The sequence below is a fragment of the Echinicola strongylocentroti genome (assembly GCF_003260975.1).
GTDB classification, from domain to species: Bacteria; Bacteroidota; Bacteroidia; order Cytophagales; family Cyclobacteriaceae; genus Echinicola; species Echinicola strongylocentroti.
Map to the genome: position 1 here is coordinate 6034375 of NZ_CP030041.1, position 57671 is coordinate 6092045.

Here is a 57671-nt window from a genome sequence, read left to right on the forward strand (position 1 = left end):
AAACGTGAGGGAATGGAATTTACAAGAGCCTATGTGCCCACTCCCACATGTAGCCCCAGTAGAGCTTCCTTACTTACTGGAAAGGAAGCTATTAGGATGGAGATGCCCCGTCATATTCCCCATGAACATCCTGACGGATCCAATTCTTCCAAATACAGTTATTGGGAAACCGACCCATCTCATACTCCTTCGATAAACTGGTTGCCATTGGAAGAAGTTACCTATGCTGAAAGCCTGGCGAACGGTGGGTATACCAATTATTTTATTGGTAAGTGGCATTTGGGACACGAACCATACCATCCCATTCACCAGGGATTTGATGACCAGTTCGGTACAAGTAACTTTGGCCATCCCAGAAGTTATTATCCGCCTTATTTTAACAACTCCGATGTTCTGAAAGATACGCCATCCGATAAATACCTAACTGATAACCTGACTGATAGGGCAGTCGAATTTTTGGAAAATTACGATAAGACGAAGCCCTTCCAACTTTCGTTCTGGTACTATAACGTACATGGACCACATGAAGGGCCCAAGGAGTTGGTAGGCAAGTACCTTGATAGAGGGATGCCCAAGGCGGAAGCCAATTATGCGGCTATGGTCGAGGCCATGGATACCTCTGTGGGAAGAATCAAAGAAGCTGTCGAAAAAAACGGGTTGGCCGAAAATACGATCATCTTTCTGATATCTGATCAGGGAGGGCTTTTTTCCAATGCCCCCCTGAGCGGAGGAAAACGTGGCGGAAACACCTTGGGTGAAGGCGGTGCCCGGGTTCCTTTTATCGTGTGGTATCCCGAAATGATCGAAGCCGGCTCTGTTTTTACTGATCCGATTCAGACGATAGATGTGTATCCTACGCTTATGGATATAGCTGGACTTAAGGGCAATGACAACAAAGATATCAACGGCATTAGCCTTTTACCTGCTTTGAAGGGAGAGTCCCTTCCCAAGAGGAACTTGTATTTTTATAGGGCCTATGAAGATCAATATGCTGCGATTATAAGGGGACCATGGAAACTAAAAAAATACCGTAGCGGAAAGGTAGAGCTGTATAATATCGATGAAGATATTAGCGAGACCCATGATCTGGTGGAATCAGAAAAGAAAATGACCAGAGCACTGGCAAATAGCCTAGCTGAATGGGAAAAAGAAGCGGTTCCTTTCAAATGATAGCACAATGAAAACTTTCCAGAATACTTTCCTAAGGCTGGGGTTGGTAATAGGTACTGGTCTCATAGTGGCTTCCTGTTCTTCATCCAAGGAAAGTGAACAAGATCCCCGTCCCAATATCATTTGGCTTATGGCCGAAGATATCAGCACCGATTTAGAATGCTATGGCACCGCAGGAGTCCAAACACCCCATTTAAATTGGCTAGCCGAAAATGGTACCAAATTTGAAAATGCGTACGTGACCAATTCGATATGTTCACCCAGTAGATCTGCGATGATGGTGGGTGTACACCAAAATCAGACCAATACCCAGCACCACAGGAGCAATCGTAATATTCCACTGGATACTGCTTATAAGCCATTTACGTATTGGCTGCGAAAGGCAGGTTATACCACCGTTTTAGGGCATCATGGAGTGATGGATAAGGGGCGCAAGACCGATGTGAACTTTAAACATACACCTACTGGTGAGTGGGATGGTACGGAGGATTTTGGATTATTTGATAATCTAGATACGATTCGTTCAAGTGAGCAGCCATTTTTTGCCCAAATTCAATTGAAGGCAACCCACAGGGGGGATTGGTGGGACGATGTGAGAGAAAGATCTTCTGACCCTGTGGATCCAGAAAAGGTAGAGTTGCCCCCATATATGGCCGATGACCCGGTGATCCGTTTGGACTGGGCCAAGTACTTGGATCAAATGGAATATATCGATAACGAAGTGGGGATGATCATGGAAGAGTTGGAACAAAAAGGCCTGGCAGATAATACCATCATTATCTTTATCGGTGATAATGGAAGGTGTAACATACGCGGAAAAGGGTATTTATTCGAAGCAGGGGTACATATTCCGTTGATTATTTATGACCCCAGAAAGAAAGGCCAAAAAGTAAACCATCAATTGGTAAGTGCGACGGATATCACGGCTACTGTTTTGGAATATGCAGGGGCCAATCTTCCTGAATACCTGACGGGTACGCCGATTTTTAAGGAGGGGAGTGGTCGCTCCCAAGTTTATTCATCGCGTGATTTGTGGGATGAGGTGATGGAAAAATCCCGCGCTGTAACCACCGATCGATGGAAATATATACGACATGACAAGCCTGAGCTGCCTTATGAAGTGGGACAGGCTTATCTGGAATTTTATCGGCCAGCAGTACACGTGATGAGGCGACTTTATGACCATGATTCACTGTCTCCTTCCCAAGCCTATTTCTTTGGGGATGCTAAACCGACAGAGGAATTGTATGATTTGAAAAATGATCCTTTAGAGCTAAATAACCTTGCCTTAAGCCCCGAGTACAGGACGATAAAAAAACAGCTGCGGGAGGAATTGAATACTATTGAAAAGCGGTTTTCTACGACGGGGCCGCTAGAAATAGAACATCCAGGAGCTGTGGATGTATTAAAATGGCTTAAAGAAGAAAAACCATCTGTGTATAAACAGATACAAGAAGGAAAGGAAGTAGGTTATAAAAAATACGCTGCCCAATATAAGAAACACCTGAATGAATAGGGGGGAAATTGAACCAGGGTTAAATGCTGTTTGGTTAAGGGGATTTCTGCCACTGGAGGAAAGGATATGGTTACTCTTTGTCCTGCACCAAAAAAGTAACAAAGATAAAGGGGGAGAACTGTAGGAAATTGCCCCGGATACCAAGACATCGGAAAAAGTAAGGTAAAGTAGCTAACTTATTTGATAACTACATTAGGTACATAAGGCACAATAGGGAAAGTGTCCAAAAAACATTGCCCTCACCCAGGCTGAAAGCCTAGTTCAACACCTCCATCTAGCCATACCAAATCCCACGATATATAAACCTCAGTTCGATTATAAAACCGTTTCCGTACAGTGGTCGGAACATGCACTGCGAGGCTTAGGGGGAGATTTGAGGGGTGGAAGCCGTGGCAGTCTTCTGCCACACCCTTTTCCAACCCACATCCTCCTAAAAAGGGCCTGCCTGGGCAGACAGGTTCGCAATGACGCTTTTAATTCTAAAAATAAGTCGAGCTCAGGTTGATAGATTGTATGAACTGGGTAAGACTGACGGCTATGGGCCGCTAGACAGGTTCACTATCCGCCGCGGTGGATGCTTCTATCTCCAAACAACCTGATTTTCTTGCAGTTTCAAACCTTCCCGATAGCTGGGAACAGGCGATAACGATTCCTATTGCATAAATCGTGATAAAAGGCGGAGGAAATCATTTTCCACCGCCTTTTTACTCGGATGATATTTATTGGGATTAGATGTCCTCTGGGCAATCTGGAATAGCGTCTTCCCTTCGTAATTCCCAATTGTCTAACAAATCAAACCCTTCCGCAGTGATGTTTTTGACATCTATCTTGAAATCTCCATCAGCAGGGTTTTCGCCATAAGCGGAATTGAGGACAGGGCAAATGGAAGGCCCCGTATGGATGGGCTTGCTTTCGTAAGGCATTTCTACGAGTGAAACTTGATCTCTCAGTTCGCAGGGCATGAACTCGAAATGCTTTGACTTCAACTGGGTGGTTTCTCCATATACGGCATGTACGTTCTCGATGGTACTAGTGCTATCGAATGTTCCGGGTTCTATGTCCAGATGTAATTGGCTTTTGGCCACATAGCCAGCACCTAGCCTAATACCGATCCCACAATTTACCGCAGTTACATTTTTAATATCAAATCGGCCATTCTTAATGGAATGTGGGGAAATCATTACTGCAGCATTGCCATTTTCACAGGTGATGTTTTTTCCTTCTATGTCAAATAGACCGCCGATTTGAAGTTCGTTCATCAATTTATATCCCGTTTCGAGACGTAAGGTCACCCCACCATCTCCATAGATGTTCTTGAATTTTATGTTTTGGCCAGCCTGCATTTGGACCAGTCCATAACCATAGGCAGAATTGAAAGTGCTACCGTTCTTTACCATGCCATTTTTTGGGTAAAAATAATTTCCTTCATAATCCGCAAACCCAAAAGTGACAGCACTGAATTTGGTTAGATTGTCAAGTACATCGAAGTTGGCAAGGTAAAATTGGTCGACATTGTTAAATTGAAAGCCTCTAATATTCCCATTAGTTACAGCTCTCATGTCGATGGTAAACCTGCCGTTTACGCCAACTATACTGACATTTTCTACTACTGGCGAGTTACTTCCCATATAAAAAACCGAGTAATTTTTATCATCTGGTCGTTCTACGGGAATAATGACGGTTTCTCCCTCAATTTCAATATGGATATTGGAAGCCAAATGGACTTGGCCGAGGTGAAATGTGCCTTCCGGAATATAGATAGTTCCTCCGTCATGATCGGATGAGAGCTCAGCAATGGCTTGTGTAAGAAAGGGAGTGTCATCTTCTTCATCACTTCCGTTTGCTCCATAATCATCTACCAAGTTTACCCGAATTCCTACGTCACGATTGACATATTCATCAATTTCACTCATTCCTGTGGGAGTGTCTACAATACAACTGCCCAAAATAAGACTGGACAATACACATGGAATTAAATTTTTTAACTTTAGCATACAAACTTTAGGGTTATGTTAATTGATTTATTTATGTTGGAAAGTTGATGATACTTCGTTTGTATGTTGTTTTTTGTAGTTATTTTATTGTATTCTTTGGTAAATATGTTGGGTATCAAAGGATTTTAATGGTCAATAGTGAGGTGATTCTTTCTGACTTATATAGAAACTTATTGGATTTACCAATTGACACCAAACTGATGATGCCTATGTGAATACTAATGGGTGAGATGCTTGTGTGCTACTAGGGTTGTTTGAACCCTGATGCTAAGACATCGAAAAAGAATTATGTATAGTAGCTAACTTATTTGAAAACGACATTAGGCACATAGGAGGGCCAGGGAAATCGCTTTTAACCCTATGAAGTTATTTGATTCAGGCAAAAAGAGTCAGACCGAGCGGAGTCGAGGTCCAACGTCTAGCCTTAGACTCTACCTGGAGGATAGACAGGTCCGCTCAGGCTGACACCTCTTTACTAATAGTTTAAAAGCGATTTCCCTGGTGTTAATTACTTTGGATGGTCCACGTCTGTTTGGGTAATAGACTGGTAATAGTCTATTTACAGTGGAATTTACGTTTAGGTACATGTAATTTATTATGACATACAGCTTAAAAAGTTTAGAAGGCCAATTTTGCATGAAATAACCTTGTAATTATGTGTATGAAATTTCAGAGATCTATTATTGGCCTATTGATAACTACCTTGATGTTTGGGCTGAACTTCACGGGGCAAGCGACATCTTTCGGTGTTGAAAACATTATAAATTTTGATACTAGTATTGCTGATGATGCCACACCGACGGTTTTGGAGCAGGTTCTTAATAACCAAGCTGCGGATGAGATTAAATTTGAACCTGGTACCTACCATTTTTATCCAGATAAAGGGTTGGAGAAGTTCTGCAGGATCAGTAATCATAATGACGTGTTTGTGGCAACGGCATTTCCTATAATAGATCGCAAAGACTTGGTGATTGACGGTCAAGGAGCCACGTTTATTTTTCATGGTAAAATGATTCCCTTTATTATTGAAGGTAGCAAAAACATCCAAATCAAAAACGTAACGATAGACTGGGCCATGCCCTTTCACAGTGAGGGGACGGTAATAGCCAATGATACTGAAGCAGGGACATTTGATCTTCACATATCCGCTGAATATCCTTATGAGATTAGAAACAAGCAATTGGTCTTCATCAAGGAATATTATGAGCATACCATTGGCCAGTCCATTCTCTATGATCGCGATCGCAAGGCGATCATGTTCGACACGGAGTCTTATACCCCCGTGACAACTAAAAAGAAGAATGCCCAACTATATGCTGTAGACAATATCCACTATAGGTATACAATGGACAAAAGGGCTCCAGGTATCAGGGACATAGGCGTGGAGAGCCGTGTTTGGGTGGAGCAGTTGAAGCCAGGGGTAGTAAGGGTTCATGATCATGGCAAAAAGATGCCACCTGTAGGGATGGTTTTGGCCATGAAGGGTGAGCAAGGAGAAAACCGAATCGCACCTGCAATTCGACTGTTGGATAGCGAAAATCTCCAACTTGCAGATGTAACCGTCCATCATGCTGGAGGAATGGGGCTAATCGCTGAGAACAGTGAGAACATTGACATAACCCGAATGGTAGTTAGCCCATCAGGAAACAGGGTGGTATCCACGACCGCAGATGCTACCCATTTTGTGGGCTGTCGAGGATTGATAAAACTATCCGATTGCACCTTTGAAGGGCAGCTGGATGATGCTGCAAATATCCATGGCACTTATCAGGAGGTGGTAGAAAAGATCGGTGAGAGCAAGCTGGGCGTGAGAATGGGACATTATCAGCAGCAAGGCTTTGTTATTGGAAAACCAGGCGACAGAATAGGGCTTGTACGGCTTTCGGAATCTTTTTTTCCTACCAATTATGTGACGCTAAAAAAAGTTGAGATCCGAAATGGAAGGTATCAAATTTTAACATTTGAGGAAGCATTGCCCGATGAAATTATTCCTGGTGACCTTATCGAAAACAGTGATGCTTATCCGGAATTGATAGTAGAGCACTCTACCATCCGAGGAAATAGGGCAAGAGGGTTGTTGCTATCTACACCTAAGCCTATCAAGGTCATCGATAATTATTTCCACACTGAAATGGAAGCCTTGTTGGTTCCTGTGGAAAGTGGCCATTGGTATGAGGCGGGTAGTGCCAGGGACTTATTGATAAAAAACAACGTGTTTGAAAACTGTGTTCATAGTGGACAAAATAGGGGGGTAATTCGTTTTATTATTGACGATGATGAGAAACATACCGCTTTTGAAAACATCCGCATTATTGGAAATACTTTTGAGCAGTTTGATAACTTGATTTTGGAAATCAACAATGTAGATGGATTGGAGTTCATGGACAATGAAATTACCCATTCAAGTGAATTTCCAATGCTGTTTCCTGAAAATCCCGCTGTAAAAATAAACAGCTCGAAGAACATAAGGTTTTTTGATAATACCTATAATGGAAAAGCCAAGCAATTGATCAAAAACACAGATGCCTCGCAGGATATCCTGTTCAAATAGACTAAAAGAATTAATAATCCCTATTTCCTATTGTTGTTTATCCTCAATGTTCCCTTTTGGGTTCATTGAGGATTATTTTTTAAAAACGCTTTAACGATGAGAATCTGAAGATTAATATACCTAGAGATACAAAGTTTTTACGAAAAAAGACAGCTGGTTTTAAAAGAAATGCTGAATTTTAGATTCTGCCATCTTGGCGACTAATAGAACTTATTTACACCCAAAATAATCTACTATCATGATGTTCCATCTAATGGAAAGGAAATATTGCTGCCTAAAGTGCCTCTATGGGATTATATTTTTTTCTTTTTTGGTGGGAAGTGTCAGGGCTAATAATTCTTCAATTTATCCCAGAGAACGGATAACTATAGCCAACGGACTTGCTCATAATGGAGTGACTTCTTTGTTACAGGATAAGTTTGGGTATTATTGGATCGGTACATACGATGGGTTGAACAGGTATGATGGAGCCGGTTTTAAAACCTATAGGAATACCTCAGAGCGGAGTTATTTGTTGAGCAATAGAATTCGGACATTGGAAGAGGATGATGAGGGGCGTATATGGATTGGGACTGACGAAGGGATTGCTATATACGATCAAGAGAAGCAATTGTTTTCCACCTTATACAGCCACCAAAACAACAGCAATCATCATAAAGGCCCGATAATCCGAGATTTGTTAGTGGATAAGAATAACAAACGGATCATTGCGGCAACAGAGGAATTTGGGGTCTTGTTGTTTGATGCGGATTTATCTTTCTTAGGTGAATTTACTCCAGATAATTTAAAAGATATTGACGGGTTCATTATTTACAATGTCGTAAAATACCACGACGACAAGTACTTGATAGCTACTACCGAAGGGGTGTATACTTTTCATGGTTCATCTGGGGAGTTTGTAAAGATCTCTTTGCCTCTTATCGATGCTGCTACCTATATTCTCCAACTTTCTGAAGGAAGGTTTGCAATAACTACCAGCACAGGAGTTAGAGTAATTGAAAATCGTAAGGAAAATTGGGAATTGGTAGCTTCATTTTTAGCCTCCGAAAATTTCAATTGCGTCGAAATTGATAAAAGAGGCCGAATGTGGTTAGGTACCGTAAACCAGGGGATCCGCCGGGTAGACAACCTACAGGAAGTTTTGGAAGGAGAAGAGCCGGCAGTCGTGTCAGAAGAGGGAGAGCAGGGATTTATTCGGACCAGTGGAATTTACAATACCAAAAATAATGGGATTTGGGTGACGACCTTTAATCATGGTTTATTAAGATTTGACTTGTATCCAAATTCATTTCACCAGGTTCCCAGACAACATAATTCCGTCGAACGGCTGCATACGAATGAAGTGCCTAATATCGCACCTTTAAGTCCCAACAGTGCATTTATGACTGCGCATCATGGAGGAAAGATATTATTTGATTTTAGCCAGCAACAATTTAGGGAACTGCCAGCCACAATGCCAGCGTCTATTCAGGATGATATTACGGGAGTATACAGTGATGAGCATGGTGCCGTTTGGTTCAAGAATAGGAATAATGAAATTACTGTGTTACGGGCAGATGGTACTTATGATCCTGCTCCGGTAATAGAGGAGATGCCAAGAGGCTTACGATTGGTAACTATGTGTGAAGATGGGGATGGGAATATATGGGTAGCGAATACAAAGGATTTTTACCGACTACAGTTGGATGGGGAAAGAAAGATCAAAGCTGTTCACAAGGTTACGGATCATTCTTTCTTTAAAAGCAAACCTATATATAAAATCAGGACACTGTATTATGACTCGGTCTATGATTATATGTGGGTAGGGACCGATACTGATGGGCTTTTCCGCATGAAGTTAGGTACATCCGAAGATCTTGACAGTGTGCAGGTGGACCAGTTTGTAAGTGATCCAAGTGATTTATTATCATTGCCCAGTAATTTTGTTTCAGCGATAGTTCGTCTTCCCAATGGAGAACTTTTTTTGGGAACCGAACGGGGAGGGATATGCAAAGTAAGAAATAGTGAAAAAGATAGCGTACAGTTCATCAATTATTCGGAGAAAAATGGGCTTTCGAATAATGTGGTAAAGAACATCTTATATGATGATGACTATAACCTTTGGATTTCAACCAATATAGGTCTAAATCGCTTTGATCCAAAAAGTCAGAATTTCAGGGTCTATAAGCGTTCAGACGGACTGCCATTTGAGGATTTTAGTTATGCAGCAGAAAAAATGTCTGATGGAACTATGGTTTTTTCGGGAATAAAGGGTATTTGTTATTTTCATCCAGATGATCTTAGTGATGAAGAACCTGTACCGCTGTTTCAGTTCGATAATTTGACAATATCAGGGCGATCCATCCTTCCTGGGGACAGTTTGAACGGTAGGGTTTTATTAGAGAAATCACTCTCTTCCACCGATAGGATAGATTTGGAATATGATGAAAACGTTTTTTCGATTGATGTGAATGCACTACATTATGGAAGTCCAGAAAACCATTATATAAAATACCAACTAAAGCCGATCAATGACCAATGGATACAGGTGAAGTCACATCAAAAAACCATCCACTTCAGTGGGCTGCAACCTGGAGAATACACTTTGCACACGATGGTGAGCAATTCCCTCAATGAATGGGGAAATCCGCGGACAATTACAATTGTGATCCATCCACCGTTTTGGAAAACACCGATTGCTTATTTGATCTATTCCTTATTACTGGGCTTGGTGATTTTGGGTATTATTTATATCATTATCCGATTTCAGAAGCTCCATCATAATATTGAAATCCATCGATTGGAAAAAGAGACGGAAGTCAAGCTCAATAATGCCAAGCTCCGTTTTTTCTCCAATATTTCCCATGAAATCAAAACACCATTGACCTTGTTACAAGGTCCAATAGAATTTTTAAGCCACCGATTTAAGTATGATATCGATGTGGTAGACAAATTGAATTTGGTCCAACGACAAGCTCATAAAATTTCGCTACTGGTAGATCAGGTGCATGATTTCCAGAGAGCGGAAGCGAATGTTTTGAAAATGCACTTGGATCAATTTAATTTTGATCATTTTTTATTAAAGATTTATCAGGATTACCATTTTATCACTGAGCAAGGTGATAAAAAAATACAAGTGATAGGCGGTGATGATCCCATAAATGTCAAGGCTGATACCGATAAATTGGAGAAAGTGATTAACAACCTTCTTTCGAATGCCATAAAATTCACCAATAAAGGAGATACCATAACGATTAAGTACCACAAAGAAGGAGAAAATCTAGCGGTATCGGTTTCAGACACAGGAACGGGAATACCCGACGTGGATCAAAGCAGTGTCTTTGATCGTTTTTTTCAAAGTACCTATAACAATTCCAGCACCATAGGTGGTTCGGGGATCGGTCTGGCGTTCACCAAAAGACTTGTGGAGATGCATTATGGTAGAATCTGGCTGGAAAGTAAAATCGGTGAGGGTACTACTTTTTATATAACCCTCCCCATCATCGATGACTCGGTATCGGACATAAACGACCGACATTACCATCAAAGTGAGTTTTTAAAAAGCGAAATGGAAGCCGAAACCACCAATCGATCCACTGTATTCGACTCTAGTCCGACGCCCTTCAGTACATCTTACGAAGGAGCCACGCTTTTTGTGGTAGAGGACAATACAGAAATGCAACAGTATCTTGAAGGCTTCTTGGGGCAGCAGTTCAATGTCAAGTGCTTTAACGACGGAAAAGAATGCCTGGATGCATTAGAGCATGAATGGCCTGATATAGTGATCAGTGATGTAATGATGCCCAATGTTAATGGTTTTGAACTCACCCATCAGATAAAGTCCAATATCAAGACCAGTCACGTACCCGTATTGTTGCTTACTGCTAGCCAAGCAGATCATGACAAGCTCCGGGGATATGAAGGAGGAGCAGATGCTTATCTCAAAAAACCCTTCGAGAGACAACATCTTTTGGTCAGAATTGAATCTCTGTTGCTTTCTAGGCATCAGATCAGGAAGAGATTTGAAATAGACCTGCCACTGACCATTACCAAGGAAGAAAGTAATGATCACGCCTTCTTGGACAAGTTATATTTCTTGATTGACCAGAACTTGGACAATCAAGACCTCGATTTGGATTCCTTTTCAAGGGAGTTGTATTTAAACAGAACGCATTTTTACCAAAAGGTGAAAGCCATAACTGGACAGACTCCTTATGAGCTACTTAAAAACTACAGGTTAAAGAAAGCTGCTCAAATTCTTTATGAAGGAAAGCACACGGTAAATGAGGTGTATATGATGACAGGGTTCAAAAGCCGAACGCATTTCGCCAAGATCTTTAAAGAGAAATACGGTAGCACTCCTGGGAAATATGCTCAAAAGATAGAAGAGACCATCAAATGAGGAATGTACAGGGAGGCTTGACTAATTAAAGCCAGAGGATGCTAAGACATAGAAAAAGTAACGTTAAACCCGGAATATGCATTAGCCTATCTGTTGCGACCTGAAACTGCTTCAAAATCAGTCGTTTCACTTTAGTTTTCGGCATAACCGTAGCGGTGCTACGCTAATGCCTCCAAACTAACTGATTTTCTTGCAATTTCAGCTCTCACTACGATTCCTAACGCATAATCCGGGTTTAAGCGTTGACTTGACCCTAGGCTACTGCGGTTTCCAATGTGCAAATCGGGGCAAAGTGCCAGCGGCACGATAAATTTAGTAACCTGCGGATTCATCCGCAGGAGCTTAAGCTCTCCTCAACCTCCCGAAGGAGTGCCATCGGCACGGATGATAGCTATGCCTACACGAAAAGGGTTTCCCTTCAAAACACTAAGCGCGTTTGCCCTGCGGATTTTCTTGTTTTGTGGTAGAAAATGGTAACCTTGATTAGTTGGGGGAAGGTGCGACGGTGTCCATTTGGAAGTATTTTTCCATAAGAAAAAGGTTTCATGAAAACATAGGCTGTGCTTGCTGAGATGTTCCCTTGTTGACCAATACCTTGAATGTAGACGAGGCTGCGGAGCTAACCAGAACCCCGGTTGATCAAATTTGGGACTTTGTTTACGCAGAGTTAACAGACATAGAGGATGTTCTTCCACCCGATTATTCGGATCCAAATGACAAAGGAAGGGTAACCTTGGGGGCAGCCCTAGCATTAAAGGCAAGAGCCATGCTTTATGCCGGAAGACATACTGAAGCAGCTGCGGCGGCTAAGCAGGTCATGGATCTTAATGTTTATTCATTACATCCAAGCTATGCAGATTTATTTAGTTATGGAGGTCAGGGTAATAGTGAGGTGATTTTTGACCATCAGTATTCCAAGGATATTTTCAGTTACCCATTTTATCAGCAGAACGGTCCACTGGGGATTAATGCTCAAGGTAATATGGCAGTGACCAGAAATTTGGTGGATGCTTACCCAACAGCAAATGGCCTACCCATAACTATGGATAATGCGTATAATGAATTTGACCCATACAGAAATAGGGATCCAAGATTAGCTGCCACTGTTTACCTGCCAGCATTCTCTGACGCTATTCCAGGAGACATGTTAGATGATGGTTCCGAAGATTTTGATCCAAGACCAGGATCGGGTACTGCTGATGAAATCAATGTGGATTACCAAAGAACAAAAACAGGATTTGGAGTTAGGAAATACTTGCAAGAAGAAGATTATACTGACCGTACCAATTGTGGAACTAACTTTATATTAATTCGATACGCTGATGTCCTGTTGATGTATGCTGAAGCCATGCTAGAATCCAATCAAGTAGATGCAAGTGTATATGACGCTTTGGACGAGGTGAGGGCTAGAGTAGGGTTTCCGGCATTGACTAGAGGTCAATCGATGGATGACTTACGGGAGATCATCAGGAATGAAAGAATGGCGGAGTTTGGACTGGAAGGTTTACGTCTTTTTGATATCAGGAGATGGAGGATAGCCGAAGATGTCATGACCGGAACAATTCCCGGTTTTAGATATATTGAGCCGGGAGAGTCCGACATTGTAGAATATGATTATCCAGGGGTAGTTCGTGTGTTTGATCCTGCCAGGGATTACCTATGGCCAATACCATTTTCGGAAACCACATTAAATTCGAACCTATCCCAAAATGACGGATACTAATCCTAATATTTATAAAATTTAACCCGGATTCAAAGGCGTTGAGAAAGTAAGGTAAGGTAGCCAACTTATTAAAGAACCACACTAGATACATAGGGTACAATAGTGAAAATGCGGTAATTAATAAACCCGAGGTAAGTCCTTGGGAATGTGAAAAAAACTCCTATTTCGCCATACCAAATTCAACGATATAGAAGCCTTCCGGAGTTAGAGGGAAATATGCATTCGCTTATCAATTAAAAAAAAATCAAGGTGTTGATGAAAAGTCAATAAACGGATATTCGATTATGCGCTTTCTTGCCAGTAGATTTTATGTCTCACAGAACGCACAGAATACTCAGAATGAAATAAGGCCTTTCTGAGAATTCAGCGGTTTATGTGAGCAACTATTTACTATTTCTGTGATTACTAGTGTCATTGCGGATTTACATAGACGAATATTAGTTGTATCAAAATGTGTATTGGTATTTTGGAGGGGAGTAGTTGAATAGGGCAAAACCGGAAAGTTGCATTTATGAAAAACAACTTTCCGGTGTTAAGGGGTTTAAGCATTAACAAGGGGTTCTCCTACTGTTGTTTGGGATACACCTTTTCATATTCTTCCAGTTCAGCTGGAGTTTTCTCTTTTAGCTTGCGGGGAGGAAGGTCAGTACGCTGCTCAATGGCAGAGGCTGCTTCATCGGTAAACGAATTGTTTCCCTGATTATCCTTGACAAGATAAAAGGCATCATAAAGCTTTCCGGTGGCCGTATGGGCACGGTAGGTCAACTTATTGTCCTTGATGGTGATGAACTGGTAGAGTTGGGTTTCCGAAGCGGCCCGGTCCATCCATTTATCGGTGGTCAGCTCGTACATTTTTGGACCACTGACAGAGACTACGTATACTGGGCCCTTTCCCTTACCGGGTTTGCCGGAGACTCCCGTAGACAGGTTGTGTCCCCGACCATAGGTATGGTCATGGCCCTGCAATACCAAATCCACACCGTAAGCTTCGAACAAGGGTTGGAAGGTTTCCCGGAATTCCTCGTTGTCCCTTCCTGAGCTGGATGAGTAAATGGGATGGTGGAAGGTAATGATCGTCCAGTCCTGGGTGTTTTCCTGAAGGATCCTTTCCAGCCATTCCTTTTGCCTGTGACGTGAGCTGTCGTTCAGTACGATTTCCTGTGAATTGAGCGAAATGATCCTGGCATTGCCATAGTCGGTATAGTAGACCGTTTCCTCAAAACCCGTTGGGCCGTTGAGTGGAAGGTTGAACTGCTTTCTCCAATGGATATCGAGCACTAGTTCCCCATTCTCGTTCCGGTCATATTCGTGGTTACCGGGAGTAGGTATACTGGGGATCATGGCATGGACGAAGCCACCGGCATGGTTCCATTCGCCCCATTCCGTATCGGCATGTGTTCGGTTGATCAGGTCACCGGCATGGAGCATAAATGCGGCATCGGACATGGAGCTGTAGGCCTGCCTGATCACCCTGGACCAACGGGATTTGAGGTCGTTTTGGGCGTCTCCAAAATAGATAAAGGAAAATCCCCCTGGTTCTTCTGGTGCAGTTTTGAAGTGGAACCACTCGCTCCAGTGGTTCTCAAAACCCACCCGGTAGGCATATAGCGTTCCGGGTGTCAGGTTATCGAAGGAAACGGTATGGTAAAGCGAGCTATCACCCTCCTGAACCAGCAACTCCGCTGTAGAAGGATAGCTTTTTGCAGACTCTTCGAGATGGGGAGAGTCGGGAGCTACCGTAATCTCGGCAGTCCCCTGTGGAACCTGTGTGTTGGTCCTCCAGGAAACCGCCTGGCTGTGGCGAGGGTCGCCGTTCCAGGTCAGTACGATCCGGTCCGGAAAAGGGCTGGGGGCAAAATCCTGGGCAGTTAATTGCCCAAGGCCCATTAAAAGGGCAAGGATGGTTAGGAGTGAAATTGACTTCATGTTGTTTTATTCAATTATTGATCAGTAGGTTTTAAATCTCAGACCCACCTGTCCCCATCTACCGTAAACGGCGTCGTTTTGGGGACGCCCGTCCCGATAGATGTCTGAAATGGGTTCGTTGGTAAGGTTATTGACCCCTACAAAAAGGCTCAACCGTTCGGTAAGCTGCTGGGAGGCAGAGAAATCCAGTTGGTTTCTGCCCTTCTCCTGAAGGTCGTTATCAGGGTTTTCAGCCAGTTCGGAATTGAAGGTGCCGTAAAAGTACATGGAAATCCTGCCAGAAAAACCGAATTTTTCATAGGAGACGGATACATTGCCTACATGGGGACGCATTTCAGGAAGCTTAACGGTTCTTGTAGATTGTGCCCCGGGGATTTCAAACTCACTGTTTACATAAGTGTAGTTGGCATAGATGCCCAACCCATTCCAGACACCAGGGAGGAAGGTAAGTTGCTGCTGCCAAGCTAGCTCAAATCCCCTTGCAATGGCATTGGCACCGTTGACCGTCTGGTTGATCGTATAACCGTCATATGTGCCGTCTTCTTGGATGTAGGAGCTTTCGTAGATATAGTCGTTGATGTTTTTTATAAATACGCCCCCTGACAGGATGCCCACCGATTTGAAATAATGTTCAAAAAGGATATCGTAATTGACGGCAGTGGATTGGATCAGGTCTGGATTGCCCATTTTGACACGGCTTCTTCGGGTTTCCACTTCTTCCCAAGGGACTAGGTCGTAATAACTAGGCCGGGAAAGGGACCTTGTTACCGCGCCCCTGATATTGGTCCTGCTGCCAATGGCATAACGGAGGTTGATCGATGGAAACCATCCGTCGAAGGTCCGGTCGGTCGATGCAGGAGAAGTGCTTACATAATTGCCCTGGTCATCAAAGTTCACGCGGTTACCCTCATAGTCAAAGCCTGTCTTTTCATAACGTATCCCTGTAATCACTTGAAGATCATTGATATTGAGCTCGGTCATGGCATAGGCGGCGGCAAGGTACTCGGTTCCCTCGAAGGAATCCGGATCTGTATTTTGGCGGGTATAGGTCTCGTTGTCACTGAACAGCTCGGGGTGCTCGTTGTAATATTCCTCCATGGCCTCTGCCTCCGGAAAACGCCCCATATTATAGGCGCCTTCATAATGGTCCTCCTTGCTATATCCAGAAAGATAGTCGCTCAGGACAAAATTTCCTTCGTCCAGGTCATGGAGAAAATAGTTTCTGGACCGGTCGTTGTACTTGAGTTTCCCGCGTCCACCAAATTTCACATTTCCTTTGTGCTTTCCCAATTGATAGGGTTTGCTGATGTTCAGGGTCAGCTGGCCATCTCGGTCAAGGGATTTGTCATGGCGGTTGATATACCTGCTCGTGGTGAATTCATCTGTATCATAGGGATCTGCTTCGCTGAATTCAAATTGCGGGGTGACGGGATCTTGCAGGTTCAGGCCCGCAGAGAGACCGTTGCGTTCAAAAGCAGCACTGTAATAGATCGGTTGGTCGTATTTTCCTTGTGAAAGAGTAAGGTCATACTCCACCTTCATGTCACCGAAATAGCTTTTTCCTCCCAATGATGCCTGCAAAAGATTCTTGTGGTAATCCCTCCAGTTGCCCGATTGGGTGATGCGAAGATCCTGTACTTGGTCAGCACTGGTGTATTCGCCGATATTGAAGATGCGCTCCAAGCGGTTTTGGATTTCATAGTACAGGTTATAGGAACCTCGGAGATAAAGCTCTGACCTGTCATTCGGGTAATATTTGAACTCACCGTTGATGGCCAGGTTGTCCCGTTTGATCTCATAGCCGTCAAGGTCGAGGTTGCTCAGGTAAGTGGATTCGGTACCGTTTACGGTATAGGTGTCGTAATCCTTTTCTACACGGTCTTCTCCCCGCCAGTTGCGGGCATAACTTGCACCAATGATGTAGCTGGTCTTGCCCTTTCGCTCACCAAAGGTCAGGCCAGCATCATAAGTGGCCTTGTTTACCAGGCCGTTGTATCCTCCGGCCAGTTTTGCATCGAATAGCTTTTCGTCCTTGGCGGGGGACTTGGTGATGATGTTTACCGCGCCACCTGTGCCATCTGCATCCCTGTCTGGGGTCAAGGTCTTGATGACCTCAATGCTCTCAATGGAATTGGCAAGAATGCCGTTCAGGTCGGTGTCCCTTCCTCCCGCACCGGTGGATGGCAGACGTGTGCCATTAAGGGTCATTGAACTAAGGTCCTGGCTCAGTCCCCGGATGATGATGTCTCGCGGGATGCCATAGCTGTAGCCTACCGCCACGCCGGGAACCCGTTGGAGGGACTCACTGACGGTAAGGTCGGGAAAGCGTTCGATCTGCTCCTGCGACATGACATATTTGATGTTCTCGGCATTTTTCATGCTGTTGAGTGCCTTTACTTCTCCACGCCTGATACCGGTAATGGTGACACCATCCAATTCGCTGACAGTGGAATTCAACTGGACCTTGATTTCAGCGGTCTCCTCGGGGAAGATGGATACATTTTTTTCTGCAGGTTCATATCCCATGTAGCTGATCAGCAGGGTTTGGGTGCCGGTGGGGACTTCAGGAAAATAGAACTTGCCCTGCTCATTGGTCAAGGTATATTTATCGGATCCCTTGAAATGGACCGTGGCGTAGGGAAGGGGCATGTGGTCGGGAAGTCCCGTGACGGTTCCCTTTAGGCTTCCCGTAGCAGGGAGGGATTTGCTGTGCCGAACCACGGCAATCTGATCGGAAACTACCTTGTAGTCAAGCCCATTGGGCAGGAGCACCCTGTCAAGTACCTGGGACAGGGGAGTGGTCGATACCGAAAGGGAGATATGCTTTTCAAGGCCCGGCAATTGATTGTTGTAAATAAAGCCGATCTGGTAATCCTTATCGATTTGATCCAGAACGGCTCGCAAGGGTTGGTCAGCAACTGAAACGGAGACTTCCTTGTTCAAAAGGCCAATAGCCCCTGCTTGGGAGGTAAAAGGATGGCTCAGGAACAAAAACATTGCTCCAACTATCATGGCAATGCTCTTTTTTGTAATTAATTTCATAATTTTGACAAAGTTTTAAATTGGAATGATTTGAAACGGATGCTTTGTACAAAGCGAGGTGCTGGATGTGGTGCAAACACGTCCGGCACTCTTTTTTTTGGTGTTACATAGGCGTTGTTTTTTGGATCAGCAATTATGGCCATACAGGTGTACTTTTTTACCCTCTATTTTATATTCTATGGCCAGGGTGGTGGCCAGTAGTTCCATCAATGCGGACAGGGACTGTTTTTTGACCCTTCCCGACAATTGGCAGTTCTTGAGCTGTTCGTCATGGAAGATGAACCTGACACCGAACCTCCTTTCCAATGTCCCGGCAAGCGTCCCCATGGTCATCTGATCCAAAAAGTACTCCTCGTTTCTCCAGGAACTGTACCTTTCGGCATTTACGGATGCTTTGGCCATGGGGGAGTCGCTGTCTTCTAGGATCGCCTGTTCGTTTGGATAAAGGATCATTTCCTTCTTGGTTTGGGAGGAGGAAGCAGCAGTGGTTTGTTGTACCAGTACCTTGCCCGTGGAAACCGTTATGGCGGTAGGGTCCCTGTGATAAGCAGCAATATTAAATGAAGTGCCCAGCACAGTGGTCGTCATCATTGGGGTACTGACCACAAAAGGACGTGAAGCATCGGGCTGGACCTCGAAAAAGGCTTCCCCGAGCAAGGTAACCTGCCGTGATCCGGAAGGGAAATGTTTGGGGTAGCTTACCGTACTTCCTGCATTAAGCCAAATGATGGAGCCGTCTTCCAACTGGATCGTGGAAGTCTGTCCAAATGAGGTGGTTTTCTCGACCATCTCCAAGGCAGGGCTTTTGTGTAGGGAAGCATACAAAATATAGGAAACGGCCAAAGCCAGCAACAGTGACGCGGCGATATTGACCAATGGTAAACGACGGGTGGTTTTGCTGGAGATAGGCCGAGGTTTTATGCGGTTTTTGACCTCCTCTTTTTTGCCCATAAGATGCGTGTCCCACTGGGTGGTCCGTTGGGATTCCATTTCATAGAATTCCTCTACCAGTTTTTTCCGGTTTTCAGGTAACGTTCCCTTCAGGTAATTTTCTAATAATTGCTGTTCTTTGCTCTTCATGGTGCTTGCCCTGTTCACCTATATAGACCGGCTTGGCAGGCAATGCACTCATGGGAAAAAGCGGATTTAACCATTGTTTAACCTAGGTAACCTTTCCTTAATACCAGCCATTGGAAATATGCCAGCACAATAGATAGGGAAGGACTTCACGGAGGTGTTTGATGGCGCGGTACAATTGGTTCTCCACGGTCCGGTTGCTGAGCATGAGTTTTTTGGCGATTTCGCTGTTGGACATGTTGTTGAACCTACTGAGGATAAAAATTTCCCTGCACCTTTCGGGAAGGTGCTCCAAGGAGTCCAACACCTGGCTTTCCAGCTCCTTTGCATCCATCTCGTCTTCTGCATGGTAGAGTAGTTCCAATGTCGAAATGGTATTGAGATGGCGTGTCTCCAGCTTTTGTTTGGCAAGAATCTTAAAGGCACCGTTGCGGGCGCTTGTCTGGAGGTAGCTGTTGAAATGGTTGATCTGGATGGTATCCCTGTTTTGCCATATTTTCAAAAAAACATCCTGGACAATATCCTCGCTGGTGGCAGGGTCACGAAGCAGGCTGAAAGACTTTAGGTACAGCGTTTCCCAATGCCTGTTGAACAGCTCGTCAAAAGCAAAGGTGTTTCCCTCTTTTATAAGGACTAGCAGTTCCTGGTCTGAATAATGGTCAAAGGGCATGGGTGGGTGCTTTATTCCACCAAATAAAGCATATAGTTTTCACACAAATTGCTTTTGACCAGTTAAGGTTTTATTAAAGATTTATTTTTTTGGTGTAAGGGGGGAATCATAAAACATTAAAATTATCTGCTTTTTTTAAAGGTCATATAAGAATAAATATTCGAAATAGAATAGTTTATTGTTATGTAATATCAGCATGTTATGTAATTAAATGTCTCTATACTGATATTATTTTTGCTTATATATTGCTTTTGTTTACAGTTAAATATAAAATATGTTTCGTTAACTTATTATTAAATTTTCAATTTATATATTACCGATAACGATTACTACAATAAAGTTTGCGGATTTTAAGAGTATTCAACCAGTTGCCCGATCTTAAAATCAATCTAACCATAAATTTTAATTGGCATGTCTACTCAGAAATTGTCGGAACATGACTGTGTTAAATGGTCGGAATCTTCACGTGAAGATGATAGTAATAAGTACGGTCATATGACCGATGCGGAACTCTGGGAAATCTTTAGGAGTGGGGATGAAAGTGCCTTTGTACATATATACAATATGTATTTTGAGGAGCTATGTCATTATGGGGTACAATATGTCCAGCTCCCAATTGTAGAGGATTGTGTCCAAGACTTATTTGTAGACCTAAGAAGGAAAAGAGGGAAACTTCCCGCCATTAAAAAGACAATAAGGCTATTTCTATTTCAGGCGTTGAAGCATAGGATATTTAATGTATTGAAAAAGAATTCGCCGGAATATCGTTCTGAGATGACAGGTTGCAAATTTGGTGTAACTGTCTCCCACGAGTCACTTTTGATCATGAACCAGCAGCAAAAAGAAACCCTCCAAAAATTGGAAAAAGCTCTTTCCAGTCTCAGTGAAAAGCACCGAGAAGTAATCTACCATTATTTTTATAAAGGAATTGGGTACGAAGAGCTAAAAGAAATTATGGGATATGACCATGTTAAATCAGCCAGAAATATGGTTTATAAAATCGTCACTGTACTGAAAAGGGTGATTACTCTAACCAGTACGGCAATGATTATATTTTTATCATAAGGAAAAATAAATTTATTTTTTTCATATCAATGTGATGTCATTCTTAAGTTCTACTTGTCTATAGGTTAAAAGGACAAGTAACGGTGAAGAAAAGTAAATACGACATCAGCTATTTTTTATCGAATCAATATTTTGTTGATTGGGTAAGGCACCCACGACAAGAAAGTGAAGAGTTTTGGGACAATTGGCTTAGAAATCACCCTGAAAGCCAATCCTCATTTCAACTGGCAAAAGGCATTTTGGAGAAGATGGAATTTGGCGGTGATCCAGATATTGGTAAAAGAAAAGAAGATATTTTGGGTCAAGTCTTAAAGGATCAGCCCAGTGCCTATTTCAATGAGGGGCAAGGTAAGCAGTGGGGGTTTTCAAGAGTTTTGCCATGGGGCTTTCGATTGATAGCTGCAAGTGTCCTAGTAATACTAGCGGCAACTTTTATCCTATCCTCCTTTCCAGTCACGAGCTTATACCAAGAATCCACTCCCATTGCTTTCGTAGTAAAGAAAAATCCCAAAGGACAAAAATCGGCATTTTACCTTCCTGATAAAACCCAGGTGGTGCTTAATGCTGGCAGTAAGATCAGCTACCCTGAGTCATTTGGAAAGAAAAATAGGGAAGTGTTTTTGGAAGGGGAAGCTTATTTTGATGTTACCCATGATCAAGATAAGAAATTCTTAGTGCATGCCGGTGAAGTGGTAACCCAAGTACATGGTACTTCTTTTATCGTATCAGCTTATAACAACGAGCAGGTAAATATTGCATTGGAAAGAGGATTGGTGTCCGTCTATCCATTGGACACGAAAGAGCCTGTTATTCCGCAATACATAAAGCCCGGGGAGATGATTGCTGTTCGTCAGGAATTTGAGCATTCGGTCAAGAGTACATATGATTACGAGCAACAGTTCGGCTGGAAAGAAGGCAAGCTAGTTTTCAGAGGAACAAATATGCCCACCTTGGTAAAAACCCTAGAGCGCTGGTATGGAGTTGAAATTACAGTTGTCGGCAAGCCATCAGAAGACTGGAAAGTCAGCGGTGTTTTCCATAACGAAAGCTTAAAAAATGTGCTGGAAGGCGTGAAATACGCACGAAACATCTCCTATCAAATCCATGGACATAACGTCATCATCAATATACAACCATAAAACAGTAAGTTAATTTTCACCTTTAATCCTACTAATACTATGAGAAAAAATGTACCTAAGGCCTATGGCGATTTTTGGAGGAATCTGGCAGGTCTCTTTCTGCTACTTACCTTCGCCTGTTGTCATGTGGCGAAAGCAGCAGAAAACCTACAGGGAGATCTTGACATGGATAATGTTTTTATTTCCTTACATGAACAAAATAGCACTTTACGAAAGGTGTTTTCTTCCATTGAATCAAAAACTTCATTTAGTTTTTTTTACGATGAGGATATCATACAAGTAGACAGGAAATTATCCTTGGATAAAGAAAACATTTCATTAACCGATATCCTTAAGGATATTTCAGGTGTGGCCAATTTAAAATTTAGGCAAATCAACCATGTCATTAATGTAAACAAACTTAATTCAACCAAGGATACTTCTGTGATCAGTGTGGTCAAGACCGTTACAGGACAGGTTACTTCTGAGAATGAACCCATGGGAATTCCGGGCGTAACCATTCGTGTCAAAGGAGGAAATACCGGGACGGTGACAGATATTGATGGAAAATTCAGTATTGAGGTAGCCGATGGAAGTGTGGTGCTAGTCTTTAGTTCCATTGGGTATAAAACTCTAGAACTCCCTGTAGGAAGTCAGACGGTTTTCAACGTACAGCTGGAAGAAGATACCAAAGCATTGGATGAAGTAGTTGTCGTGGGGTATGGTACCCAGAAAAAAGTGAACCTTACAGGTGCCGTAAGCCAAGTGTCTTCAGAAATGCTGGAAAACCGTCCGGTAGCAAATGTAGGCCAAGCGCTACAGGGAACCATTGCTAACCTCAATGTTGGTATTTCTAACGGTTCTCCCAATACTAGTCCCTCTTTTAATATTCGTGGTGGGACTTCTTTTTCAGGAGGTTCTTTTCAAACAGGTAGCCCGCTAATCTTGGTAGATGGTGTGGAGATGGATATCAACCAGCTCAATCCGGAGGATATAGAAAGTGTATCAGTATTGAAAGATGCAGCTTCTGCGGCCATTTATGGGTCGCGTGCGGCTTATGGAGTGGTCTTGGTAACCACAAAAAAAGGAGCTAAAGGTGAAAGGACTAAAATAAGTTATTCCAATAGTTTTCAGTGGAACAAGCCTTCTTCCGTGCCGGATTTATTGGATGCATATACCATTCAAGAAGCGGCGATCAAAGCCGAAGAACTACAGAATAGGACACCCTCTTCGGATATGCAATTGAAGTTGGAAAACATCCAGCGGTACATGGATAATCCCGAATCAGAGCTTCCTTACTTTATGGATGCAGGTGACAATATTATTTGGGTAGGGAACACGCAGCCCTACGAAGCGGCATTAAGAAATTACAGCCCCATGCAAAAGCATAACCTGAACCTGTCAGGTGGAAGTGATAAAAGTTCCTATTATGCCTCTTTGGGCTATCAAGGCCAAGATGGTCTATATAAGATCAATACTGACATGTTCAAGCGATACAACATGATGCTGAATGTCAATAACGAGGTTACAGATTGGTTCAGTGTAGAATTCCGCACTTCTTATAGTCAGTCCAATTACTCCGAACCTGTAAGTCCCTCAGGAAAAGGAGGATGGTGGACAGCCATGTCACAGGAGCCAAGTCGGAACATTAATATGCCGATCATGACACCGATGACATCTCCGGTGGGGGAAATGTATACTGATAATATTTTGTCTTTCATGGATTATGGATCTAGAAATGACGAGACAAAGGAGAATATCCTTTTGGCCATTGCTCCCACAATTCACGTAATGAAAGGCTGGGACGTAAAAGCGAATATTTCTTATAAATCGTATGATTTTAGGAGAAAACAGGTTATTCCTGAACTGGAACGAATCGAGAACAGATGGGATGCGCCCACTACAGTGCACACTAATCCAAGTTCGGTGCAAAGATGGAACCAACACTCAGATCAGTTTACCATCAACGTTTTTACTGACTACTCCCTGACAGTTGATGACCATGAGTTTTATGTACTCGGTGGGTTTAACCAAGAATCCTACAAGTACACTTATTTGGGGGGAAGGGGAGAACAAATATTGACACCCTATGTACCTGTGATTAGTCAAACTTTGGGAAATGAATATGCTTATGACAATGAATCCGAATGGGCGCTTCGGGGGGCTTTTTACCGATTTACCTATAATTATGATAATCGTTATCTGATAGAGTCCAATGGACGCTATGATGGTACCTCCAGGTTTCCTTCTGATCGGAGGTTTAAATTCTTCCCTTCCCTTTCGGGCGCTTGGAGAATCAGTGAAGAAAGTTGGGCAGAAGGATTACGGCCAGTAGTGAATGAACTGAAATTAAGGGCTTCTTATGGTAGCCTTGGCAATCAAAATGTAAGTAACTACATCTATATCCCTTCCTATGGGACCACCGCACAAATCAGTTATCTTTTTGATGGTGTCAGACCCGTAGGGATTACTCCTCCAGGATTGGTAAATGCAGATTTGACCTGGGAAACGGCTACCACGATTGATGTAGGGTTTGATGTGGCGATTTTTGATAAGCTTGACTTGAGCTTTGATTGGTATGAGCGAACGACCAAGGATATTTTGGTAGCTGGTGATAAGTATCCGGCTGTTTTGGGAACCTCTTCTCCGACCAAGAACTCAGGAGAAATGACGACGACTGGTTGGGAAGTGACAGCCAAATGGCGAGACGTATTGGACAACGGCGTTCGGTATGACCTGTCTCTAAACCTGTCTGATTACCAATCTGAGATCACTGAATTTAATGGCAACCCCAATAAATTGCTTAGCTCCCTGTATACTGGACAAGTGATGGGGGAAATTTGGGGCTATGAAACGGCAGGTCTCTTCCAGAACCAAGAGCAAATCGATAACGCTCCAAGTCAAGAGCTGATCAATTCAGGGCTATGGTTTCCCGGAGATGTGCAGTATCACGACTTGGATGGTGATGGAGAAGTTGGTCCAGGAGAAAGTACTGCTGAAAATTCCGGGGATCGGAAAATTATCGGCAATAGCACACCTAGGTACCAGTTTGGTCTGAACATGAACGTGTTTTGGAAAGGCTTCGATCTTAATATTTTCTTTCAGGGGGTAGGCAAAAGAGATGTTTGGATTGGTAGTAATCTATTTTGGGGAGGCATAGCTGGTGGCACGGGTACCTATGAAGTGTATGAAAATTCGTGGACGCCTGAAAGGACCGATGCCTACTTTCCAGGATACCGTTCCAGTGGAGCCAACCGTCAAACACAAACAAGGTACTTGCAGAATGCCGCTTATTTAAGGTTAAAAAATATTTCGCTGGGCTATACTCTTCCGAAGACTCTTACCGAACGTATCCGTTTAGACAGGGTCCGTGTGTACACCTCAGCCTACAATATATGGGAAGCTACGAGTGTGCCGGATACTTTTGATCCAGAAGTGCTGAGCGGAAGTTATCCCATGTTGAGGTCTCTAGCTGCTGGTATGCAAATCACATTCTAATTCCTAAAACTGACACAATCATGAAAAAAATATATATCACACTAACTTGTCTTGTGGGACTTCTTACCAGTTGCAATGACGAATTTATGGATCGTTACCCACTAGATGAGATTACCGATGAGAATTTCTGGAAAACTGAACAAGACCTGGAACTGTACTGTAACAGTTTTTATACGGAGTATATTACTGGCTTTGGCACCGGGTGGGGGACGAGCACGGTCGCTCCATATGGGTACAATGAGGCCATTGCCTATGGGGATGTCATTACTGATAATGCAGCTCCCGAAGCGTATTCCAAAGTGGCTGCTGACCAATACAATACCTATGTTGGTGGTGGTAGTGGTAGTAGTGGATGGAGCTGGGAAAATATCCGTGATCTCAATTATTTCTTAGGTAATTACCAACGAGGGGATGTGGCAGAGGAAGTTAGAAATATTTATCTAGGAGAGGTGTTGTTTTTCAAAGCATGGGATTATTTCAAGAAAGTAAAAACTTTCGGGGATGTGCCATGGATCACTCATGCATTGGAAACAAACTCTCCCGAGCTTTACGCTCCCCGAGATTCCAGGGAAGTGGTGATGGATTCGGTAATGCGCATATTAAACCAGTCCATTGAACTCCTTCCTACAAAGGGCGAAGAAAAAGCCGACAGGTTAAATAAGGATATTGCCTTGCACCTTAAGTCCAGAATAGGTCTCTATGAGGGGACATATCGAAAATACCATCCAGAACTTGGGCTGGACGGGACAGCGTTTTTAACCGCATCGGTTGAAGCAGCAGAACAGTTGATGACTGGTGGGTATAGCCTATACAGTACAGGAAATCCTTCTACAGATTATAATGATCTCTTCGCTACTTATAGTTATGATGGTAATCCAGAGGTGATTTTATGGAGGGAGTATTCGGCAGATCTTACGTATGGAGTGGCATTTAGTAGATACTACGCCCAAAACCTGCGCCATCGTCACGGTGCCACCCGTAACCTTGTCGATGAATACCTTTGTGAAGATGGCCTGCCCCTTTCCCAAAGTCCACTATTTATGGGTAAAGATTCCATCCAATCAGAAATGATGAACAGAGACCCAAGACTTCCTCAGACAGTGGCAAATTTCGGAACCTATAACTTGCAAGATGGTGTACAGGGGGCAAATAATGCCCCATTTCCCAATATTCCTGGATTGACGGGTAATAAGTGTCCAACAGGATATCGAGTGGCAAAGTGGTTTTTGAATGATCCCGCAGATTGGGACCGTGTGACCAATGGAATGCAAGCTGCTCTGGTGTTTCGATATGCAGAGGTGTTGTTAAATTATGCTGAGGCCAAGTATGAACTAGGGGGAATGGACCAAGCTGTGCTGGACAATTCTGTTAACATTATTCGGGCAAGGGTGGATATGCCGCCTTTGATGTTGGGCAGCATTCCTTCAGATCCAATGCTGGATGGTAATTATGCTACTTACTGTGATTATGTCCCCGAAGCAGTGCTGAGGGAGATTCGGCGGGAAAGGCGTGTTGAGCTGGCCTTTGAGAGTTTTAGGTGGGATGATCTTATGAGATGGAAAGCGGGTAAATTCCTGGAAATCCCCGTTGAGGGAATCAAGTTTGTCCAAGAACAGTTTCCTAATGTCATCGTGGACAAAGACGTGTTTTTAAGTGAAGAAGGCTACCTCTTGCCTTATTATCAAACTCTTCCTGACGGTAGGGCCTTTGATGAAGAGAAACAGTATCTATTTCCCATCCCGATTGAAGATTTGGTGCTTAACTCCAATTTGGAGCAAAACCCCGGGTGGGAATCCAACTAGTGCTTTAGCTGGTATTGAGTTAAAAAGTTTTGTGCTGGTAATTGTAGATTAAGAAGAGGTCAAGTGGCCTCTTTCTTATCTACTGTTAGGTTTCAGCTGTTTTACCTAATACCGATAGCATGAATGACAAAAAAGAAAAGTTTTCGAAATAGAACCACAATCTAAGATGATTTGGGGTTTGATAGTGATAATTAAAATAAACAAAATGAATAAGCTACTAATTAGGGTCGTATTGCCACTATTGCTAATAGGGGCAGTATGGGCACCACTAAAAGCACAAACGCCAGAAAATACTCCCAGAAACTCTCTAACATTAAAACATGGGGCGCACCGATTGGGCAAGAGAACCGATCCAATGATGGAGCGTTGGCGGAATTATGGCCTCGGTCAGTTTATCCATTGGGGTCTTTATGCCATTCCTGGCGGTCACTGGAACGGAGCGTATTATGGTGGTGCCGCTGAGTGGATCCGAGCTTGGAAAGGAATGCCCAATGAGCAATACGATAATCTGTATAAAGAATTTGATCCTGCGGAATTTGATCCTAAAGCCTGGGCGGAGCAAGCCAAGGACATGGGAGCAAAGTACATGATCATTACCACAAAACATCATGATGGTTTTTGCCTTTGGCCAAGTGAATTTACAGATTATGACGTGACCAATACCCCGTATGGTAATGATATCATAGGCCCTTTGGTAGAGGCGTATGATGCCGTGGGCATTGATGTTTACCTCTATTTTTCGGTGATGGATTGGAACCATCCAGGTTACCGTAGTAAGCTGGAAACTATCAATGATAAAGAGGCCTACGAAGAATTTAAAGAGTTTACCAGAAACCAGTTGCTGGAACTTTTGGAGCGGTATCCCACGACCAAAGGATTATGGTTTGATGGTACTTGGGATGCAGCGTGGAAAGAACAGGCGGACTTTGCAGATAACTTGGCTACAGAGATGCGTGAAATGATCCCAGGCCTGATTATTGGAAGTCGCTTTAGGCCAGATGATTACGGCAATCGACATTTTGACAGTAATGGTGACCTGATGGGGGATTATGAGCAAGGCTGGGAACGAAAACTACCTGAAACATACGAAGAAACCAAAGGGAATGACTGGGACTGTGTCATGACCGTGCCCGAAAACCAATGGGGATATCATTCTGACTGGAGGGGACATGTGAAGACTAGCTATGAATTGATTGAGATGTTGGTAAAGTCGGTATCCTTGGATGGTAATTTTGTGATGAATTTTGGACCAAATGGTCAAGGTGAAATCCGTCAAGAAGAAACGCAGCTTGCTAAAGAAATTGGCGAATGGATGGACAAAAACAATGAGGCGATCTATGGTTGTGGCTACCTAGATTGGGAAAAGCAGGATTGGGGGTATTACACTAAAGATAGACAAACGGGTAAAATCTACATGATCGTATTTAATAGGCCGTTAAACGGTGCTTTGAAAATTAAAACGCCAGATAAGGTTAGCCTAGACAAAGTCTATAGCTTAAAAGACTCAAGTCAATCATTTGTCCCTGAAGAAATCCACAAAAATGAGTTCTTTATTCATTATCCATTTAGTGAACATATAGACTCTCCAATTGTGATTGTAATCGAACCTTCATCTAATGAAATAGATCAAAATAATAGTTATCAAAAAGCTAAAACGTGATGAGTGATCGTTGATTCGTCTAAAAAGTGCTCGAAACAGTTTTTAATTGGTTTTGAGCACTTTTCTATTTTTAGGTTAAATTTTCAAAAATCCCGTAGCTGTATTCCACTTTGGGTCAAACAGAAAAGTTGAGGGATTGAGGATGGTTCGGATAGAACACTGATTTACCTCGGCGTGACAGATCCATTTTAAGGATCTTATTTTTAATTCTAGGGACTTCTAAATTGCTTTTGTCATTCCATTAAAAGATTTTAGATAATGTCTAGTCACTTTGAAGTGTTTCTCCAAACCCATCTTCAGGAAAAACCACCCTGTCTTTTTTGTAAAAATAGTAAGGATATAAGATCCTTTTTTGGTAATCAATTTTAATTGATCGCTTGTTTTTTTATCAAAGGTAGCACGGAGCTTCCGGCAAGGAATTGTTAGTTGTCATGGGATGATTTTTAGTTAGGGAAAAGTTAAAAATTCACAGGGGGGCAAGTTTAAGCAAGCCTCGTTTTAAATGGCCTAGTGCCATCATATGATGGTATTAACACCAAGGGAGCCATGTGATTGTAATAGTTATTTTGTGTTTAACTAATTGGTAATCAGTTATTTCACTTAAGCGAAATGGTGGTTTTGATATAAGGGCCCGTAAAGGTGTATAGCTTACAAATCAGTAATTTTTTATCCATTTTGTTTTACTGGAAATAAACGCAATGATTTTGTTAAGTAGTTGTAAATCAGTTATTTGAATATGAGGGGCTTAGTTTATTTTATTAAGGTTAGGGTGTAAATTAACATTATTAATTAACTAAAACCCACAACCGAACATGAAGAATCATTTACACACCAATTATTTTCTCCTTCCTTTTATACCATATGTACTGGACAGTCAGCAAAGGAAAAATTCGTTAGGGCCACGGGCCACATCCTTTCAACTGCTATCCTCATAGGAAAAATTTTTCCGAAGTCCAGCACCACCCAAACCCTAGGAAAATAGGATAATTAACCAATACGGATTTTTAGTTACGTAACAATAGCAGCTACGTGTATTATTCTGTTGAGTATATCGGTAGTTTCCTTCTTTATAATAGGTAATAAGGTTTTTTAAGGGTGTATGGTTTTGTGAAAATAAATAATTAAAAAATTTTGAGGTTGTTTTTACAACCCCTCTTCTCTTTATAAGTGAAGAGTCAAAAAGTTGACTGCTCCATCATGAAAAAGACCCAAAATACAAACAGTGACTATAAAGCTGAATTTCCTATGCTCCTAATGAAGCACAGCAAGATCATGATTGTTTACGCTGATAAAAGTGATTTTGAGGTGTGGAGCTCGTTCAAAAACGGTGATGAAACTGCCTTTAACTATATATACCGGAAGCATGCTGCAGAGTTATACAATTACGGCATGCAGGTATGCCAACAAAATGAATGGGTGTTGGATTGTTTGCAGGCCATGTTTGTGGACGTAAGAAGAAAGCGAATGCGGTTGGGGGATGTCCATAGTATTAAGGGGTACCTGTTTACCGTCTTTCATCGGGAGCTGTTCAAACTTATCAGGAAAAAAAGAAAAGATGAGTTTGTGTCTCTTGAAAACAGCACTGATCAGTTCTTGATAGAGGCTTCCCACGAGACCAAATTAATCGATCAGGAACTGGTAGGTGAAAGAAAAAAGGAACTGGAGGAAGCCCTCAACCAATTGACCAAAAGGGAAAGACAGGCAATTCTCCTGTTATATCAGGAAGAGCTGAGTTACCGGGAAATTGCCGACTTGATGGCTTTTAAGGAAGTAAAAACTGCCAGATCATTGGTTTATAAGGCCATGGCAAAACTGAAAGAAATAGTTAATGTCAACGGATGCTTGAAATGAGCAAATCCTTACAAGTGTATATGAAGTACAGCCAATTCGATATTGAGGATTTTCTGAATGATGAGTTTTTTATCAGGTGGGTCAAAAAACCTAGCGATGAAACTGATCATTTTTGGTTAAAATGGATTGCTGAGCATCCTGACAAAATTCACCTTATCCAAAAAGCAAGGGAGGTGATACTTTTTGTGGATTATAAGGACAGCTATTGCCTTTCCGATAAGACGTATACAGATCTTTATGAAAGTATTATTTCGGAAACACCACCTAAAAGTTCAAAACCCACCTTGCACATTAGGTGGAGAGGATGGCATAAAGTGGCAGCTATACTACTGGTGACTTTTTCCAGTGTCTATTGTTTTAAATTCTACTTAGAAGACCGAGAGGCTACTTCATTGTCCCAAGATGAAGTGGTGGTCAAGTATAATCCCGCAGGTCAAAAATCCAGTTTTAGGTTGCCAGATGGTACGGTGGTCTATCTTAATGCCAAAAGTAAGTTGTCCTATCCGGTGACCTTTTCGGGTGATGTAAGAAAGGTGACGATGGAGGGAGAGGCTTATTTTGAGGTGAAAAAAGATAATGCCAGGCCATTTGTTGTCGATCTGGGGGAAGAAAAGGTCAGGGTGACGGGAACATCCTTCAACCTCTGCAGTTTTAAAGGATTTTTGTCCGTGGCCCTGGTAGAAGGTGGCGTCACTTATGTCTCCCAAAAAGGTGATATGGAGCAGCTGCAACCTAATGAAATGTTGACCAAAGTGCCTCATGGCGCCGTATCCAAGAGGCAATTTGACCCACTGGAAATATGCGGCTGGAAAGATAACTACCTCATCTTTAAAGATGATCCTTTCGATAAGGTGGTCATGAAACTGGAGCGATGGTACGGGGTCAAGATTAGCTCCAAACTTACACTAAATGCAGACTGGTCCTACTCGGGAACCTACCACGACAAATCATTGGAATATGTCCTTGAAGGAATTGGCATAGCATCAGAGTTTGCCTATGCCATAGAAGGAAAAAACGTCACAATTTATAACCCAAAACAACAATAACCTATGAAAAAACAGTACAGGAATACCAGCTGAAAGAAGGGCAGAAAAGGTCACTTTTCTGCCCTAGGGGCCTTTGATCCAATCGCCAAACCAGACAAAGGCCAATCTCAAGTTTTATGCACTTAAAATCCTAAACAAAGTATGGAAAAAACAATACTAAGGCAAATCATTATGCTTTCCAGATATTTTGTGGGTGCTTTTATCTTTCAGTTGTTCTTTACGGCTGTATTGATGGCAAACACAGGGAATGCCCAGTTCAAGCGGTTGGATGAGGTAGAGGTGACCATTCAGGTGGAATCCACAGGCCTTGCCCAGATCATAACCGAACTGGAAGAGCAGACTGGCTTTCAGTTTAGCTATAACAAGGGGAAAGTCTCCTTTAAGGATGTACAATTGGATATTGACCGAAAAGGGGCGCCTCTAGTCGATGTCCTTAAGGAAATTAGCCAAAAAACAACACTCAAATTTGTGAGAGTGGATAATGCGATCCATATCACCAGAAAAAGGTCCGGTGATATGGCCGTTGAGGAAGTAGCGCTATCCAAGGAAGTCGTGAAAATTACGGGAAAAGTAGTCTCCGACACCGATGGTATGCCTATTCCAGGCGTGACAGTCCGCATAGAAGGGACTACCCGCGGTACCGTGACCAATGTGGATGGAGAATATACCATTGATGTCAACGAAGGAGAAACCCTCGTATTTAGCTTTGTGGGGTTTGTCGAACAGACCATAACTGTTGGTTCCCAAAATACCATTGATATTTCTTTGGAAGAAGACCTTCAATCCTTGGACGAGGTGGTCGTAGTGGGCTATGCCGAGCAGAAAAAGGAAACCATAGTAGGTGCGGTAACCCAAACCGATGGAGAGGTGCTCAAGCGCACTGGTGGGGTGTCCAATGTAGGACAGGCCCTGACTGGTAATTTGCCTGGGGTGATCACTACTTCCAGTGTGGGTACACCGGGAGAGGAAATGCCCCAGATCGTCATTCGGGGCCAAAACAGCTGGAATGGAAATTCCCCTTTGATTCTGGTGGACGGAGTGGAGCGTCCGGAGTTCTTTGCCAATATGGACATCAATTCCGTGGAATCTATCTCTGTACTGAAAGATGCCTCGGCTACAGCAGTATTTGGATCCAGGGGTGCCAACGGCGTGATCATCGTAACCACCAAACGGGGTCGCGTAGGCAAGGCGGAAATCACTGCCAATATCAGCACCACCATGAAGTCGGTTTCCAAATTGCCCGGAAAGCTGGATTCCTATGACGCGATAGGCGTAAGAAATCAGGCCATCGAACGTGAACTCTCCCTGAGTCCAAACAGCTGGGATGAGATGATCCCACAGGCCATGCGGGAGAAGTACCGGTTTCCTGCCAACCTGGAGGAAATGGAGCGATATCCAAACGTGGATTGGCAGGATGTGGTCTTCAAGGACCAAGCCATGGCCTATAATGCCAATGTGGGCGTAAGAGGAGGAACGGATTTCGTCAAATATTTTACCAGTATCGATTACCAGTACGAAGGTGATCTGTTTCGGAAATTTGAAACTGGAAGGGGCTACCAGGCTGGATTTAACTTCAACAGGATCAATTTTAGGAGTAACCTTGATTTTCAGTTGACACCAACTACCAAATTGGGAGTTAACCTCGGCGGGACTTATGGCGTTCGCCAATCTCCTTGGGCCTATGATTTTCCAGAAAGTTACTGGAATTCGGCCTATAGAAGTCCTCCCGATGTTTTTTTACCCCGGTACGCTGATGGGGCATATGGGACTTATATTCCTGATGATTATGCGGTCACCAACTCCTTGTTGAATTTGGCTATCAGTGGTATCAATTATATTACCACGACAAGGCTTTCTACCAATTTTGTGCTCCAACAAGACCTGGATATGATCACTGAAGGGCTAAACTTTAAAGGAACCCTGGCGGTAGATAATTCTTTTCAGGAAGCCAATAAGGGGATAAATGACCTTTATAACAGCCCCAATACTAAGTGGATCAATCCTTTTACGGGAGAAACTACTTTCACAAATATACTGGATCCCAATACCCGTTTTGATTATGCGGAGGCGATTACATGGCAGGACCAAGCTGGGGAAGTGGACAATAATGCATCTCAAAGAAGGCTTTTCTATCAACTACAATTGAACTATGCGAAAAGCATTGAAGGAAACCATAATTTCTCCCTGATGGGACTGCTGAACAGGCAGGAGGATGCCAGCGGAAGTGTCATTCCTAGTTACCGGGAAGATTGGGTGTTCAGGACCACTTATGATTATAAAAATAAGTACATGATCGAGTATAACGGTGCTTACAACGGCTCTGAGAAGTTCTCTCCCGAAAATCGTTTTGCCTTTTTCTCCTCTGGGGGATTGGGTTGGAATATTTCCGAAGAGAACTTTATGAAAAACCTGACCTTTGTAGACCGGTTAAAGTTACGGGCTTCTTATGGAGAAGTAGGGGATGACAATATCGGTGGACGCTTCCTATTTATGGATCAGTGGGCCTACGGGAGCACTTCCCAAATGGGGGTGATTGGTCAAGCGGGAGAAGACAGCCCCTATACTTGGTTCAGACAGAACGCAGTAGGTAACCCCAATGTGCATTGGGAGACGGTTTATAAATACAATGCAGGGTTGGAGTTTGGATTTTTGAATGGACTGATCAGCGGTAGCGTGGATTGGTTCAGGGACAATAGGGTGGATATCTTAATGGGTAGCGGACGTTCGGTACCCAGTTATTATGGTGCCACGGCCCCAGCGGCCAATTTGGGAAGAGTGGAAACCGAAGGGTATGAACTGACCATCGGTCTTAACCATACCTTTGGCAGTGGAATTCGACTTTGGGGAGATTTTTCCATGACCCATGCCATCGACCAAGTCCTTGATCGGGATGATCCCGAACTACGTCCTGATTATCAGAAGAATGCAGGTTATCAATTAGGGCAATATAGGAACCATATCAGTGCGGGCTATTACAATACTTGGGACGAACTATATGGCAGTCCCCAGCACAACACCAATGATATGGCCAAATTGCCGGGGAACTATTATATCGTAGATTTTAACGGTGATGGTGTTGTAGATTCTTTTGATGCTGCTCCCTATGGCTTTTCTGGCGTTCCCCAAAACACGTATAGCACCAACTTGGGGATAGAATGGAAAGGCCTGAGCCTGTACGTACAGTTTTACGGCGTGAACAACGTGACGCGGGACGTCTCACTCAGCAGTTTGGGCGGAGGCTTGAACCTGGTTTATGACGAGGGGACCTATTGGTCCAAGGAGAATACGTCCGCTGATTCACCTCTACCGCGATGGAGGTCACAGCCTGCCAGTTATAATTATGGCCCAAGGTACCTCTACGATGGTTCTTATCTCCGGCTAAAGAATGCTGAAATCGCTTATAATTTCCAGTCGGACTGGGTGAGAAATATGGGAATGAGCAATATGCGACTATACATCAATGGCAACAACCTCTTGCTGTGGACCGACATGCCCGATGACAGGGAATCCAACTTTGGAGGGCCATCTTGGCAAGGAGCCTATCCGACAGTAAGAAGGATCAACTTGGGTCTTAATGTTACATTCTAAACGAGCCAATCCAATGAACAATTATATAAAATCACTATTGAGGGCAACCATTTGGGTAGCGATGTTTTTTGTCGTATCTGCTTGTGAGGACTACCTAGAGAGAGCTCCGGAATCCATTATTTCCGAGGAGCAGGCCTTCCAGAATTTCACTAATTTTCAGGGATATGTAGAAGAGTTGTACCATTGCGTGCCCAATTTTACTTTGTCTAATTGGGTAAGTTCCTGGAACTGGGGAGAGGATGAAATAGAATCCACAGCGGGTACGTTTACCTTTTCCTATAACGTAGACCGAGGCAATTTTTGGGCGTGGCAAGTAGAAAATGGCGCTGGAAACAATGGCTGGCTGGATGCAAACGGAACCAATACGAACAGGGACCATAAAAACAAGGGGCTCTGGCCACTTGCCTGGTATGCCATCCGCAAAGCCAATATGGGGCTGGAAAACCTTTCCCTGATGAAGGATGCTACCGAGGAAGAGCGGCAATTGATCGAAGGACAGTTGTTGTTTTTCAGGGCTTGGTTCCATTTTTCGTTGATCCAGTATTTTGGGGGAATGCCTTATGTAGACCAAGTATTGCCCAGTGATGAACAATTGACCTTGCCACGCTTAAGTTATCATGAGTGTGCCGATAGGGTGGCTCAGGACTTGGAAAGAGCAGTAGACTTACTGCCGATCGACTGGGATGATACCACGACCGGAAGAAGGACTTTGGGCAAAAACCAGCTGCGGATCAATAAGATCATGGCCTTGGGCTATTTGGGTAAAAATTACCTATGGGCGGGGAGCCCGTTGATGAATTCGGTCTCTACAGGAAGCCAAACTTATCACGCGGAATACTGTAAGAAGGCTGCAGATACTTTTGGAGAACTACTACAACTTGTGGAAAGCGGGGAAACCCAATATGCCTTGCTGCCTTTTGAACAGTATAATGATAATTTCTATACAATGGGGCAAAACTGGGCATTGGCCGGGGGAACAGAGGCTATTTTCAGGTCCACTTATTACTCAGCCAATGATACCCACTGGCGGATTTCAAAACAGTATAAGCCTACTTTCATGGATGAAGGTGATCCGACAAATTTCTACCCTACGGCCAATTATGTCCATGACAACTTTGGGATGGCCAATGGCTTACCGCTACCGGATGACATTACACAGGCTGACCCAGCATCAGGATATGATCCAAACTACCCTTGGAAAGATCGAGACCCACGGTTTTACAAGACCATCGTGTATGACGGTGTAAAAGTGGTTCAGGGCGCCATCCCAGATGCTAATCAGGAAATCAATCGATATGCAAACCTCCATACCGGAGGGAGTTATCGAGAAGTGGTAACAGGAAGCTTATCGGGATATGCTTCGCGTAAATTCTCCCCGCTGGCAGCCAATAAATACGATAGGGCCTATGACTGGGGGAGCGCCCTGCATATCAATGTGCCCTATATGCGGCTGGCAGACATTTATTTAATGTATGCGGAGGCCACATTGATGGGGTACAATAGTTTAGGTGCCCCTTCCAATACCTTTTCTAAGACGCCTTTGGAGGCAGTTAACTTGATCCGTGAGCGCGCGGGGATACCTGGTGTTCAGGACAGGTTTTTGGGGTCTGTAGGTGATTTTCTTTCTGAACTTAGAAGGGAAAGGGCCGTGGAGCTGGCTTTTGAACGGCATCGTTTCAATGACCTTCGCCGGTGGATGCTCCTGACAGAAGAGCCCTATACCACCAAGACCTCCTTTGAGTTTGACCGGGCTGGAGAGTTCAATACCGATGATCCTACAGAGAACCGGATTGTGAACATGAGAGAGGAAGTGATCATCGAACGGAATTTCACTTCCAAACATTATTGGCTACCGCTAAAGCTGGCCGATGTAAGCCTTTATCCGGATTTTTATCAAAATCCTGGATGGTAAGTTGGATTACTTTTTCAATGGTAAAACTTAATGAATTTAAATGATGAGATATATAAAATTTATTTCGGTATGCTGTGTCTTTCTGGTGCTATTTCCATTGCACTTGACAGCACAAGGTACCATGAAGATAAACATTGAACCTATGGTCAAGGCCAGCTCAGGGAATCCTATCCGTGGGGCCATTGTGACCAGTGATCAGGATGACTATTCGGCCGTATCCGATAGCTTGGGCTCCGTAAAGCTGGAAGTGAGCTCAGGGGCTTACCTAGGAGTGGAGGCTCCAGGCTATGAAACCAAAATCCTTCAGGCATATGCTGGGTTGGAAGAAATAGTAATGTATCCCTACCTCGAAGGAGAGGAAGTCTTAGTGGCTTTTCAATCGAAAGATAAAAGAGATATCATGGGCGGTGTATCGTATGTCAATATGCCCAATATTTTGAATGAAAACTACATTACCTATCCCTTGGATGGGATGGAAGCATATGTGGGAGGCTATAACGGAAACCTATGGGGTAATAACAGCTACCTCACGTTGGTGGACGGAGTACCCCGTGACCTTGGCAGTGTGATGCCTACGGAAATTGCACAAATAACGTTTCTGAAAGGTGTTAACGCAATTGCACTCTACGGAAGTCGAGGTGCTAAGGGGGTGTTATTGGTGACCACCAAAAGGGGGGTGGCCAATACCCAGACCATTGAGGTACGTACGAATGCCGGAGTCAATATGCCCAAAAGCTATCCCAAATACCTAGGGTCCGGTGAGTACATGAGCCTCTACAATGAAGCGCGATCCAATGATGGGCTTAGTCCTTTATATTCCGAAGAAGATATCTATAATCATTCCTCCGGAGACAACCCCTATCGCTATCCTAATGTCGACTATTATTCAGAGGACTATTTACAGAAAGCCTATACCCGTTATGATGCCACCATGGAGATTTCCGGTGGTAATGAGCGGGCACGGTATTATACCAACCTTGGTTTTTGGACGGAGGGGTCTGTGCTGGATTTTGGGCAGGCTGCCGAAAACGGCAATGAGCGGTTCAATGTGCGTGGAAATGTGGATATCAACCTGAACGACTACATCTCTGCAAAAGTGGATGCAGCAGCCATTTTTTATAATGGTAAGGGCATCAATGCAGACTATTGGGGAGGATCTACCACCTTGAGGCCATACCGCTATGCGCCGCTGGTGCCGATCGATATGCTGTCTCCTGATGATGAGGTTTCGCAGAGTTACGTACAGAGCAGCCAGCACCTGATCGATGGCAAGTACCTGCTTGGCGGTACCCAGCTGGACCAGACCAACCCTATTGCGGGCAGCTATGCCGGAGGATCGTCCAAATATACCAGCAGGCAGTTTCAGTTCAATGCTGGGGTGGATGCAGATTTGAGTAATGTCTTGGAAGGGTTAAGCTTTAACTCCCTATTTGGATTGGATTATGCTACTTCCTATAACCTGTCTTTTAACAATGAATATGCGGTGTACCAACCCAGTTGGACAAATTTCAACGGGATGGATGAAATCGCCAGCCTTACCAAGTATGGTCAGGATGCCAGTTCCAAAACCCAAAATATCGGTGGAAGCTGGTTCAGGCAGACCCTGTCTTTTTCCGGACAGTTGAACTATCGGAAAAATATTGACAATCGACACCACATTTCGGGCATGCTGATTGCCAATGGTTTCCAGACATCCGAATCCGGACTTTACCACAAGACCAGTAACGCAAATTTAGGGCTTTATGGAAGTTATAACTATAAGGAAAAATACTACTTGGACTTTAGCGGTGCCATTGTTCATAGTGCCAAGTTGGCACCAGGCAATCGGAATGCTTTTTCTCCGACCGTGTCCCTTGGGTGGAGGCTCAGTGAAGAGGGTTTCTTAGCTTCTTCCAGTGTAGTGGACGACCTTAGGCTTTCCGTATCGGGTGGTATCCTCCATACCGATCTGGACATTGAGGAATATTACCTGTATGAAGGGATTTATACTGATGAAGGTTCTTGGTACGAGTGGAAAGATGGCCTTAACAACACGGCCACGGATGTAAGAAGAGGCGAAAACTTGGATTTGGCCATGCCAAAGCGGGAAGAGATCAGTGTAGAGCTGGATGCTTCCCTATATGATAAATTCATTACCCTGAATGGTTCCTTTTTTACCAGTAAAATGACCGGTTTGTTTGTTCAAAACAATAATATCTATCCGAATTATTTCAGCACGGGATGGCCAATATCCTCCTGGATTCCCTATATCAACTACAACAACGACCAACGAATGGGAGCAGACTTCCAACTGAACTTGAACAAGCGGATTGGACAGGTAGATTGGAGTCTCGGGTTCTCGGGTATTTACTACACGACCAAGGCCAGCAGGAGATCAGAAAATTTCGAGTTTGATTACCAAAGTCGGGTAGGAAAGCCGTTGGACGGCCTTTGGGGCTTGGAGAGTCTGGGCTTTTTTACTGGTGTCGATGATATCGAAAATAGTCCCCAGCAGGCATTTGGTGAAGTCATGCCTGGTGATATCAAATATAAAGACCAAAATGGGGATGGTATTATCAACGCACAGGATGAGGTCTATCTCGGCCGTGGCGGTTGGTCCGGGGCTCCCTTGACCATGGGCATAAACATCACGGCCAACTATAAAAACTTCACCTTCTTTGCCTTGGGTACCGCCCGTACAGGAGCTTATGCCATGAAGACCAATAATTATTTCTGGGTAAACGGTGATGACAAATATTCCGAAGTGGTCAGGGGACGTTGGACAGAGTCTACCAAGAACATGGCCACTTATCCAAGACTTACCACCTTGAACGGAGCCAATAATTTCCGCAATTCAGATTTCTGGATGTACAGCACCAACAGGTTTGACCTTTCTCGGGTCCAGCTTTCCTATACCTTCCCAAGCAGCATGTTTGGTGAGCGCTTCCTAAAAGGGCTGGACATTTACGCCAATGGTGCCAACCTGCTGACCATTTCTCCTAATAGAGAGATCCTCGAGATGAATATTGGTAGTGCCCCACAGACCCGGTTTTATAATGTGGGGATCAAAGCGAAGTTTTAACAAGACCCGAAAATAACCATGAAGATAAAGATGAACATAAAACTCGTCATTATGGCCTTGGTGTTGACCACCAGTTGTAGTGACCTTATTGATCCCGCGGTGGAAAATATCCAGCGCAAGGACCTTATCCGTGAAAGACCTAGTATGGTACAGGGATTGTTGTTGAATGCTTATTTAAGGATTCCCACCAATGGCTACAATTTTAGCGAAATGGCCACGGATGATGCGGTCAGCAATGACCTTGACAATGGCTTCCTGAACATGGCCACTGGACAATGGGCGTCCAATTTCAACCCTGTGGATAGATGGAATGCTGCCAATTCCGCCATCCAATACCTCAATGAGATGCTGACCGAAGTGGGCAATACCGAGTATGCCTCCAATCCACAAGTAAATCAAATGTTTTTGGACCGATTGACGGGCGAAACCCATGCATTGAGGGCCCTTTTTATGTATTACCTGTTACAGGCGCATGGTGGGGTAGCCGGAGGAGAGCTTTTGGGTGTCCCCATATTTTTGGAGCCCCAATCAGTGGATTCCGATTTTAATATGCCCAGAGCCACTTTTGATGACTGTATGGCGCAGCTGTATTCGGACCTAAATACTGCGATGGATTTACTTCCCATGGATTATAACAATATCGGGGATGAATCGATGATCCCTTCCAAGTACCGTGAAGGCGGGACTGGAGTAAATGATTACAACAGGGTGTTTGGGGATGATGCCAAGCAATTGGTTTCTGGAAGGGTCGCACGGGCAATACGGGCACAGGCTGCATTGTTGGCAGCCAGTCCTTCTTTTAACCTAGATAACGACCAAGCCAAATGGGGGGATGCTGCGACCTATGCAGGTGAATTACTAAACGATATCGGAGGTATAAGTGGTCTTGATCCCAATGGCGTGACCTGGTACAGTAATGCCTCGGTGATCGATGGATTGGGTGCTGGAAACAATCCGCCAGAAATCCTTTGGAGGGGATCCATCGGAGGTCCTACGAACGATCTGGAAACGCAGAATTTCCCGCCAACACTGTACGGGGAAGGATTGGTCAATCCTACCCAGAATTTAGTGGATGCCTTTCCCATGGCCAATGGCTATCCTATCAACGATCCTGCCGCTGGATATTCGGCAGAGTCACCTTATGCGGAGAGGGATCCAAGGTTGGCCCAGTTCATTTTGATCAATGGGAGCACAGCCGGCTCAACAGGAAGTACCATCAATACGGCCTTGGACTCGGATACTAATGATGGCCTGAACAAGGTGGAAACTTCTACGCGTACGGGGTATTACATGCGCAAACTTCTTCGTCAGGACGTAAACCTAGACCCAGTGGCCTCCACTGGACAGCGACACTTACAGCCGAGAATGCGCTATACCGAGTTCTTTTTGATCTATGCCGAAGCAGCCAATGAGGCCTGGGGGCCTTTGGCCAGTGGGAGCTTTTCCTTCTCGGCCTATGATGTGATCAAGGCCATCCGTCAGCGGGCAGGAATAGGATTGGACAATAATGATCCTTATTTGGAATCCATTAAAGGCGATCAGGATGCCATGCGCCAACTGATCAGGAACGAAAGACGGCTGGAGCTGAGCTTTGAAGGGTTCCGATTTTGGGACCTGAGAAGATGGGGTGCAGACCTGACCGAAACGGCTCAAGGTATGCGGATCCAAAATGAGGACGATTATTCCATTATCGATGTAGAAAACCGTGTTTATCAGGATTATATGATCTACGGCCCTGTTCCTTATAGTGAGCTATTGAAGTTCAGTGCACTCCAGCAAAATACAGGCTGGTGATTTGGAAAATGGGGAATGAAGAATGGTAAATAAATGATCAATGAAATAACAAGCAATAAAATGAAAAATAAAATATACTTAATCTTAGTATTCTCATTGGTTTTCTGCGCTTGCGAAAACCAGGATTGGGAATTTCCCAATTATGAATACCAAACGGTTTATTTTGCTTACCAGTTTCCAGTGAGGACCATCACCTTTGGGGAGGACATCTTTGATACTTCTCTGGACAATGAAGGCAAATTCAAGTTAATGGTGACCACAGGAGGCGTTTATTCCTCTCCAACTGATGTGACCGTCCAGCTAGAAGTGGATGAATCCTTGGCCGAGGGACTTTTGTTCGAAGAGGGCGGGGAGGAAATACAAATACTTTCTTCGGAATTCTACCAGCTAAGTTCCGAAACCGTTACGATTCCCAAAGGTACGGTGGCCGGAGGGGTGGAAGTACAGCTTACCGGAGCCTTTTTTAACGATCCCCGTGCAGTGAACAGAACTTTTGTACTTCCTGTAAAAATTACAGAAGTGATGAATGCCGATTCGGTATTGTCCGGCACTCCCGTGGTAGAAAATCCCAAGAGGGCGATAGCAGATGACTGGTTTCCTACACCCAAGGACTTTACGCTATATGCAGTAAAATACATCAATGAATGGCATGGCAATTATCTGCGTAGGGGCAGGGATATCATCACTGGTAAAGACCCGGCAATTATCGATGAAACAGTGGTTCGCCATGAAGAAAACGTGGTGGATGATGAGATCAATGAACTGGTAACCCAATCCATGACCGAGGTAGTGTTTCCGCTGACCTTGACGGGAGAAGGAGGAGTGAACGTCACTGCAGATCTTTTGCTCACTTTTAATGATGACGGAAACTGTACCGTTTCTGCTGCCCATGATGGATACACAGCTTCGGGAACAGGGACTTTTGTGAAGGATGGTGAGAAGTCCAGCTGGGGAAACCAAGATCGGGATGCGTTATACCTCGAATATGAGATCGATATGGACCAGATGCACGTGGCCACTGTGGATACTTTGGTGCTCAGGAACCGTGGTGTGGGGATGGAAACGTTTAGTCCTGTGCGCAAATAAAACACATAGAGAGAAATGATGAATTAGTAGGCTCGAACGTATTCGTTCGATAGTGGATTGTGGACATTTCATCCGTAACCTAACAACTCAATAACCAATGAACATAAAAATAAGATATATCAATATACTGGGAATACTCGCTATAAGCCTCGGTACATCTTGTGTGGACTATGTGCCCACAGATGAATACCAAGTGGAAAAACCTGAAAGTATTGCCCTGCAGGAGGAATTGAATGCCTATCAGACCCTGAAATCCTATGTGGACAGCACTGCTCACCCCAATTTTATCCTGGGGGGCGCGGTGACCCAGTCCGAATATGCCGATAAAGGGGTGATGTACCGCTTGATTAACAGTAATTTCAATGAAATAACGGCGGGTTATGGGATGAAACATGGCGCGGTTGTACAATCCGATGGCAGCCTACTGCTGGATGGCGTGAACGCGATGTATGTAGCAGCAGCTTCGGCAGGAACCAGTATCTACGGTCATACCCTTTGCTGGCATGCCAACCAAAATGCAGGTTATTTGAATGGATTATTAGAGCCGCTTGTGGTCAATTCCCCTGCCTTTGCGAATGAGCTGGACCTTTCAGCAGCCATGGCCGGGGACCTAACCGAATGGGAGAGTCATGGTGATATGGTCTTGTCTGAAGGCGAAGGAATGGGCATGGGAACACCAGCCTTTAAGTTGACTGCTGGTGTCAGCGTTTCAGCTCCCGGAGACCTCCAATTGGTCACTCCCGAAATGGCCATTGTCCCTGGAAACGAATATGAGATCGTAGCCTATGTCAAATCCGATCGGCCAGCAGAAGGAAGGATCAGCTTTGAAGGGCTGGAGAACAATGAGCCGGAAATCGACTGGATGTCCACTGGTATGGCCTCGGCTACTTTCCAGACTTCCATGTCTTGGAAAGAGGTACGGTTTAGGGTCAGAGATTTCCAAGGAGAGACTTTTAAGATCAAATTTGATATGGGCTATACCGAAGGAGCCACCTACTACCTTGATATCAATAACCTGTACGTCTATAATCCCAATGGTGAGCCGATGACCAATAACCTCGTCGTGGACGGGGATTTTGAGGCCGGCACCGGTTGGGGAGGCTGGGGGAACAACTCTACCCGTGGCATTACCGAGGATGGGTTGGGTTTTGGTGGAGAAGGCAAGGCCTTCTTTGTGACCAATCCATCGGTAACGGGTGGATTTTGGGAAGTGCAGACCTCCTATGAGTTAGGCGAGCCCCTTAAAAATGGAGAAGCTTACAAATTGTCCTTTTGGGTAAAAGGTGATGCCCAGGGCATTATCCGACCCGAACTACAGAGCCCTGACTATTCCTCCAATGGATATGGTCAAGTAATGGTCACCCAGGAATGGCAGCAGGTAGAGCTTACCACCACCGCCACTGCAGATGATAGAAGCCGGTTGATCGTCAGTTATGGGGAGTTTGCCGGAACCGTATATATCGACAATGTAGTCCTGAGCAGTGCCTCTCTTTCCGGTGGTTCTACCACCTTGGTACAAAAGACACCCGAAGAAAAAGAAGCGATTCTTTCAGGTGAACTTGAGCGCTGGATAGCCGAAATGGTGACCAACAGCAAAGAACATGTCAACGCCTGGGATGTAGTCAACGAACCCATGGATGATGGCAATCCCTACGAACTGAAAACGGGCATTGGTAAAACCGATATGGCGTCCGATGAATTTTATTGGCAAGATTATATGGGCAAGGACTATGCTGTCAAGGCCTTTCAGTGGGCCAGGGAATACGGCAATCCAGATGACCTTCACTTTATCAATGACTATAACCTGGAATATAACCTGGACAAGTGTCAGGGCATCATCGACTATGTCGCCTATCTGGAAAACAAAGGGGCCCAGGTGGACGGTATCGGTACGCAGATGCACATCGGCATTGATTCCAATAAGGAGAATATCGCCAAGATGTTTGAAATGCTGGCGGCCACAGGCAAGCTCATCAAGGTTTCTGAGTTGGATGTAAGGGTCAATACGCCCAGTCCCACTGCTGAAATACTCGAACAGCAAGCCGAAATGTACAAGTACGTGGTGGATATGTACCTGCAATATATTTCTGAATCGCAGCGGTATGGCATTACGGTCTGGGGCATTACGGACAGCCCTGATGATGCCAATTGGTTACCTGGAGAGCACCAAGGGCTTTGGAACCTTAACCTTAACAGGAAACCTGCATATGCCGGGTTTGTGGAAGGGCTAGAGGGAATGTAATAATTTCAAGGCCCATTAATTAAAAGAAATAATAAGCTATTTATTCTGTGATGATGTTGATAATTAATTGTATAATAGGTACTTATCGTAGCGTTGGGAAGTGCCTATTGTTTGCGCTGATGATGGTATTTGTTGTCAAAGGAAATGCCCAAACACTGGAGAGCCAAACACTAAAGCAGGCCCTCAAGGATAACTTTGCCATTGGCACGGCCATGAATGCTTGGCAAATTACAGGCAGAGATACAGCCGCTACCAGAATCATTAAGGAGCAGTTCAACGCCATTGTGGCGGAAAACTGTATGAAAAGTGGCCGTTTACAGCCAGAGGAAGGAAAATTTACCTTCGAATTAGCGGATCAGTTTGTGGAATTCGGGGAACAAAACGATATCCTCATCAATGGCCATACTTTGATTTGGCACTCTCAGGCACCTAGGTGGTTTTTCACGGATGAAGAAGGGCAGGACGTCTCACGCGAAGTGCTGATCGAGCGGATGAAGAAGCATATCCATACCGTGGTCGGAAGGTACAAGGGCCGAGTGGCTACCTGGGATGTGGTCAACGAGGCCATTTTGGACGATGGCAGCTATCGGGAAAGTAAGTTCTACCAGATTATCGGAGAGGATTTTATCAAGCTGGCCTTCCTGTTTGCCCATGAAGCTGATCCCGAAGCCGAGCTGTATTATAATGACTATTCCATGGCCGAGCCCGGGAAAAGGGAAGGGGTCGTGCGCATGGTCAAAAAGCTCCAAGCTGAAGGCGTCAAGATCGATGGTATAGGCATGCAGGGGCATATTGGCCTGCACCATCCTGAAATCAGAGAATTTGAAAAAAGCATTGAGGCCTTTGCCGATTTGGGCGTGGAAGTGATGGTCACCGAGCTGGACCTTACCGTGCTTCCTTCCCCTTGGGATGACCAAGGTGCAGAGGTCAGCAAGAACTTTGATTACGAGGATAAAATGAATCCTTTTCCAGACGGATTGCCGGATGAGGTAGTGGATGCTTTCAATGCGCGTTACCTTGAGTTTTTTGGCTTGTTTTTAAAACACCGGGACAAGATATCCAGGGTAACGCTCTGGGGAGTGGCCGACCAGCATTCTTGGAGGAATGGATGGCCCATCCGCGGAAGGACAGATTATCCATTACTGTTTGACCGGGACAACAAGGCCAAGGAAGTAGTTTCCCACATTATCCAATTGTCGAACCAATAATAGATTTGTATCTATGCGAAATTTTGCCCAGTCATTTTTGACATTCATCATGCTCTTCAGTTGGGGGCTTACCAGTTTAGCTCAGCAAAATGGTAAGCTGCGCAACCCGCTGATCCACGCCGATGTGCCCGACATGTCCATGGCCCGTGTCGGAGATACTTACTACATGAGCAGCACCACGATGCACATGAGCCCGGGAGTTCCCATTATGAAATCCAAGGACCTGTCCAATTGGAAATTGGTCAATTATGCCTACGACCGATTGGGGGAAGTGGATGCGATCAACTTGGAGAATGGAAAAAATGCCTACGGAGCAGGATCATGGGCTAGCTGCTTGAGGTATCACGAAGGAACCTATTATGTCAGTACATTTTCTTCCACTACAGGCAAGACCTATATTTTCACCACCAAGGATCTGGAAAAGGGCCCTTGGAATTCGCATTCCTTTTCACCTTCCTATCACGACCATACCTTGTTTTTTGATGATGATGGCAAGATATACATGATCTGGGGCGGGGGAAAACTCAGCATGGTGGAGCTAAAGGAAGATTTGTCCGGTGTCAAAACGGAAACTGAAAGCGTATTGATCGAAAATGCCACCGCCCCTTCGGGCCCTGATGTGATGCTTCCAGCAGAAGGCTCCCAACTCTTCAAGGTGGACGGTAACTATTACCTGTTCAATATTTCTTGGCCGCAAGGGGGGATGAGAACGGTCATCGTGCACCGTGCTGAGCAGATTACAGGGCCGTATGAAGGCAAGGTCATGCTGCAGGACAAAGGTGTGGCCCAAGGGGGACTGATCGATACTCCGGAGGGAGAATGGTATGCCTATCTTTTCCGTGATTATGGAGCAGTAGGAAGAATTCCTTATTTGGTGCCTGTAAAATGGGAAGATGGCTGGCCAGTGCTGGGAACAGCCGGAAAAGTGCCCGATCAATTGGATCTTCCGGCTAACAAAAGCTTGATTCCGGGGATGGTGGCCTCCGACGATTTTGACCGAAAAAAGGAAGCCAAAGACCTGCCTTTGGTCTGGCAGTGGAACCATAATCCCGACCCGGAGTTTTGGTCTGTCAGGGAAAGAAAAGGTTACCTGAGATTGACCACAGGAAGGGTGGACGCTTCATTGATGGAAGCTAAAAACACCTTGACCCAGCGAACCATTGGTCCAAGGTGTGAAGGGATTACCAAAATTGACATTTCAGGAATGAAGGAAGGGGACTTTGCCGGTCTCGCCCTGCTCCAGAAACTTTACGGGCAGGTAGGGGTAACAGTAGCAAATGGTGAAAAAGCCATTGTAATGGTCAATGCCGATTCCGGAGTAGCCAAAGAGATCGAACGTGTACCCATAAGCGCAACATCAGTCTACCTGAAAGCCACCTGTGATTTTACCGACCGCAGGGATGAGGCCAACTTTCACTACAGCCTTGATGGAAAAGAGTGGAAGCCCATCGGATCTACCCTGCACATGAAGTACACCCTTCCACATTTTATGGGCTACCGGTTTGCGTTGTTCAATTACGCCACCAAATCACCGGGAGGCCATGTGGATTTCGACTTCTTTCACATTAACGATAAATTCTAAACCAACGTCAATTACAAAATGCCTAAAATAACCAACCTTAAAAGCTACCTGTTATTGCCTCTTTTGTTTACCATATGGGCAGGTACTGCACTGGCCCAAAACCCGCTGGTAAGGGATCAGTTTACAGCAGACCCATCGGCCATGGTGGTCGGTGACAGGGTGTATGTCTATCCTTCGCATGATATCTATTGTGCCGAAAATAATGGAAGGGAAAATTGGTTTTGTATGCAGGATTACCATGTTTTTTCCTCCGAAAACCTCACCGAATGGACCGATCACGGAGCGATCCTCCATCAGGAAGATGTTCCTTGGGGCAATCCCACCGCCAACAGCATGTGGGCACCGGACTGTATAGAAAGGAACGGCAAGTACTATTTTTATTTTCCCGACCACGGCAAAGATTCCAGCATCAATGGTAAAGGCTTTACCATAGGAGTGGCCGTGGCCGACCATCCCGAAGGGCCTTTCGTTCCCGAGCCCCAGCCTATTAAGGGAGTAAAGGGGATAGACCCTAATGTGTTTATTGATGATGATGGCCAAGCCTATCTCTATTGGTCACAAGAGCATATTTATGGTGCTAAACTCAAGGGAAACATGCTCGAACTGGCAGGGGATCCGGTGATCTTAAAGGAGCTTCCGAGCGAAGGATTGAAAGAAGGCCCTTATATGTTTAAAAAAGATGGTGCTTATTACCTGACCTATCCCCATGTGGCCAATAAAACTGAGCGATTGGAGTATGCAGTCGGCAAGAGCCCTCTGGGACCTTTTGATTTTAAAGGCGTTATCATGGATGAATCCCCCACGGGCTGCTGGACCAATCACCATTCGATCATACAGTTCAAGGGGCAGCACTATTTATTTTATCATCACAATGATTATTCGCCGGGATTTGATAAAAACCGCTCCATTAGGGCGGACAGCCTTTTTTTTGAAAATGATGAAAGCATCCGAAAAGTGGTGCCGACCCTTCGGGGAATTGGGTTGACCCAAATGACCGATCACATTCAAATGGACAGGCACAGTGCACTTGGAGAACAGGGAGCTTCCATAGCCTTTTTGGACCCATCACAGCCTTTTATGGGATGGAAAGTTACTTTGGCAGGTGGAGCTTGGGTGAAGTATAACCGTGTCGAATTCCATCAAGGTGTCCAAACGGTACGCCTCCGCATCCAAGCCAAGGATGCGGGAAAATTGGCATTGCGATCAGGAAAGGAGGATGGACAGGTCATGGCGGAGATCGGATATTCGGAGAGTGAGGACTGGACAGTAGTCCAAGGAAAAGTCAAAGGAAACCCTTCCGGCATCCATGACCTCGTATTGGTGAATGAAAATGGAAAAAGGGTGGCGGTCGATTGGATCAATTTTGAGTAAGGAAAGTAAAGGAAATGAAGCAAATCAATTCATTTAGCAACTTCAGGCCAATGGAGTTTTGGTGGAAGTGTTTAACACATTAGACGGTTATGGTTTTGTGTCAAGCCATGAGGAATATAAAACCTACTTTTTGAGATGAAGAGGGTGGTCCAGCGGTTAAAGAAGTTTAATTGATATACATTTCTTTGGATAATGCCTACGAAAATAAACTGTCTCTGGTTATGAGTAAAACAATAAATGAAATGATGCTTTTAAATGGAAAATATGGAAAAAATGAACAAGAAGCCTTTATCTATACATAATTGGGGGACTACAGCCGAAGTACTCGTTCTTTTGTGTTTACTTTTATTATTTGACATAAAAGTTCAAGCTCAGGGAGTAAACCGTGATAGCCTCAACCGCGTGACCCAGCAAGACTACGATGACATGAAACAAAAGCTGGGACTAAAAGCAGCCATGCGCCCAGGCCCTTCTGGAAATACTTCCGCACCTAATGCCGCCAATACTGATGAACCAAAAGTGAGGAGCTATTCCTTGCCTGATCCACTTATTACAAACGACGGAAAAAAAGTCACGTCAAAAGGGGTTTGGGAGGAAGAAAGAAGGTCTCAAGTCGTACTGGACTTAGAAACCGAAATGTATGGGACATTGCCCGCCAATTTACCTGCTGTGACCTGGCAGGTAGTTTCCGAGAAAGATACCACAATTGCAAATTTTGCGGTGACCGAAAGATTATTGGTCGGGAAAGTGGACAATTCTTCCTATGCCGATATTGATGTACAAATTGAGTTGCTCGTGGGAATACCTTCTGCAGTAACAGTGGACGTTCCGTTGGTCATGGAATTTGGATTCATCCGATGGCCATTTGGCAATCCTTCAGCGGAGCCCGCCAGTTATTTCATGTCCCCTTACGAACCCCGTTGGAAACAGCAATTGCTGGCTAAAGGATGGGGATACGCCGTATTGGTTCCTTCAAGCATCCAACCGGATCATGGTGCTGGATTGAGAACTGGAATTATCGGATTGGCCAATAAAGGGGAATTCAGGGCACCGGAACAATGGGGAGTACTTCGTGCTTGGGCATGGGGAGCCAGTCGGGCGATGGATTATTTTGAAAGCGACCCAAATGTGGATGCTTCTAGGATTGGCATTGAAGGTACATCTCGGTACGGAAAAGCAGCCTTGGTCACGATGGCCTTTGATGAACGGTTTTCACTTGGATTTATAGGTTCCTCTGGTGCTGGGGGAGCTTCCATATTGAGGAGAAATTTTGGAGAACAGATAGAAAACTTGGCTTCTTCAGCCGAATACCATTGGTTTTGCGGAAATTTCTTGAAATACGCCAGTGACCTTACCGTAGATGATTTGCCGGTGGATGCGCATTCCCTTGTGGCACTTTGTGCACCTAGGTCTGTTTTTATAAGCGTTGGCTCGCCTTTTATAGAAGGGCAATGGGTAGATGCAAAAGGGATGTTTTTGGGAGGAGTCCATGCAAGTGCAGTGTATGAACTTTTGGGCAAGAAAGGGCTTGGAACTTCGGAATTCCCGAAAATGGGCACTGCCTTGACCAGTGGAGAAGTAGCCTTCAGGCAGCACGCAGGCGGCCATTCCACTGGCCCAAATTGGAGTACTTGGATTGCTTGGGCCTCCCGGTATTGGGGCCATTGATTGATGAAGAAAACCATTAGTTTAATGAAAACGATAATTTATTTAAAATCATGATGGGACTATCCAAAAAGTAGCGCAAACCAAAGAGGGTGTTAGCTCTGCGGAATAGTAGCGTGACCTTGACTTGACAACATTTATTGAACCTAACTCATCCAAAAAAAACTTAAAACTGAAACATGAAACCGATATTGGGAAAATTCTTATTGATAGTGGTCATTTTGGCCTTAGGACATTCAGGACAAGCGCAGGACAAGAACTTTTATGTTTTTCTTGCTTTTGGCCAGTCCAATATGGAAGGAGCAGCAAAATCTGAAGGACAAGATGCCCAGGTGGACCGAAGATTTCAGGTGCTGCAAGCGATCGATTGTCCAGACTTGAAACGAGAAAAGGGCAATTGGTACCCTGCAGTACCACCCTTGACCAGGTGTCACACTGGACTGACGCCAGTGGATTATTTTGGAAGAACCTTGGTGGAAACGTTACCGGACAGTATCCGGGTAGGCGTGATCAATGTATCGGTGGGAGGTTGTAAAATTGAACTTTTCGAAAAGGATAGCTACAAGAGCTACGTGGAAACAGCTCCTGACTGGATGATCAATATGATCAATGCCTATGATGGAAACCCTTATCAACACCTAGTAGCACTTGCAAAAACAGCCCAAAAGGATGGGGTCATTCGGGGGATATTGCTTCATCAAGGAGAATCCAACACGGGGGACCAGCAATGGCCCAAAAAGGTGAAGGGGGTGTATGAAAACCTGCTTTCAGAACTGGGCTTGGCCGCAGAAGAGGTTCCTTTACTTGCGGGGGAAATGGTCAGTGCGGCACAAGGAGGGAAGTGTGCCAGTATGAACGCCATATTGGCTACTTTGCCTGAGGTCATTCCCTCGGCACATGTGATTTCTTCGGAAGATTGTGAGGCCGTTTCAGACGGACTGCATTTTTCAGCAGCAGGATATCGAAAACTTGGTAGGCGATATGGAAACCAAATGCTTTCAATTTTAGGATATTAACATAAGCAGATCATGAAAAAAACAGCCTATTTATTGATCATTTTCTTGTTGGGTGCAGTTGGTGGATACGCTCAGCAATTGGAAAAAGAAGCTCCCGAAGGTTTTGACCAAGTGCGAGAGACGATTGCCCATGGTCACCTAGATACAGTGGAGTATCACTCAAAGACAGTGGGCACTGCCCGTAAGGCGGTGGTTTACACTCCGCCAAACTATAACGAGGATAAAAAATACCCGGTGCTTTATTTGTTGCATGGAATTGGAGGAGATGAAACAGAATGGATTAGGGGCGGGCAGCCACAAGTGATCATGGACAATCTCTATGCAGCAGGAAAGGCTGAACCCATGATCATCGTCATGCCCAATGGCCGTGCCATGAAGGATGATCGTGCCACGGGAAACATTATGGCCAAGGATAAGGTGGAGGCCTTTGCGACATTTGAAGATGACCTGCTTCATGACCTGATCCCTTTTGTGGAGGAAACTTATCCTGTTTTGGTGGACCGTGAGCATCGGGCTATCGCTGGGCTATCCATGGGAGGAGGCCAAACCCTGAATTTTGGCTTGGGTAACTTGGGGGAATTTGCCTGGGTGGGCAGCTTTTCGGCCGCCCCCAATACCAAAAGCCCGGAAGAGTTGGTTCCTGACCCCACCACAACTAAGGAGCAGCTAAAATTGCTGTGGATCTCATGCGGTGACCAAGACGGTTTACTCGGCTTCAGCCAGCGCACCCATGAGTATTTGGCCATCAATGATGTGCCCCACATCTATTATATCGAAGAAGGCGGCCATGATTTTAAGGTATGGAAGAACGGCCTTTATATGTTTTCCAAGCTTTTGTTCAAGCAGGTAGACCAATCAAAATTCGACCAGTACAGTCCATTGGGAGTACCTGCGGAGACCAACGCAAGAGGAGCGAAATACCCACAAAATTCCAAGACCATTTCCAGCCCTGACGGCAATCTTGAAGTAATCGTGTCCTTCAACAAAGGCATGGCCCAATATACGGTTCGTTATCAGGATAAAGCAATGCTGGAGAATTCCCCTTTGGGACTGGTGACCAATGAGGGGGGATTTGCCTCCAATGTCAAGGGTATCCCGGTAAATACAGCCTGCTAGCGCGTAGAAGTGGGAAGCATTGGTATATCGCTTGAGTCAATGCGGAGAGTACTGCCAAGACCTTGAAAATCGATCTTCCCATGCTCAAGGGCCAGGAAGTTTTTTTGTACAATGATGATACGAAAAGACAGCCTTCACTCCAAAACATTGAAGTGGAAAATAGTGGGGAATTGACCATTACGATCCAGCCCAAAGGCGGGTTTGTCATCATCAGTCACGGACTGGAAGCATTAAGTGATCAAAAATAGCAGCAGCAGAACCTATGAAAATACTTCACATTCAATATATCATTCTAGGGTTGATACTGTTTCAGGCTGGAAATAGCCATGCCCAAAACCCGATTATCCAAACCTCCTATACGGCGGATCCCGCTCCGATGGTTTATAATAACAAGTTGTATTTATATACTTCCCATGATGAGGATAATTCTACATGGTTTACCATGAATGACTGGAGACTGTTCACGACCGAGGATATGGTCAACTGGACAGATCATGGGGCAGTTTTGTCTTATAAGGAATTTAGCTGGGGCAAGATGAACGCCTGGGCACCACAGTGTATAGAACGGGACGGTAAATTCTATATGTATGTGCCGATTACCGATAGGGACAATAAAAACGGCATTGGGGTGGCGGTGGCGGACAGCCCTTATGGCCCTTTCATTGATCCTTTGGGCAAGCCGTTGATCAGCAATAGTATGGCCGATATAGACCCGACCGTTTTTGTGGACGATGGTGGGCAGGCTTACCTGATATGGGGAAACCCGGTATGTTATTATGTGAAACTGCATGAAGACATGATATCTCTTGATGGGGAGATTGGACAGTTTCCCAATACGATTGAAGCTTTTGGTAAACGGGAAGGCAAGGAGGATCCACGGCGTCCGACCACTTATGAGGAAGGCCCTTGGTTATATAAAAGAAATGACCTGTACTACCTGCTTTTTGCGGCGGGGCCTTTGCCAGAGCACATTGGTTATTCGACCAGCGAGCACCCTACAGGGCCATGGGAATACCAAGGTGTACTGATGCCGACAGAAGGGGAGAGTTTTACCAACCATCCGGGTATGGTGGATTTTAAGGGTAAAACCTATTTGTTCTACCATAACGGTGCTTTGCCTGGAGGAAGCGGATTTACACGGTCTGTCTGTGTCGATGAGGTGAAGTTCAATGAAGACGGCACCATCGTTCCCATGAAAATGACAGCAGGAATCACCAAGAGTTTGGGAACAATCAATCCTTACATCAAAAATGAAGCGGAAACCATTGCTTGGTCGGAAGGGGTCAGCGCTGCCAATAATAAGCGGGTAGGCAATTTTATCAAAGCAGATGATAGCGGGACCTACTCTGTGGTAAAAGGTGTCGACTTTAGGGAAAATGGTCCTCATACGATCAATGTCCGGGCAGGGACTACCCATAATGGAAACGTAAGCATTGAGGTGAGGCTCGATCGTTTGGAAGGGAAACTTATCGCTGAACTTCCTGTGCCGCTTACCGGTGGCAGTGATCGATGGGCGTTGATAAATGAAGCAGTAAAGGAAGTATCAGGCGTACATGACCTTTACTTTGTGTATAAAGGAAATGCTCCCAGGGACATTTTATATTTTGACTATTGGATGTTTTCTGAATTAACCAATAAGTGACCTTCCAACAGTCCGCTACCAAATCTTAAAGAGATCCCAATCAAGGGAACTGAACGGTCGGATTCGGCCATAAAATACATTGAATCAATCTTAAGACAATAAAAATGAAAAATCAACCTATTATCCTATTGGCGTTTTTATGGACGGTTTTCGTCTCCAACCAAGTTTTGGCCAGGCAAAACACTAACGGCAACCCGTTGTTTACCAAGGTGACTTATCAGGGGAATGATCGGGTATATGAAGAAAACCCACTTGAATCAGATGAATTTTATAATCCCATCCTTCAGGGCTGTTACCCTGACCCGGCCATTACCAGAAAGGGAGATGATTATTATATGGTCTGTAGCTCCTTTGCTATGTTCCCTGGAGTACCGATATTTCATTCTAATGATTTGGTAAACTGGACCCAGATCGGTCATGTGCTGGACAGGACGTCCCAGTTGGATGTACATGATACGGGGATAAGTGAAGGAGTGTATGCCCCAGACATCCGCTATAATCCCTACAATGACACATTCTATATGATCACTACCGCATTTGCCGGAGGGCTGGGGAATTTCGTGGTCAAAACCAAAGACCCCAAGAAAGGCTGGAGTGAGCCGTATAAATTGAATTTTCAAGGTATTGACCCCGCTATATTCTTTGATGATGATGGCAAGGCTTACGTGGTACACAATGATGCGCCGGCACAGGGAGAGGAATTGTATACCGGCCACCGGGTAATCAAAGTTTGGGAGTATGATTTGGAAAAAGACCAGGTCATTGCCGGGACGGACAAAGTAATTGTAAATGGAGGTGTGGACTTGGCCAAAAAGCCTATATGGATTGAAGCTCCCCATATTTACAGGAAGAACAATAAATACTATTTGATGTGTGCGGAAGGTGGTACCGGTGGTTGGCACAGTGAAGTGATCTTTGTAAGTGATGATCCCAAAGGGCCGTACAAGCCTGCACCAAGCAACCCGATTTTGAGTCAGCGGCATTTATCGCAGGACCGTCAAAACAAAGTGGACTGGGCGGGTCATGCGGATTTGACGCTAGGACCTGATGGCAAATATTACGGCGTTTTCTTGGGCATTCGCCCCAATGAAAAAAATCGGGTAAACACCGGTCGGGAAACCTTTATCTTACCAGTAGATTGGTCCGGTGAGTTTCCCGTTTTTGAAAACGGATTGGTGCCTATGGAGCCCAAACTGAAAATGCCCGCTGGCATGGAGAACAAAACCGGACAGGAAGGTTTTTTCCCAAATGGCAACTTTACTTTCACAGAAGATTTTACTTCCGAAAAACTGGACTATCGTTGGATCGGGTTGAGAGGCCCAAGGGAAGCCTTTATTGCCAAAACCAAAGACGGCCTGCAGATCACACCTTTTGACAGTAATATCAAAGAGGTCAAACCTACTTCTACGCTCTTTCATAGACAGCAACACAAGAATTTCTCTTTCACCACCACCATGGAATATCAGCCCCAATCGGAAAAGGACTTGGCGGGCTTGACCTGTGTGCAGAGCGAGGCCTTCAATTATGTGTTTGGTATAACCAAAGTAGGAAAGAAAAATTTCCTGCTGTTGGAGAGGACCGAAGCAGAGGGCAGAGGAAGAAACCGGGAAGTTAAATCTGAAATCTTGGCAAGTACGGAGATTGACCTTGAAAATCCGGTGTCACTGAGAGTAAGTGCTAATGGAGATGATTTTGAGTTCAGCTATTCCACCAACGGGACGGATTACCAACACCTGGGCGGAACGGTGTCCGGGGATATTCTGTCCACCAATGTGGCAGGTGGATTTACGGGTAATATGATCGGCCTTTATGCTACGAAAGCCAATGATGCATTACCTGTTTCGGAATAGGAATTTCTATAAACCTTCCATGCTTTGGATGTTTCAAGTTTCACTATTTCAGTAGGCTGCATTTCCAAATCTAGAAGGTTGACTTGCCAATAAAAAAGCAATTTACCCTAAGCCATGAAATCGAACATAACGAAGAATATCACACAGAGGGACGATTATCAACCATGCGAGATGCCATATGACCGCTGAAAAACTTATATAAACATATGAAATACCTATTCAAACCTATCAACCTGAAGAGGTGGGGACTTTATGTCCTCGCTTCTTTATGGATGCTGTCCTGTGTGGAGGATGCTGACAAAGTGCACAAAGCAGCCCTGCTCAAATGGGACACGGTAACGTTGTCTGCAGGTGGACCTACCAGTGGTGGCAGTGTTTCGGTGAAGGTTGATTGGGCTTTTATCCAGTGGAATATGCAAGTGGAGGAATTGCTGGAAGGAGTGGGGAT

Annotated in this window: 32 protein-coding genes and 1 pseudogene (2 of these 33 only partly in view); 28 read left to right on the plus strand and 5 right to left on the minus strand. The window is 44.5% G+C overall.

The features are described from left to right. Both DN752_RS23570 and DN752_RS23575 read left to right on the plus strand, forming a co-directional pair. Positions 1–1170, plus strand: the 3' portion of a protein-coding gene (locus DN752_RS23570; protein WP_112786250.1) for a sulfatase. 165 nt of this gene lie to the left of the window's left edge; 1170 of the gene's 1335 nt are visible here — the last part of the coding sequence; its start codon lies beyond the left edge, outside the window; it ends in the stop codon at positions 1168–1170. A 7-nt stretch (positions 1171–1177) separates the two neighbouring features. Beyond that, entirely contained in the window at positions 1178–2686 is a 1509-nt protein-coding gene (locus tag DN752_RS23575) for a sulfatase family protein (RefSeq protein ID WP_112786251.1), read from the plus strand. 728 nt (positions 2687–3414) lie between these two features. On the opposite strand, the gene DN752_RS23580 is transcribed toward DN752_RS23575, so the two are convergent. After that, a complete protein-coding gene (locus DN752_RS23580) occupies positions 3415–4680 on the minus strand; it encodes a glycosyl hydrolase family 28-related protein (protein WP_112786252.1) in 1266 nt (421 codons plus the stop codon). 661 nt (positions 4681–5341) lie between these two features. Here DN752_RS23580 and DN752_RS23585 point away from each other — a divergent pair. The 3 genes from DN752_RS23585 (at position 5342) to DN752_RS23595 (ending at position 13335) form a co-directional block, all read left to right on the plus strand. After that, positions 5342–7231 carry an alpha-1,3-galactosidase-related protein gene (locus DN752_RS23585; protein ID WP_211324089.1) on the plus strand — a complete coding sequence of 630 codons (1890 nt, stop codon included), beginning with the start codon at positions 5342–5344 and terminating at the stop codon, positions 7229–7231. 253 nt (positions 7232–7484) lie between these two features. Continuing rightward, the gene (locus DN752_RS23590; protein WP_262511708.1) at positions 7485–11612 is read left to right on the plus strand and encodes a hybrid sensor histidine kinase/response regulator transcription factor; all 4128 of its coding nucleotides are present in this window, start codon (positions 7485–7487) and stop codon (positions 11610–11612) included. 583 nt (positions 11613–12195) lie between these two features. Continuing rightward, positions 12196–13335: a RagB/SusD family nutrient uptake outer membrane protein gene (locus DN752_RS23595; RefSeq protein WP_162633345.1), complete on the plus strand. Its 1140-nt coding sequence runs from the start codon at positions 12196–12198 to the stop codon at positions 13333–13335. 564 nt (positions 13336–13899) lie between these two features. Here DN752_RS23595 and DN752_RS23600 read toward each other — a convergent pair. The 4 genes from DN752_RS23600 to DN752_RS23615 all read right to left on the minus strand — a co-directional run bounded on the left by DN752_RS23600 (position 13900) and on the right by DN752_RS23615 (position 20050). After that, a complete protein-coding gene (locus tag DN752_RS23600) occupies positions 13900–15261 on the minus strand; it encodes a purple acid phosphatase family protein (protein ID WP_112786255.1) in 1362 nt (453 codons plus the stop codon). 21 nt (positions 15262–15282) lie between these two features. After that, entirely contained in the window at positions 15283–18303 is a 3021-nt protein-coding gene (locus DN752_RS23605) for a TonB-dependent receptor (RefSeq protein ID WP_112786256.1), read from the minus strand. Between the two features lie 126 nt (positions 18304–18429). Next, positions 18430–19383, minus strand: a complete 954-nt coding sequence (locus DN752_RS23610) for a FecR family protein (protein ID WP_162633346.1) — start codon at positions 19381–19383, stop codon at positions 18430–18432. 97 nt (positions 19384–19480) lie between these two features. Beyond that, positions 19481–20050 carry an RNA polymerase sigma-70 factor gene (locus tag DN752_RS23615; RefSeq protein WP_112786258.1) on the minus strand — a complete coding sequence of 190 codons (570 nt, stop codon included), beginning with the start codon at positions 20048–20050 and terminating at the stop codon, positions 19481–19483. Positions 20051–20461: 411 nt separating this feature from the next. Between DN752_RS23615 and DN752_RS23620 the strand changes: the two genes are divergently transcribed. From DN752_RS23620 to DN752_RS23725, 23 genes and pseudogenes are all read left to right on the plus strand, one after another. Beyond that, a complete protein-coding gene (locus DN752_RS23620; protein WP_112786259.1) occupies positions 20462–21115 on the plus strand; it encodes an RNA polymerase sigma factor in 654 nt (217 codons plus the stop codon). An 83-nt stretch (positions 21116–21198) separates the two neighbouring features. Beyond that, positions 21199–22254, plus strand: a complete 1056-nt coding sequence (locus DN752_RS23625; protein WP_112786260.1) for a FecR family protein — start codon at positions 21199–21201, stop codon at positions 22252–22254. Positions 22255–22293: 39 nt separating this feature from the next. Beyond that, positions 22294–25731 (plus strand): SusC/RagA family TonB-linked outer membrane protein, encoded by a 3438-nt coding sequence (locus tag DN752_RS23630; RefSeq protein WP_112786261.1) that lies wholly within the window; start codon positions 22294–22296, stop codon positions 25729–25731. Positions 25732–25751: 20 nt separating this feature from the next. Then, a complete protein-coding gene (locus DN752_RS23635) occupies positions 25752–27533 on the plus strand; it encodes a RagB/SusD family nutrient uptake outer membrane protein (protein WP_112786262.1) in 1782 nt (593 codons plus the stop codon). Positions 27534–27738: 205 nt separating this feature from the next. Next, complete coding sequence (locus DN752_RS23640) at positions 27739–29193, plus strand: alpha-L-fucosidase (RefSeq protein ID WP_112786690.1); 1455 nt, start codon at positions 27739–27741, stop codon at positions 29191–29193. Positions 29194–30390: 1197 nt separating this feature from the next. Then, positions 30391–31044 (plus strand): RNA polymerase sigma factor, encoded by a 654-nt coding sequence (locus tag DN752_RS23645; protein WP_112786263.1) that lies wholly within the window; start codon positions 30391–30393, stop codon positions 31042–31044. Then, positions 31041–32090, plus strand: coding sequence for a FecR family protein (locus DN752_RS23650; RefSeq protein WP_245949392.1), 1050 nt, complete (start codon positions 31041–31043; stop codon positions 32088–32090). Before DN752_RS23645 ends, DN752_RS23650 begins: the two co-directional genes overlap by 4 nt. 141 nt (positions 32091–32231) lie before the next feature. Continuing rightward, positions 32232–35678: a SusC/RagA family TonB-linked outer membrane protein gene (locus DN752_RS23655; RefSeq protein ID WP_245949393.1), complete on the plus strand. Its 3447-nt coding sequence runs from the start codon at positions 32232–32234 to the stop codon at positions 35676–35678. Between the two features lie 13 nt (positions 35679–35691). Next, positions 35692–37590, plus strand: coding sequence for a RagB/SusD family nutrient uptake outer membrane protein (locus tag DN752_RS23660; RefSeq protein ID WP_112786264.1), 1899 nt, complete (start codon positions 35692–35694; stop codon positions 37588–37590). A gap of 40 nt (positions 37591–37630) precedes the next feature. Continuing rightward, complete coding sequence (locus tag DN752_RS23665; protein ID WP_245949394.1) at positions 37631–40651, plus strand: SusC/RagA family TonB-linked outer membrane protein; 3021 nt, start codon at positions 37631–37633, stop codon at positions 40649–40651. Positions 40652–40681: 30 nt separating this feature from the next. Then, positions 40682–42445, plus strand: coding sequence for a RagB/SusD family nutrient uptake outer membrane protein (locus DN752_RS23670; RefSeq protein WP_245949395.1), 1764 nt, complete (start codon positions 40682–40684; stop codon positions 42443–42445). 60 nt (positions 42446–42505) lie between these two features. Next, positions 42506–43531, plus strand: a complete 1026-nt coding sequence (locus DN752_RS23675) for a DUF5627 domain-containing protein (protein WP_112786694.1) — start codon at positions 42506–42508, stop codon at positions 43529–43531. Positions 43532–43628: 97 nt separating this feature from the next. After that, positions 43629–45773 (plus strand): endo-1,4-beta-xylanase, encoded by a 2145-nt coding sequence (locus tag DN752_RS23680; protein ID WP_245949396.1) that lies wholly within the window; start codon positions 43629–43631, stop codon positions 45771–45773. A 119-nt stretch (positions 45774–45892) separates the two neighbouring features. Continuing rightward, positions 45893–46981, plus strand: coding sequence for an endo-1,4-beta-xylanase (locus DN752_RS23685; RefSeq protein WP_112786266.1), 1089 nt, complete (start codon positions 45893–45895; stop codon positions 46979–46981). 13 nt (positions 46982–46994) lie between these two features. After that, complete coding sequence (locus DN752_RS23690; RefSeq protein ID WP_112786267.1) at positions 46995–48563, plus strand: glycoside hydrolase family 43 protein; 1569 nt, start codon at positions 46995–46997, stop codon at positions 48561–48563. Between the two features lie 18 nt (positions 48564–48581). After that, complete coding sequence (locus DN752_RS23695; RefSeq protein WP_112786268.1) at positions 48582–49934, plus strand: family 43 glycosylhydrolase; 1353 nt, start codon at positions 48582–48584, stop codon at positions 49932–49934. 273 nt (positions 49935–50207) lie between these two features. Continuing rightward, positions 50208–51602 carry a glucuronyl esterase domain-containing protein gene (locus tag DN752_RS23700; protein ID WP_211324092.1) on the plus strand — a complete coding sequence of 465 codons (1395 nt, stop codon included), beginning with the start codon at positions 50208–50210 and terminating at the stop codon, positions 51600–51602. Between the two features lie 176 nt (positions 51603–51778). Further along, positions 51779–52615, plus strand: coding sequence for a sialate O-acetylesterase (locus tag DN752_RS23705; protein ID WP_112786269.1), 837 nt, complete (start codon positions 51779–51781; stop codon positions 52613–52615). A 12-nt stretch (positions 52616–52627) separates the two neighbouring features. Further along, complete coding sequence (locus DN752_RS23710; RefSeq protein ID WP_162633347.1) at positions 52628–53731, plus strand: alpha/beta hydrolase; 1104 nt, start codon at positions 52628–52630, stop codon at positions 53729–53731. 56 nt (positions 53732–53787) lie between these two features. Beyond that, positions 53788–53979, plus strand: a pseudogene (locus tag DN752_RS24650) (hypothetical protein); the annotation flags it as partial. 14 nt (positions 53980–53993) lie between these two features. Next, entirely contained in the window at positions 53994–55373 is a 1380-nt protein-coding gene (locus DN752_RS23715) for a glycoside hydrolase family 43 protein (protein WP_112786270.1), read from the plus strand. A gap of 104 nt (positions 55374–55477) precedes the next feature. After that, complete coding sequence (locus DN752_RS23720; protein WP_112786271.1) at positions 55478–57223, plus strand: glycoside hydrolase family 43 protein; 1746 nt, start codon at positions 55478–55480, stop codon at positions 57221–57223. A 206-nt stretch (positions 57224–57429) separates the two neighbouring features. Further along, positions 57430–57671: the 5' portion of a hypothetical protein gene (locus DN752_RS23725; protein ID WP_112786272.1), read on the plus strand. It continues 58 nt past the right edge of the window; only the first 242 of its 300 coding nucleotides appear in the window; it begins with the start codon at positions 57430–57432; its stop codon lies off the right edge, out of view.

Coding starts and splice junctions, on each gene's coding strand:
- DN752_RS23590 (WP_262511708.1), top strand. CDS start 7,485: ATGGAAAGGAAATATTGCTGCCTAAAGTGCCTCTATGGGATTATATTT.
- DN752_RS23620 (WP_112786259.1), top strand. CDS start 20,462: ATGTCTACTCAGAAATTGTCGGAACATGACTGTGTTAAATGGTCGGAA.
- DN752_RS23685 (WP_112786266.1), top strand. CDS start 45,893: ATGATGGTATTTGTTGTCAAAGGAAATGCCCAAACACTGGAGAGCCAA.
- DN752_RS23635 (WP_112786262.1), top strand. CDS start 25,752: ATGAAAAAAATATATATCACACTAACTTGTCTTGTGGGACTTCTTACC.
- DN752_RS23615 (WP_112786258.1), bottom strand. CDS start 20,050: ATGCCCTTTGACCATTATTCAGACCAGGAACTGCTAGTCCTTATAAAA.
- DN752_RS23655 (WP_245949393.1), top strand. CDS start 32,232: ATGGAAAAAACAATACTAAGGCAAATCATTATGCTTTCCAGATATTTT.
- DN752_RS23660 (WP_112786264.1), top strand. CDS start 35,692: ATGAACAATTATATAAAATCACTATTGAGGGCAACCATTTGGGTAGCG.
- DN752_RS23645 (WP_112786263.1), top strand. CDS start 30,391: ATGAAAAAGACCCAAAATACAAACAGTGACTATAAAGCTGAATTTCCT.
- DN752_RS23640 (WP_112786690.1), top strand. CDS start 27,739: ATGAATAAGCTACTAATTAGGGTCGTATTGCCACTATTGCTAATAGGG.
- DN752_RS23580 (WP_112786252.1), bottom strand. CDS start 4,680: ATGCTAAAGTTAAAAAATTTAATTCCATGTGTATTGTCCAGTCTTATT.
- DN752_RS23575 (WP_112786251.1), top strand. CDS start 1,178: ATGAAAACTTTCCAGAATACTTTCCTAAGGCTGGGGTTGGTAATAGGT.
- DN752_RS23630 (WP_112786261.1), top strand. CDS start 22,294: ATGAGAAAAAATGTACCTAAGGCCTATGGCGATTTTTGGAGGAATCTG.
- DN752_RS23680 (WP_245949396.1), top strand. CDS start 43,629: ATGAACATAAAAATAAGATATATCAATATACTGGGAATACTCGCTATA.
- DN752_RS23675 (WP_112786694.1), top strand. CDS start 42,506: ATGAAAAATAAAATATACTTAATCTTAGTATTCTCATTGGTTTTCTGC.
- DN752_RS23585 (WP_211324089.1), top strand. CDS start 5,342: ATGAAATTTCAGAGATCTATTATTGGCCTATTGATAACTACCTTGATG.
- DN752_RS23610 (WP_162633346.1), bottom strand. CDS start 19,383: ATGAAGAGCAAAGAACAGCAATTATTAGAAAATTACCTGAAGGGAACG.
- DN752_RS23695 (WP_112786268.1), top strand. CDS start 48,582: ATGCCTAAAATAACCAACCTTAAAAGCTACCTGTTATTGCCTCTTTTG.
- DN752_RS23690 (WP_112786267.1), top strand. CDS start 46,995: ATGCGAAATTTTGCCCAGTCATTTTTGACATTCATCATGCTCTTCAGT.
- DN752_RS23710 (WP_162633347.1), top strand. CDS start 52,628: ATGAAAAAAACAGCCTATTTATTGATCATTTTCTTGTTGGGTGCAGTT.
- DN752_RS23600 (WP_112786255.1), bottom strand. CDS start 15,261: ATGAAGTCAATTTCACTCCTAACCATCCTTGCCCTTTTAATGGGCCTT.
- DN752_RS23605 (WP_112786256.1), bottom strand. CDS start 18,303: ATGAAATTAATTACAAAAAAGAGCATTGCCATGATAGTTGGAGCAATG.
- DN752_RS23700 (WP_211324092.1), top strand. CDS start 50,208: ATGAACAAGAAGCCTTTATCTATACATAATTGGGGGACTACAGCCGAA.
- DN752_RS23650 (WP_245949392.1), top strand. CDS start 31,041: ATGAGCAAATCCTTACAAGTGTATATGAAGTACAGCCAATTCGATATT.
- DN752_RS23720 (WP_112786271.1), top strand. CDS start 55,478: ATGAAAAATCAACCTATTATCCTATTGGCGTTTTTATGGACGGTTTTC.
- DN752_RS23715 (WP_112786270.1), top strand. CDS start 53,994: ATGAAAATACTTCACATTCAATATATCATTCTAGGGTTGATACTGTTT.
- DN752_RS23670 (WP_245949395.1), top strand. CDS start 40,682: ATGAACATAAAACTCGTCATTATGGCCTTGGTGTTGACCACCAGTTGT.
- DN752_RS23705 (WP_112786269.1), top strand. CDS start 51,779: ATGAAACCGATATTGGGAAAATTCTTATTGATAGTGGTCATTTTGGCC.
- DN752_RS23665 (WP_245949394.1), top strand. CDS start 37,631: ATGATGAGATATATAAAATTTATTTCGGTATGCTGTGTCTTTCTGGTG.